The sequence below is a fragment of the Paucibacter sp. KBW04 genome, from assembly GCF_003852425.1.
GTDB lineage: Bacteria > Pseudomonadota > Gammaproteobacteria > Burkholderiales > Burkholderiaceae_C > Paucibacter_A.
On record NZ_QAJN01000002.1, the window covers coordinates 290,787 to 346,434 of the forward strand.

Below are 55,648 nucleotides of genomic sequence, written 5' to 3' on the forward strand. Positions count from 1 at the left end.
GCAGCGCGTTCAGCCGCAGCCTCTTGTTCCTGCCGCAGCTTTAGCGCTGCTGCGGCTTCTATTGCGGCTGCCCTTGCAGCTTCTTCTGCGGCTTCTTTTGCGGCAAGTTCGGCGGCCAGTCGGGCTGCCCGTTCGGCCGCTTCGCGGGCAGCTATTTCGGCAGCGAGGCGCTCAGCGGCTTGCCGCTCAGCCTCTTTCTTCGCGTGTGCGGCCTGCTCGGCGGCTTCTCGTTCGGCTTGTTCTCGTTCGGCTCTTTGCTGCTCCGCATCACGCAGGGCTTGTTCTGCGGCTTGCTTTGCGGCTTGTTCCGCAGCCAGCTGAGCGGCGGATTGCTCGGCTGCCAGGCGTGCAGCCGCATCCTTTTCCGCCTGCCGAGCCGCTTGCTCGGCGGCTTGCTGTGCAGCGATGCGGGCGGCAGCTTCCTGGGCCTGTGCCTCTTGCTCGGCTCTTTGCCGCTGCGCTTCACGAAGCGCTTGTTCGGCAGCCTCGCGTTCGGCGTCCAGACGCGCCGCTTCACGCGCAGCCTGCTCTGCGGCCAAGCGCTGTGCTCGTTCTTGCTCCTGCTGCAAAGCCTGTGCAGCTGCAGCCAACGCTTCCTCCTGAGCCAAACGCTGGCGCTCGGCTTCGGCGGCCATGGCTTGCTGGGCGAGCTTCTCTGCCGCCAGTTGCTGCGCCCTCGCCTGCTCCGCCTCCAGGGCCTGCGCCGCGCGCTGCGCCTCGGCTTCTTTGACGAGCTTCTTCGCAGCCAAGGTGGCGCGACGGCGTGACAAGGCTTGCGCTTTCTTGTGGGCCAGCAAGGCCTCTTGGCTCAGGCTTTGTACTTGCCTCTCGTGATGGACCCTGGCTTGCGCGATCTGCTGCTGCAGCAAACGCTGCAACTCAGCGGCACGGGCTTCTTGCAAAGCACGCTCCAAGGCCTGCGCCTGGGTTTGACGCTCCGCCTGCTCTTGCGCCAATCGGCGCATGGCTGCGGCTCGGGCCAGCTGCTCTCTGGCCTGCCGTTGCAGCGCGAGTTGCTGATCTTTCAGAAGATGGGTAGCCAAGCTGTCGGCGCGCACCAGGGCTTCGCCCAGTTCGGTACGCCAGGCGGCGATGCGCGTCTGCGCCTGCGACAAGCTGGCCTGCAACAGCAGCGGCCAGCGCAAACGCTGGGCCAGGGCCTGAGATTCCCACTCGGCCTGTGCAAAACCCTGCTGTGCTTCTTGCTGCAAATCATGAAGCGCTCGGCGGGCCTCTTCTTGGCACAGCTGCAGGCGCTGGGCCAAGGCCTGGGCACGTGCCTGTTCTTGTTCAAGCCTCGCGGCCTCGGCCCGCTCGGCAGCCATGTCCAGCTCCTCAACCCAGGGGAGCTGCTCGCGGCTGCGACGCTTGGGCGAGGCCGTGGGTGCAGCGCCTTGGGCCAAGGCAGGCAGGACCTCATCAACGAGCACTGGGGCCGGGTCTTGCTCGGCCGAAGCGGCGGGCGCTGTCCGCCCACTGATATCTTCCACATCGACCACATCGACCATCGGCCAACGCTTCTCGGCCCGGGCTGCAGCGACGGAAGGTGGCTGCGGCACCTGGCGGCCCTGGAACATGGCCGTGTTGGCGTTCAGGGTCTCTTGCGAGATGGAGAGGTCCAAGGGCTTGTTGAGCGCGCGCAGGCGCTCGTTGAAGTCGTCCAGCACCTTGTTGGGGTCAAAAGACGACGACGCGCTTGAAGCGAAATTAGAAGAAGAGCGGGAGGAATTCCCGGAGTCACCGGCGGCCATGCCCTATTGTGAAGGCCAGGCCCTCACCCGCCCGTCGGGCGAACTACCAACGGCAGCCCTTGTCCCGCAAAGCATCGACGGCCAGCGGCACCACCGCCAGCAGGCCAGCTTCGCCATAGGCCTTGCGGCAGTCCTGCTTAGCGGCGTTCTCCATCTCCTGGCTGAGCTTGGATTTGCGCTCGGGCGGCGTGGGCAACAAGTCCAACACGCCGCGCGAGCCACGGCCCGACAACTCGCCGCCACGCGGCCGTGGCGGCAAAGACAGATTGAGCTGCAAGGGCGCTTGCGGCGCCGAAGCAGCGGCCGAAGGCGGCGTGGCCACATCGTGACCCAGCCGCGAGCCCGCATCCGGCGTGCCAAAGCGGGCTTGTGGCGAGGGCTGGCCGGGCTGACCCAGCCGAACGGACGAACGGTCTTGCAAACTGGCAGCTGGCTGGGCGGCGGCCGGGACCTCGGCGGCAGGATGGGCCGCAGCGGGGTTCTGCGCGGGCGTTGTTGCCGGTGCCGGTGCGGGCACGGCAGGCGCTGGCGGCAGTGCGGGCGCGCGCTCTAGCGCGCTGGGCGGCAATGGCTTCAAGGCCGAAGGCGCTTGCAAGGGCTGGGCGGCAAGGCTGGGCAAGGGGGCGGGCTCGGCCAAGGACTTGACAGGCGGCAGAGGCGGCGCAGGGGCTGCAAGCTCAGGGGCAGCGACGACCGAGGGAACGGGCACGGGCACTGGCAGGGATTCAGGCACAGGAGCGGGCCGGGGCTCAGGCCTGGCTTGCAGGGCTGGCAATGCCGGGGCGAGGTCCAGGGCCTGAGGTGCCGCTTGAGCACCGCCCGGCTTGAGCAACAGAGGCGCGGGGCGGGCGCGCTGCACGGCCGGGGCCGGGGCCGCCTCAAATGTCTTGGGCTGAGCTGGGGCCTCGGGCGCGGCCGGCAGTGCTTCAAACTGAGGCACATTCAGCGGCGCCGGCACAGGCAGGGCCTGCTTGGGCAGGGCGGCCAGCGCGGGGACGGCGGGCACAAGAAAGGGCGCGGGCTGGGCCGGAGCTGGCGCGGGTGCAGGCACGGGTGCGGGTGCGGGAGGCGGAGCCGCCACAGCCGCAGTCTCAGGCCTCGTCACAGGCCGGGCCTCAGTCGCAACACTGGGCTGAGGGCTAGGTTTGGCTTGTGTCGGCGCCTCGGCCTGCCCCTCTCCTGCTGCAGCCTGCCAGGTCCCGAGCTGGGCCGCGCCGGGCTGCGTCGGCCTGGGCTGATCGGCCGCGGGCAAAGGGCGCGGCGCCCCGCCAAAACGAGCCTGCTTGGCCTGGCCGACGGGCCCGGCATTGTCATCGGGTGCGGGGGGCAGCTGAGGCCTGCCGCTGGGCTCACCGTTCTCCGGGCCACGCAGGGTGATATTGAGTCGGCCCCAGACGCCCTCGCCCGGCTTGGCCGTGCCGCCCGGCGCATTGCCCAGCAAGAGCACCAGCCAGACATGCAGCAGCGCCGCCAGCAGCAGGCTCTGCTTGAGCTGGGCTTCGGGCAGCGGCTTGGCAGGCAAGCGAGCGCCTCGGGCGGCGGCAAATGAGAGGTGTCGGGCTTGGAACACGGGGCAGGCAAGACGGGCAAAAGCGAATGGCTTTGGCCGCAGTCTAGCTGCGCATTTGAGCGGCGGAAGCGAGTTCCGGGCAGGGCCCGGGCCTGCCTGAAAAATCAGGCCTTCTCGTTCTGCGCGGCCTGCTGCTTGGCCTTGATGTCATCAGGCGACCAGAACAACCAGCCGCGCGCCTCCATCAGCTCGCGGATGGCCTGGCTCTGGCCCTGGTTGACCTTGCCGGCGATCAGGCCCAGGCGCACTTGCATCTCGGGCAAGGCCATGCCGGCCTCGACCAGGTCCTGCTTCAATCGGGCCAGCACGATGCTGCGATAGCGCTCCGAAGTGAAGAGCTTGAAGCGCCCGGTCGGCAGCTCATGCTCTTCCTGCATCTGCGCCAGCTTGACGCCGGGCGTGTCGGCATAGGACTTGGCCTCCAGCGCCAGCAGCTCGCCGCGCGCCAGATGCAAAGCCACCATATCGACGCTGGGCCGGGGCGCCGAGGTCTTGCCGATCTGGCGCTTCTCGTCCTGGCTCAGATTGACCTTGACGGCGCGGCGCACCCAAAACCCTTCGGCCTCCAAAAGCCTTTGCACCGCTTGTTCAAAGCCGTCTGTTTGTGTCGTGCTCGTCATTGTTTTACTGCTTCTTTTGTCTTTGCGGTTTTCTTGGCGGCGGCCTTTTTGGCGGCCGGCTGGGTCTTGGCGGGCTTCAGAGCTTTCGGCGCCTTCACCGCCGCAGCGTTGCGCGCCCGGGCCGGCTTGGCCTCGGCGGCTGCCCCGGCCTCGCTGGGCCCAGACTGCTGCTGGCGCAGCAGATCCAACACATTGATGCTCAGCCGCGCCGTGTGATTGCGCATGGCCTCGTAGGAGCCCTCGGCATCACCGGCCAGGATGGCGGCCAAGATGGCCTGGTGTTCTTCGTGCGAGACCTTGAGGCGGCGCTCCACCTTGGTTTGCGCGGCCCGAAAGGGCGCCAGCTGCTCGCGCAGCTTGTCCAGAATGCCGGTCAGGCTGCGGTTCTGGGCGCCGGCGCTGATCAGCTGGTGAAACTGATGGTTGAGCTGCAAATAGCCCGCCTCGTCGCCACGCGCCACGCAGTCTTCGCTCTGCTGCTGAACCATGGCCAGCTGCTTCTTCTGCACTGCACTCATGCGCTCGGCACTGATGCGGCAGCACAAAGCGTCCAGCTCCACCATGGCCTCCAGCATGTCGGACAAATCGCCCAGTCCGATGCTGCGCACGATGCCGCCCTTGCGCGGCTCCAGCTCGATCAGGCCACGCGCATGTAGCTCGCGCAAGGCCTCGCGAATCGGCGTGCGTGAGACCTGAAAGCGCTCGGCCAGCACCAACTCCTCCAGCTTCTGGCCGGGCGGCAGTTTGCCGCTGACGATGTCATCGGTGAGGCTGCGGCATATCGCCGCGGAAGCGTTGCCCATTTATGTCTTCCTATGAGTCGGCTTGAGTAAGAACCTGCGAGCCTGATTCTAGCCTTCAGGAACACAACAGCCCTGACTTTGCCGCCAATTGCATACATATTCAATTCGATGTATACATGCAATCTTGCAAATCTCACTCACCTAAAACCGATCTCAAAGGAGAACCACCATGGCCGGCAAACTGCGACACATCGCCATCTCATGCCCCGACCCCTGGGCCGTAGCGCCCTTTTACGAGCAATCCTTCGGCATGAAAAAAGTCGGCGAGACCGACTCCTCGCTGGCGCGCGGCATCTACCTCAGCGACGGCGTGATGTGCGTGGCCTTGCTGAATTACAAGAGCGATGAAGCCGCCGGCGAGCGCGGCCGCGAATTCGTGGGCCTGCACCACATCGGCTTTTGGGTCGATGACATCAAGGAGGCCAGGGCCGAATGCGAGGCCGCTGGCGGCGCCTACTACATGGGCGAGGTGCCGGTGAAGGGCAACATCTTTTACGAGGTCAAGTACAAGGACCCCAACGGCGTCATCATCGACCTGACCGACCACGGCTGGGGCGGCGCCGCCAAGGACGTGGTGGGCGCGGCCCAAGCGCCGGCCCTGCGCCACCCGGATCTGCAGGCGAACCGCGAGGGGCTTTGAGCGCCCATTCTTTGGTCCATTGCTAAGAAACGAAACAGCCCTGCGGCATTTGCCCCAGGGCTTTTTCTTTTTTGCGACGCATGGTTTAGGAGCAAGACATGAACAAACCAGATCAATCAAACCAATAAATCTCGTTTTTTCTCAAGCCGAGTCCAGACACCATTCGCAGCCATCGCAAGGGCTTTGAACAAAGATGTATGGACTATCGAGCTGAGCTGGATTTTGATTGCCTGAGCGCGGGCTACCGCATGCCCGCCGAATGGGAGCCTATGGCCGCCACCTGGCTGGGTTGGCCGGTCTTGCAAAACCGTGAGGAGCTTTGGGGCCCGCACTACGAGGAAGTCTGCCAGGCCTTTGCCCTGCTGGCCCGCACGATTGCCCGTGACCAGCCCTGCATCGTCGCGACCCACCGGCCTCAGGTCGCAAGAGCGAAAGCGCTCTGCGGCCCCAGCGTCCAAGTGCTTCCCTTGGACCTTGAGGACAACTGGGTGCGCGACTGCGGTGCCATTTTCCTGAACCAAAGCCAAGGCCCGGCTCAGCTGGCCTTGGGCTTTCGCTTCAATGCCTGGGGCGAGAAGTACCGCCCCTACGAGGGCTGCGCCCGCCTGGCGCAGGACATGGCCCAAGCCACGCAAATGCCGCTGATCCGATCGGAGATGGTGTTGGAAGGCGGCTCCTTCTATGTGGACGGGCAAGGCACGCTGCTGACCACCGAGAGCTGCCTGCTCCACCCCAATCGCAACCCCGGCATGACTCGGACCGAGATCGAGCAGGAGCTGCGACGCATGCTGGGCGTCAGCAAAATCGTCTGGCTGCCCGGCCATGCCGCCGAGGTCGAGACCAACGGCCATATAGACGGCATCGCCTCTTTCTTCGCGCCTGGCCAGATCCTCTTCAATGCGGCCGACCCAGACATGGGCGACTACTACCGCAGCATGGAGGAGAACCGCCGGGCCTTGGCTCTGGCCACCGATGCGCAGGGCCGCCAATTCCAGTTGCTGGATCTGCCCGTGCCACGCGGCGCAGCCAACTACGGCAGTGAGCGCTTTTGCGACTGCTACGCCAACTACATCCTCACCAATCACGCGGTGATCTCCACCGCCTTCGGGCTGCCGCAGGACGAGCAGGCACGCCGGGTCTTTGCCCAAGCCTTTCCGGGCCGGCGGGTCGAGCTGCTGCCCATTGCCGCCATCTCGATCGGCGGCGGCGCGGCGCACTGCTCTACCCAGCAACAGCCTCTGAACCGTCATCCACGCCAGGGAGACTCCGCATGACTGAACGCCACCTCACCGTCGCCGCCATCCAGATGGCCTCCGGCGACTGGGATCTGCAAGCCAATATGCAGCGCGCGGAACGCCTGATCCGCCAGGCCGCTGCTGCTGGCGCGCAACTGATCGTCTGCCCCGAGTTGTTTATGTGCCCCTACTTCTGCATCGACCAGAACGTGCAGCATCTGGAACTGGCCGAGCCTTTCGAGGGCAACCCGCGCGTCGCCCACTTTGCCCGCTTGGCGGGCGAGCTCGGCGTGGTGATTCCCATTGGCTTCTTCGAACGCGCCGGCAACGCTGCCTACAACTCGGTGGCCATGGCCGATGCCGACGGGCGCATCCTGGGGGTCTACCGCAAGACCCATATTCCCGACGGGCCGGGCTATACCGAGAAGTTCTACTTCACACCCGGCGACACCGGCTTCAAGGTCTGGGACACACGCTACGGTCGCATCGGCCTGGCCATCTGCTGGGACCAGTGGTATCCCGAGACCGCCCGCAGCCTGGCCCTGATGGGCGCCGAAGTGCTGTGCTTCCCCACCATCATCGGCTCCGAACCGCACAGCGCCGAGATGGACACCGCCGGCCACTGGCAGCGCACCATGCAAGGCCATGCCGCCGCCAATATGGTGCCGGTGCTGGCCGCCAACCGCATCGGCCGCGAGACCGGCCTGGGCAATGGCAACCCGCAGCAACAGGCACTCAGCGCCAATTTCTACGGCTCCAGCTTCATCGCCGATCACCTGGGTGAAAAGGTCGCCGAAGCCAACCGGGTGGACGAATGCATCTTGATCCACCGCTTCGAGCTGGAAGGCATACGCCTGGACCGCCAGAGCTTTGGCTTCTTCCGCGACCGCCGCCCCGAGATGTACGCCGCCTTGCTCAGCAGCGATGGCCAGCACACCCGCCCCGATCTGCGCCGCCCGGCGCAATTCCTTCCCAACGACACTCAGGAACAAAACCCATGATCACCCGCAGAACCTTAGGCCGACGCTTGCTGGCCGCCGGCTCCGGCCTGGCCTTGCCCGGCATGCTGAGCCTCAGCCACCCCGCTCAGGCCGCCGGCAACAACCCGCCCTGGCTGATGCCCGACGAAGCCGCCAAGCACAAGCGCACCTGGATGGCCTTCGGCGCCAGCCGCACGATCTGGGGCAGCAGCCTGCTGCCCAAGGTGCGAGCCAATCTGGGCCTGATCGCCAGCACCATCGCCGAGTTCGAGCCCGTCACCCTGCTGGCGCGCCCGAACGAACTCGGCCTGGCGCGCCAGTACTGCGGCAGCGAGGTGCAATTGCTCTCAGCCGCCCTGGACGACATCTGGATGCGCGATAGCGGCTGCGTCTTCGTCAAGAACCCGCAAGGGCAAGCGGCTGGCCTGGACTTCGGCTTCAACGGCTGGGGCGGCAAGCAGGCCTGCGCCCAGGACAAGAAAGTCGCCGCCCTGAGCTCGGCGGCTGCCGGTGCCCTGGCCATCAAGGCCGGCATCATCATGGAAGGCGGCGCCATCGAAGTCGACGGCCAGGGCACGGCCATCCTGACCGAGAGCTGCATCCTCAACAGCAACCGCAACCCCGGCATGAGCAAGGCCACGGCCGAGGCCAAGCTGATGCCTTTGCTGGGCTTGAAGAAGATCATCTGGTTGCCGGGCATCAAGGGCCGCGACATCACCGACGCCCACACCGACTTCTACGCCCGCTTCGTCAGGCCCGGCGTGGTGGTGGCGCACTACGACAGCGACCCCTACTCCTACGACAACGCGGTCACCAAAAAACATCTCAACCTGCTGCGTGCGGCCCAGGACGCCCAAGGCCGGGTGCTGGATGTGATTCAGCTGACGGCCCCCACCCAGACTCGTGCGGGCCGTAACAATCCGGACTTCGCCGCGGGCTACGTCAACTTCTATCTGGTCAACGGCGGCCTGATCCTGCCCGAGTTCGGCGACGCCCGCGCGGACGCCATCGCCCGCAGCACCTTGCAAGACCTGCTGCCCCAGCATGAGATCGTGCAACTCAATATCGATGCGATCGCGGCCGGCGGCGGCGGCATCCATTGCGTCACCCAACAGGAGCCCGCATGAAGTTGATCACCTCCCTATTGGCCCTGGCCTGCCTGGCCCTGCCCTTGCAAGGCCGGGCACAGCCCGAAGAGAAGTTCCTGAATTTCTACAACTGGTCCAGCTATATCGCCGACGACACGATTGCCAACTTCGAAAAAGAGACCGGCATCCGGGTGCGCTATGACACCTTCGACAGCAGCGAGATCCTGCACACCAAGCTGGTCGCGGGTCGCACCGGCTATGACCTCGTCATGTCCTCCACCGGCTGGGCTCGCATGCAAGCCGATGGCGGCCTGCTGCAGCCGCTCAACAAAGCCTTGCTGCCGAATCTGAAGAATATGGACCCGGTGATTCAGGCCCAGGTTCTCAAGCTCGACCCCGGCAATCAATACATGGTGACCTGGTTGTGGGGTTACACGACGGTGGGCATCAATGTGGACAAGGTGCGCGCCGCCCTGGGCAACACCCCCATGCCGGAGAACGCCTGGGACTTGCTCTTCAAGCCCGAGTATGTTTCCAAGCTCAAGTCCTGCGGCGTGTCCTACCTTGACTCCTCATCGGAAGTTTTGCCCGCCGTGCTGCACTATCTGGGCCGCCCCTTGAGCAGCAGCAACCCGGCCGACTACCAGGCCGCCAATGCCCTGCTCAAATCGGTGCGCCCCTATGTGACGCTGTTCAGCTCGGCCGGCTTCATCGACGACATGATCTCCGGCAGCCTGTGCGTGGCCATGGGCTGGTCGGGCGACTTGAACAACGCACGCCAGCGCGCCATCGAGAGCAAATCGGGCCAGCGCATCGAAGCCCTGCTGCCCAAAACCGGCGGCATCATGTACTTCGACACCCTGGTCATTCCTGCCGACGCACCGCATGTGGCCAACGCGCATGCCTTCATGAACTACATCCTGCGTCCCGAAGTGCATGCCAGCCTGACCAACAAGCTGTTCTACGCCAACCCCAACAAGGAGGCACGGCGCTTCGTCCGGCCCGAGATCGCCAGCAATCCTTCCGTCTACCCCAGCGAAGCGGAGATCCAACGCATGGGCGTACAGGGTGCAGTCAACAACGATATGCGGCGCCTGATGGCCCGCAGCTTCACCGCCTTCAAGTCAGGCTACTAACCCCGGCCCACACCAGGCAATCGCTGCAGCGCGGCGGGGTCAGGTCTTGCCTAAAAAATGGAGAATCGCATGCAACCCAATGCATTGAACGCACTGGCCATAGCGCTCAGCCTGGCGATCCCGGGCTACTCCCTCGCAGAACCGGCACAAGTCCTACCGAATGAGCTTCAGCAAGAACTGCGCCGTATGCAAGCCAGCATGGCCCAGTTGCAGGCCCGCATGCAGGAGCTGGAGGCGCAGCTGAAGACGGCCGCACCGAGTGCGGCGCAATGGGGCATGACGCCCGAACAGGCGCGCCAGCTCGGGCGCATCACCGTCAAGACCGAGGCGCTGGAGGAGTGGAACGAAAGCCTGGGCTACAAAGGCCTGAAGATCAGCGGCATGATGGATCCGGTCTACCTCTACAGCAGTGGGCAGAACCGAGCCGGTTTTCAGTTTCTCAATGCCGGCGATGGGGGCGAGTACGCCATCGACAACGGCTCCTTCGGCATGGCCATGCTGGACTTTCAGAAAGAGTTAGACGGCGGCAGCCGCTGGCGCCTGACGCTGGCACCCAACCGCGGCGGCGGCGGCATCGCCATTGATGGCAAGTCCATCATCCACGAGGCCAGTGTCTCCCTGCCGCTAGGTGACTTACAGACGCGGCTGATCGCCGGCCAGATTCCCGATTGGTCGGGTCACGAACCCATGCAGGCCACGCTCAACAAGTTCATCACCCACAATTTGTTGTTCGACTTCACCATCCCTGCGGTCTACACCGGCGCCGGCCTGGAGCTGGCGCGAGGCAAATGGCTGATCAAAGGCCTGCTGGCCAATGTGAACAGCTCCAAGCGCCAGGCGGGCGAGAAGACGCCGGCCCTGGTCTACCGCATTGATTACGCCAAGGGTGAATTCAGCGGCTTTGGCCTGGCCGGCCTGCACGGCCGCCTGCCCAATTACCGTGCCAGCGACCCGAGCGGCAACCCGATCAGCGGCCAGGCCTACGACAGCCGTGACAGCTGGGCCCATACCCTGGAGATCGATGGCTACTTCATCCGTGGCGACTGGACCTTGAGCGGCCAGCTCGGCGGCGGCATGCAAAAACGCGCGGCCATCAGCGCCGACCCGCTCAGCGGCGAACTGCGCGACAGCCGCTGGTGGGGTATCTCGACCCTGGCCGCCTACAAACTGAGTCCCAAATTGGAAGCGCTGTTGCGTGCTGACTATCTCAACAACAGCCGTCACGGTGGTGGCGCCCTGGGCTACAGCTTTGCCGACGGACGCAATGGCTTGGGCCCGGCTCCCGGCGGTGACCCCGAGCGCGGCGCCGATCGCTATGCCCTGGCCCTGGGCCTGCGCTACGCCTGGGACGCCAACACCTTGTTCAAACTGGAATACCGCCTCGACCGCGCCAGCCTGCCGGTCTTTCTGGACCTGAGCGATGGCCAGTACCGGCGCAGCAATCAAATCTTTGGCAGTTCCCTGGTGTTGAGTTTTTAATCATCCTGCCCTTGAGCCACCAACCAGTCGAACATTTGCTCGACAAAGGGCGAGCGGGCCTCTCCCGCCACCCTGGCCAGCCACCAGGTATTGCCAGGCAAACGGGGGTAGGCGGCCAAGACCTGCAAGCTGCCAGCGCGCAGGCCGCCGTCGGCCAACAAGCGCGACATGCAAGCAATGCCTTGGCCCAGCAGCACCCCGTCCAGCAAAAGGCGGCGGTCGTCGTAGATGGCCCGCTTGCGCAGGCCGGACAGCTGCTCCCGGAAAATAGCGGCCGTGGGCTCGCTGGTGAGATCCTCCTCCAGGCACAAAAGCTCGGTGTGCTGGGCATGGGCTTGCAGGGGCAAGGCGTCCAGGCACTGCGCCAGATCGGCGCGCGCCACCATCACCCATTCGTCCTTCAACAGCGGCAGCTGGGCCAGATTGGATTGCTGCACCGGCCGGTCGCTGATGACGATGTCCACATCGATCTCATCGACATAACGCGCACTTTCATCGCTAGACAAAACCGGGCACAGGCCGGGTACGGCCGCCAGCAACTGGCTCAGACGCGGCTGCAACCAGCCCTGCAACAACAGGGCCGGCGCGACCATGGCCACCAGGCCGGGGTCCAGATAGGTGGAGATACGCCCTAGGCCGCTGCGCAAGGTATTGACGGAACGCTGCACGCTGCGCTGCAAAACCTCGCCCGCCACCGTCAACTCCACGCCACGGCCCACACGCCGGAACAGGGGTTGACCGACCTGCTCCTCCAACTGCTGAATCTGGTGACTGATGGCCGATTGCGAGAGGCACAACTCGTCCGCGGCGCGGGAGAAGTTGCCGTGCCGCGCGGCGGCCTCAAATCCCATCAAAAGCTTGAGAGAAGGGATTCTTTGGGCTGACATATGAGAAGACTTGATTAATTGTCGGAAGAAATCGCAATTTTCATAAAGACTCCGGCTGCCCACAATACGGGCAATCCCATCCACCCCTCGCTCGCCAGACCCCGCCCCCGATGATTCGCAGCCGCCGCCTCTTCCTCAAGTCCCCTGCTCTCATGGCCTCCGGCCTGTGCCTGCCCTCACTGCCCTTTTTGCTCGGCGCTTGCGGGGGCGGCTCGGCATCGAATGACACCAGCACTCCGCCCACCCCGCCGACTACCGAGCCCGCTTGGCACATGCCCGAAGAAGGCGGTGCGCATCGCGCAACCTGGATGGCGTTTGCCGCCTCCGCTTCGATCTGGGGGAGCGAGCGCGGTGCCGTGCATGCAGCCCTGGCGCGTATTGCGGACGCCATCGTTCAGGTCGAGCCGGTGAAGATGCTGGTGCCCACGCAAGACCTCGCGCTGGCCAGCAGCCTGCTGGACCCACGCATCCAACTGATCCCGCAAGACTGTGACGATCTGTGGCTGCGCGACAGTGGCGCCCTCTTCGTCAAAGACGCCCAAGGACAGTCGGGCGCCTGCGACTTCCACTTCAATGGCTGGGGCCAAAAACAAACGCACGCCAAGGACGCCTTGCTGGCCGCAGCCATGGCGCGCCACACCCAAGCGAAGCTCTTGAGCGCCGGGCTGGTGCTCGAAGGCGGTGCCATCGAGCATGACGGCCAGGGCACGGCCATCATCACCGAGAGCTGTGTGCTCAACCCCAATCGCAATCCCGGCCTGAGCAAGGCCGCCTGCGAGGCGGAGCTGCTACGCCTTTTGGGCTTGCGCAAAATCATCTGGTTGCCAGGCATCGCCGGACGCGATATCACCGATGGCCACACAGACTTCTACGCTCGCTTTGCCGGCCCGGGTGTGGTGCTGGCCAATCTGGAAACAGATCCCAGTTCCTACGACTATGCGCTAACCCGCAAACATCTGGACATCTTGAACGCGGCCACCGACGCCGAGGGCCGCCGCCTGCAGGTCCTGCCGCTGGAGCCCCCAAGCCAAATCCGCGCACCCTATGCCCAGCGCCGCGATTTCGCAGCCGGCTATGTCAATTTCTACCTGACCCAGGCCTGCGTCTTCATGCCCGAGTTTGGCGACGCGGCGGCCGACGCAAAAGCCCGGCAGCGACTGGCCGAGGCTTTCCCTAGCCGTCAGGTGGTGCAAATCTATATCGACGCCATCGCGGCCGGTGGCGGGGGTATCCATTGCACAACACAGCAAGAACCCGCCTGAGGCCTCCCCGGCCAGTCGACCTACAGTCCAAACAAGCCAATCACGGAGCTTTAATGATGCAAACACGCCGCAATCTTTTGAACCTGGGTCTGGCAAGCGGTCTCGGTCTGCTGGGCCTGCCGCCCCAAGCCCTGGCCGCGACCGGGCAGACAGGGCAAGGCAGCTGGCACATGCCCGACGAAGCCGAGCCGCACCGGGCGACCTGGATGTCCTTTGGCCCGCGCGAGGAGATTTGGGGCGAGCGCTTGCTGGAGGCGGTGCGGCTCAACCTGGGCAGCATCGCCCGCTCGATAGCGGCTTATGAACCCGTGCATATGCTGGTGCGCGAAGAAGACCAGGACCTGGCTTACGAGACCTGCGGCCCCAAGGTGCAGCTGCATGTGCGCGAGGTTGATGATTTGTGGATGCGCGACAGCGGCCCGGTTTTTGTGCGCAACGCTCAGGGCCAGCGCGCCGCTGTGGACTTCAATTTCAATGGCTGGGGCAAGAAGCAGGCGCATGCACACGACGCCCAGGTGGCCCGCTTCGTCGCCCAGCAAAGCGGCGTGCCTAGGCTCGCCACCCGCCTGGTACAGGAGGGCGGCGGCATCGAGGTCGATGGCCAGGGCACGGCCATCATCACCGAGAGCTGTGTGCTCAACCCCAACCGCAACCCCGGCGTCGGCAAGGCGGCCTGCGAGACCGAGTTGAAGCGCCTGCTGGGCATCGAGAAAGTGATCTGGCTGCCGGGCATTGCCGGGCGCGACATCACCGACGGCCATACCGACTTCTACGCCCGCTTCAGCAGCCCTGGCGTGGTGGTGGCCGGCTTCGACGCCGACCCCGAGTCCTACGACCATGCGGTGACGCAAAAGCACTTGCAGATCCTGCGCGCCGCCACCGATGCGCGCGGGCGCAAGCTCAAGGTCATGGTGCTGGCCGGGCCGGCTGATGTACGCAAGGCCTTCAAGAGCGACAGCTTTGCCGCCGGCTACATCAACTTTTATGTCTGCAACGGCGCCGTCATTGCCCCCGAATTTGGTGACAAGCGCGGCGATGCCAATTGCCGCAGCCTCTTGCAGGAGCTGTTCCCCAAGCGCGACATCGTGCAGCTCAATATCGATGCGGTGGCGGCCGGCGGTGGCGGCATCCACTGCACCACGCAGCAAGAACCGGCCGCCTAAACCGGCACCGGGTTGGGCAAGACCTGAGCCTCAAAGAAGGCGGACAGATTGGTCATCAAGCAAGCCAGCTGAGCGCGCTGGGCCTCGGGCGAGCGGCCGGAGATATGTGGGGTCAGCAGCACCTGATCCAGCGCCGCCAGCTCGGGCGGCACCAGCGGCTCATCCTCCAACACATCCAGGCCGGCGCCGGCGATCTCCCCGGCTTGCAGGGCCGCGATCAAGTCGGCCGTGCGGACCACACTGCCGCGCGCGATATTGATCAGATAGCCCTGCGGCCCCAGGCGGCGCAAGACCTCGCGTGTGACCATGTGATGGGTGGCCGGGCCACCGGGGCAGGCCAGCACCAGATAGTCCGAGGCCTCGGCCAGAGCGAGCAGATCGGCATGGAAGCGGTAGGGCAGATCGGGCTTGGCCAGACGGCTGTGATAGGCCACGCTCATATCAAAACCCAGGGCGCGGCGCGCAATCTGCTGACCGATATTGCCCATGCCCACCAGGCCCAGGCGGCGGCCGTTGAGCGTGGGCCGCTCGGCCCGGCTGCTGAGCCAGGCCCCGGCCTTGACGGCACGATCCAGGCCAACGATGCCGCGCGCCAGGCCCAGCATCAAGGCCAGGGCGTGATCCGCCACCGTGGCGTTATTGATGCCCGGCGCATGCGTTACCGCCACACCCAGCTCGCGCGCCGCCGCCACATCGATGGCCTCATAACCCGCACCAAAAGCACACACAATGCCCAGCCCATTCCCTTGCCGATGAGCTTGGCCCGCACCCAGCGCCAGCATCTGCGCGCGGCTCAAGCCCCGCGTGCCATTGCTGAGCACGGCCTGCACGCCCTGGCCGCGCGCGCGCAAATCCGCCAGCAGTGATTGCAGATCGGCATCAAATCCGCCCGGTGCAGAGATCAGCTGGTAGCGCTGGGCCAAGCGCTGTTCGAACTCAGCTTGCAAAGGGATCAGGATCAATAGCGTCGGCTTGGCCGAGCTGGGGGCGGGCAAGCCAGCGATAGAAGCGGGGTTGGCAAGAGCGGGCATCAAAACTCCGGTCGTGTTGCGGGGCGATAGGCATGCCGGTAAATACCCTTGATCGCATTGTTATGTATACACGGCAGTGTTATTGTATTCACATGCCGCAGCAAATGCGGTGCCGGAATCGCTCATCAAGGAGTCAAGACTTTGAACTGGTACGCACTCGCCACCTATGACAAGGGCCAAGGCCCGCGCGCCGCCCTGGTGCTGCAGGATCGCCTGTTTGACGCCGCCGAGGCCGCGGCTGCGGCCGGCCTGGACTCGCATGTGCTGCTGCAAGGCGTGCAAGCCGGCATCGAGCAATGGACGCAGTCCGCTCCCGCCATTGCCGCGCTGGCTGCCCACGTGCAAGACTTGGCGGCGCAAGGCGCGCTCCAGCCCCTGGCCGCCCACAGCTACCGGCTGTGCGCGCCCTACCGGCCGGGCCGCATCTTCGGCGCGGCCTCCAACTACTACGAGCATGCCAAGGAAATGGGCACCCAGCTGGCCCCACGCAGCGAGAGCGCGCCCTATGTCTTCATGAAGGCCGACAGCAGCGTGATCGCCACCGAGGTCGATGTCATCAAGCCCGCCAACACCCAGAAGCTGGATTGGGAGGTGGAGTTGGGCGTCATCATCGGCCGCGAGTGCCGCCATATCGGCGTGGACGAGGCATTCGAGGTGATCGCCGGCTACACCGTCTTCAACGATATCAGCGCCCGCGACCTGAACCGCCGCAGCGACTACCCCTTCACCCATGACTGGTTCCGCGGCAAGAGCTTTGACACCTTCGGCCCCATGGGCCCCTGGTTTGTGCCGCGCGACTGCATCGCCGACCCGCAGAAGCTGCGCATGCGACTCTCGGTCAACGAGGAAATGATGCAGGACGATACGACCGAGGGCATGGTCTTCAATATCGCCGAGCAGATCGCCTACCTTTCCTCCATGCTGACCCTGAGGCCCGGTGACCTGCTGGCAACCGGCACCCCGACCGGCGTGGGCATGGGCAGCGGCCGCTTTCTGAAGCCGGGCGATGTGATGGTGGCCAGCATCGAAGGCATTGGCAGCTTGCGCAATCGCGTGGTCGCGGCAGCGGCCTGAGCAGCTTGGCAGAGCATCCCAACAACAAAGCCTTGAGGGACGGGACATGAAGACATCGATGAACAGCCTGTGGAACAAGACCTGCTGCGGCCTGAGCCGGCTGCTGCTTGCTGCCCTCGCCAGCCTGGGCCTGCAAGCGAGCGCCGCGCAAGCGCAAGACAGGCCACTGGAGAAAGTGAAGTTCAATCTGGCCTGGTTGCCCCAGGGCAGCACCGGCGGCGTGCTGGTGGCCGCGGCCAAAGGCTTTTATGCCGAGGCCGGCCTGGAGGTGCAGACCCAGCGCGGCTATGGCGGCCAGCGCACCGTCAACGAAATCGACCAGGGCTTGTTCGAGTTTGGCTATGGCGACCCGATCAGCGTCATGCTCAACCGCGCCAATGGCGGCAAGACGGTGATGGTGGGCGCCATCAACACGGTGTGGCCCGCCGCGCTGTGCTATCTCAACAATCCCAAGCGCAAGATCAGCGGCCTGGCCTCGATCAAGGGCATGAGCTTGGGCGGCGGCGCCGCCTCGCCCTTGCAGAACATCGTGCCCGCCTGGCTGCAGGCCAATGGCCTGCCCGCCAACCATGTGAAGCTCTTGCGCCTGGACCCCTCGGTCATCAACCCCAGCTTTCTGGAAGGCAAGATCGACCTGGCCGAATGCTGGGAAGGCGCCAACAAGCCGCTGCTGGACGCCCTGGCCGCCCGCGAGGGCAAGACCGTGGGCATGCTGCGTTACCGTGACTTCAATCTGAACATCTATGGCAACGGCATCGTCACCAGCGAGAAGCTGATCGCCAACAAGCCCGAGCTGGTCAAGCGCTTCGTAGCCGCCACCTACCACGGCTATGAGTACATGCGCCAGCACCCCGAGGAAGCGGCGGAGCTGATCGCCGCCAGCAACAAGCTGACCGCCAAGGCCATTCTGCTGCAGCAGATCAAGGAAACCAACGACATCATCAGCGACGCCGGGGCCGACAACAAAAAGCTGGGCTTCATCCGCGCCGACCGCATGCACGGCACCATCGAATTCGCCAAGAAGGCCTTCCACGTCACCGCCGCCGTGCGCGGTGGCGAGGTCTACACCAACCGTTTCATCAGCGACTGAGGCAGGGATCAAGCAAGCCATGGACATCCAGCCCAACAAGCCACAAGCCATCCGCCCCCGCAAGCTCGGCCATCTGGTGCTGATGGTGCGAGACATCCACAAATCGGTGCAGTTCTACACCGAGATCCTGGGCCTGCAGGTCTCGGACTGGATCAGCGACCAGATGGTGTTTCTGCGCGCCGGCGCAGACCATCACGATCTGGCCCTGTCCCAGCTGCCGCCGGGCGCCGACTTCGCCGATCTGCCGCGCTACAACCGCCCCGGCCTGGAGCATTTCTCCTATCTGGTCGACGATATGGCCGAGATGGAGCGGGCCGTGCAGCTGCTGCAAGCCCATCAGATCGAGATCGTGCGCGGCATCGGCAAGCACGGGCCGGGCGAGAACCTCTTCCTGGTCTTCAAAGACCCGGACGGCAACAACGTCGAGCTCTATTGCGAGATGACCCAGATCGCGCCCGATCAGCCCCACGAGGCCAGGGTCTGGGAACGCAATATCGAGTCCTTCGACCAATACCGCTTTGCCCGCTTCGTCGTGCCGCCACCCCAAGCGGTGGTGGACGCCAAGTCCGGCAAGACCGCCACCCCGCCCGACAACAAGCGCTGAAGACTGAGCGCCGGAGAACAAGCGTGATGAAACGTGTGTTGGAAACCGTGATTTTCTGGGGCCTGCTGGCCGCGCTGTGGGAGTTTGGCGTGGGCTGGCTGGGCATCAGGCGCTATCTGCTGCCGCCGCTATCGGCCGTGCTCGGCGCCGGCTGGGAGGCCCGTGAGACCTTGCTGGCCGAAACCTGGGTGACCCTGCTGGAGGTGCTGGCCGGCTTTGGCCTGGCGGTGGTGGGCGGCGTGCTGCTGGGGGTGTTGATTCATCTCAGCCCCCTGGCCCGGCGCACCCTCTACCCCCTGATCACCGCCTTGCAAAGCATGCCCAAGATCGCGCTGGCGCCGCTGATGATTGTCTGGTTCGGCTACGGCTTTGCCTCCAAGCTGGCCTCGACCTTTTTGTTCGCCTTCTTCCCCGTGGTGGTGGCGACGCTGGGCGGCATGGCCAATGTGCCCATCCATCTGGACGAGCATTTCAAGGCCCTGGGCGCTCGCCCCTGGGACCGCTTCTGGCGCCTGCAGGTGCCGGCCGCCCTACCCGCCTTTGTGGACGGCATCAAGATCGCCATGCCCCTGGCCGTCATCGGCGCCATCGTGGGCGAGTTCATAGGCGCCGAAGAGGGTCTGGGCCATTTGATGACCCTGGCCACGGCGAACGCCCAGACCGATTTGATGTTCGCCGCCATCCTGGTGATCACCGCCCTGGCCGTCTTCCTCTACTGGCTGGTGGAGCGCTTGGCCAAGGCCGTCTGGTGGCGCGGCATTTCCTTCTAGTCGAGTGAGCCCCTTCCCATGAACGCCCCCACCCAAGAAGAATCCGCCCAGAGCATGCCCGCCATCGCGGTGCGCCAGGTGCTCAAGACCTTTGTCGGCAAGCATGAAGTCAAGGCCCTGGAGGCCGTGGACCTGAGCGTGGCGCCGCGCGAGTTCGTCTCCATCCTCGGCCCCAGCGGCTGCGGCAAAAGCACCTTGCTGCGCATCGTCGCCGGCCTCACCCCTTACGAGGGTGGCGAGGTGCGGGTGCAAGAGCGCCTGGTCAAAGGCCCAGGCCCCGAGATCGGCGTCGTCTTCCAGAGCAGCAATATGCTGCCTTGGCTGACGGTGGCTCAGAATATGAGCCTGGGTGCCCAGCTGCGCGGCCTGCCCAGCGAAGCCATGCGGCACAAGCTGGCCGCGCTAACCGAGACCCTGGGCCTCAAAGGTTTTGAGAACCATCACCCACACCAGCTCTCGGGCGGCATGCGGCAGCGCGCGGCCATCGGCCAGATCCTGGCGCTAGACCCGCAAATCCTTTTGATGGACGAGCCCTTCGGCGCCCTCGACGCCCTGACCCGCGACCGCCTCAATGTGGAGCTGCTGCGCATCTGGCAGGAGCTGCGCCAGACCGTGCTGCTGGTGACGCACAGCATTGCCGAGGCGGTGTTCTTGTCGGACCGAGTGGTGGTGATGTCGGGCCGGCCCGGCCGCGTCGTCAAAGAGATCAGCATCGATCTGCCGCGCCCGCGCCGGCCCGAGGAGATCAAGTCGCACCCGCGCTACGGCGAGTACATCGCCGAGCTGTCCCGCCTGATGGGGGTGTTCAATGATGAGCACTGAGGCCGCGGCCGTGCAGGCCTTGCTGCGCCGCATCGGCCCGGTCTGGGCCAGCGATATCAACAGCCATCGCGAGCAGGTCGTGCAGGCCTACACCCCGCTGCTGGAGGCCCACCCGCTGCCAGGCATGCTGCTGAGCGCCGAGCTGAGTTACGGCCCACATGCGCGGCAATGCCTGCAGGTCTACCAGGGCACTAAGGGCTTGCAGGCGCAGCGCAGTGAAGCCTTGCAGCCGATTGCGATGTTTGTGCACGGCGGCGCTTTCTTGCGCGGGCAGATGAATAGCAATGCCCAGGTCTACGGCAATGTGCCACGCTACTTCGCCCGCCACGGCTTTGTGGGCGTCAATATGGAATACCGCTTGGCACCCGAGGCGCCCTTCCCGGCCGGTGCGCAAGACGTGGGCCTGGCGGTGGACTGGCTGCATCAGCATGCATCCAAGTTTGGCGGCGACGCGCGGCGCATTCTCTTGATCGGCCATTCGGCCGGTGGCGCCCATGTGGCCAGTTACGCCTGCGACCCCCGTGTGCGCCCGGCCCGGCCCCGGGTGGCGGGCGTGGCCCTGATCAGCGCCCGGCTGCGCGCCGATGTGCGGGCCGACAACCCCAATGCCGCCGGCGTGCGCGCCTATTTTGGCGAGGAGGCTTGGCGTTACGAGGCCGACTCGCCGGTCAGCCACGCGGCCCAGCTGAATCTGCCCGCCCTGCTGGCCGTGGCCGAGTACGAGAACCCCTGGCTGGATGTCTACGCCGCCGAGTTCTGCCACCGCGTGGGCCTGGCCCAGGGCCGCATCCCGCGCCTGCTCTGCCTGCCGCGGCACAACCACACCTCCATCGTCGCCCATCTCGACAGCGGCGAAACCTCGCCCCTGGGCGAGGCCTTGCTGGACTTCGCCGCCAGCCTGCCGCCCTGCCCGGGCTAGCGAACGGCGCCAAGAAGCAAGCGCCCACCCGACTGTTTCAATTCAAGGAAAGAAAAGCCATGAGCTCTGCGCAAGCACTGAGCGGCGCATTCGCGCCCGTCATCACCCCCTTCCACGCCGACGGCAGCATCGATGTGCCGCGCTTTCTGGCCCATTGCCAATGGCTGATCCAGCAGGGCGCGGGCCTGGCGCCTTTCGGCACCAATAGCGAGGCGAATTCCCTGTCCTTTGCCGAGCGCAGCGCCTTGCTGGGCCAGATGGTGGAAGCCGGCCTGCCGCCCAGCCGCATGCTGCCCGGCACCGGCGCCTGCTCGGCCCCAGAGGCCGCGGCCCTGAGCCGCCAGGCGATTGAGCTGGGCTGCGCGGGGGTCTTGATGCTGCCGCCCTTTTTCTACAAAGGCATCAGCGACGAGGGGCTCTACGCCTTTTACGCCGATGTGATCGCGCGCATTGGCGATGCCCGCCTGCGCCTCTACCTGTATCACATCCCGGCCCTGTCGGGCGTGCCCATCACCCACGCGGTGATCGAGCGACTGCTGCGCGACTTCCCCGGCATCGTCGTGGGCATCAAGGACAGCTCGGGCGATTGGAACAATATCGAGACGATGTTGCAGCGCTTCCCGACGCTGGCGGTGTTCCCGGCCTCGGAGAGCTTTTTGTCCCGCTCGCGGCCCCTGGGTGGGCGCGGCTGCATCTCGGCCACCGTCAATATCAACCCCGGGCCCATCAGCCGTTTGGTGGAGAGCTGGCACACAGACGAGGGTCAGGTCTTGCAAGCCCAGGTGGATGCGGTGCGCAAGATCGCCCAGGCCTATCCCATGATTGCCGCGCTCAAAGAAGTCATGGCCCAGGGCTTGCAAGACCCCGACTGGCGCCGCCTGCGCGCGCCTTTAGACCTTTTGCCCGCCGACAAGGCCGCCAGCCTTTTGAAGGATCTGCAAGCCGCCGGCTTCCAGCTGCGATGAGCGCCGCCCTCATCAAGCCCCTGGGCGCCTACCCGGCGCTGAAGCGGCGGGGCGATTGGCTTTTTGTCTCCGGCATGAGCGCGCGCCAGGCCGATGGCGGCTGCGCCGGGGTCAGCGAGTCCGGGGGCCAGCTTCAGATCGACGTTGCCCTGCAGACCCGGGTGGTGATCGAGAAGATACGCGCCGCCCTGCAGACCGAGGGCGCGGCCCTGAGCGACTGCGTGAGCCTCGTGTGCTACCTGACCGATATGCGCGACTTCGCCGCCTATAACGCAGCCTATGCCGAGTACTTCGACCTCAGCGGCCCGGCCCGCACGACGGTGGCCGTGCACCAGCTGCCCCACCCGCATATGCGCATCGAGATCACTGCCACCGCCTGCCTGGGCCCTAGGCCGTGAGCCCGCACACAATCTGGGCTATGGTGAGCTTGAGCTCATTTGTTGTTGCCGCGAACAAGGTGATCTGATGTTGGAAATTGCGATGTATCTGGCCCTGGGCGCTTTTGCCGGGGTGCTGGCCGGCCTGCTGGGCGTGGGGGGCGGCATCGTCATCGTGCCGCTTTTGCTGCTGATCTTCGGCGGCCTGCCCTGGGGTGAGGCGCAGGCCGCCAGCCTGGCCCACCTGGCCCTGGGCACCTCGCTGGCCAGCATCGTCTTCACCTCGGTCTCCAGCGTGCGCGCCCATCACCGCCGCGGCGCGGTGGACTGGGCCCTGGTCAGGCGCATGAGCCCGGGTTTGATTGTGGGGACCTTGGCCGGCAGCTGGCTGGCCGGCCAGATGTCCACGCCCTTGCTGAAGAGCGTGTTCGTGGCCTTCGCCTTTTACGTCGGCATCCAGATGCTGATGAACTACCGCCCGGCCCCGGGCCGCGAGCTGCCCGGCGCCTTGGGCCTGCATGCCGCAGGCGGCGGCATTGGGGTGTTTTCCAGCCTGGTGGGCATAGGCGGCGGCTCGGTCTCCGTGCCCTTTATGAGCTGGTGCAATGTGCCCTTGCACCGCGCCATCGCCAGCTCGGCCGCCCTGGGCTTCCCCATCGCCGTGGCCGGCGCCCTAGGTTTTATCGTCAACGGCTTGCTGGCCCAAGCCAAGGGTCAGGTCTTGCCCCCGCACAGCCTGGGCTATGTCTATCTGCCCGCCCTGGCCGCCATCGCCCTGGCCTCGGTGCTCACCGCCCCGCTGGGTGCCCGCCTGGCCCACGCCTTGCCGGTGGCGCAGCTCAAACGCATGTTCGCCGTGCTGCTTTTGCTGCTGGGTGCGCGCATGTTGTGGAGTCTGTTGCGCTGAGCGCCCAGCCTCCAGATGAGGGCTTGATGAAAGCCCTGACTTGATGCCTTGGGCCTATTGCAAAAACAACTGTACAAACATACAGTTGCCTCGGCAGTACCCACCCCATCCATCGAGGAGCGAAGCGACATGCTTGACCACATGACTTTCCGCGTGAGCGATATTGCCCGCGCCAAAGCGTTTTACACCCCCACTCTGGCGCCGCTGGGCTACACCCTGATATTCGAAGGCAACTATGGCTCGAATATGCTGGGCTATGCCTACCCAGACGCCGCCGAGCCCGAGGGCAAGAAGGCCGACGTCTGGTTCATCGACGGCCCCTCACCCTATGGCGGGCCGCCGGCCACCACCGGCTGCCATCTGGCCTGGCGAGCCGAGAACCGGGCCCAGGTGGATGCTTTCTACCGCGCCGCCATCGCCGCCGGTGGCAAAGACAACGGCGCCCCCGGCCTACGCCCAGACTATCACCCCAATTACTACGGCGCCTTCGTGATCGACCCCGAGGGCAACAATATCGAGGCGGTCTGTCACCGGCCTGAGTAGCCGCCCCCAAGGGCTTAAAGCTGGGCGACAAAAAGCTTCTTGATCACCCAGTCTTTGAGCCCCAGCTTGCCGTCCAGACCCAGACGCTGCAGATAGGCGGCCGGCGCTTGGCGCTGGCTCAGCAGGCTGCGCAGGAGGGTTCCACGCGAGGCCCAGGGCTTGTCGGCAATGGCCTTGAGCTGCTTGAGGGCGCGGGCCATCTTCAGCTCGTCGGCATCGAGGTCGGTGCCAAAAGGGTAGTCGGGCAGCTGGCCAGAGCGGCGCCAAGGGCTCAGCACCTCGCTCAGATGCTGGGGCAGATTGCGGCGGCAGTGCGCGGGCAGCTGGTAGCCCGGCTCCAGCTTGCCATGGGCCTGGGCGGCGCGGATCAGCTCGGCCTGGAAGCGGCTGTCGGCAATCGCCAGCAGGCGTTTGATGACCTCGCTATCGGATTGGCCGCGCAGATCGGCCACACCGTACTCGGTGATGACGATGTCGCGCAGATGGCGCGGGATGGTCACATGGCCGTAGTTCCAAACGATATTGCTGCGCAGATGGCCGTGGTTGGTATAGCAAGAGCGCAGCAGCAGGATGGAACGCGCATCCGGCAAGGCATGGGCTTGCGCCACAAAGTTGTACTGCCCGCCCACGCCTGAGACCAGCTGCTGAGACTCCAGTGCGTCCGAGGCGGCCGCGCCCAGCAACGTCATCTTCATGGTGGTGTTGATGAAGCGGGCCTTGACGCGCTGGGCGCGCTTGAGCGCCTCGCTCCCCAAGCCATCGTCGAAGATCTCGTTGACGTGGGAGATGCGCGTCATGGCGATGCGCTCACGCAAGGCCTCGGGCATCTCGCGCAGGCGTTGGTAAAAATCGCGCGGCCCGAGGAAGAAGCCGCCGTGCAACACAGCCGCGCGCCGCCAGCGCTCGCCCAGCAGATGCTGGGCGATGCAGGCCTGGCTGGTGGGCGCAAGCAAATCATTGGCGCAGCGGATCTCGCCGCGGCAAAGCTCGCCGCCCTGCAAGCTCACATCGCTGCGGAGCAGGCCATGGTCTTGCAAATAGACCAGGTCGTGCGCCGACAGTGCGGCGCCCACACGGCCGCGCTGCAGCAGGCCCAGCAAGGCGTTCAAGTCCGGCGCATCGCCCAACAAGCCGATGCCGGCCAGCGCTTGCAAGTCGAGGTCTTCGAAGACCAGACGGCGCACGATGCCCGCATCGATCAGGCGCAGAAAGCCGTTGACGAACATCTCGGAGCAGCCATACAGGCCTTGCTTGAAGGGCCCCAACTCGCGCCCCTGCAAGCCGGCCGGGCACAGGCCGCGTAGGATCTCGCCATAGGCCTCGGGCTGACGGTCGCGCAAGATCAAGGCCTGGGCGATGGCGTCGCCCAGGGAGCCGATGCCGATCTGCAAAGTGCCGCCATCGGGCACCAGGCTGGAGGCATGCAGGCCGATGGCGTAGTCCGCGCTGCCCACGGCTGAATTGGGCGGCGCGAATACCGCATGGCTGCAGCCCGGCGCGTCCAGTACCAGGTCGAAGAAGCCATCGCTGGCTTCGGCCGCGCCGCCCATAAAGGGCAGCTGCTCATTGACCATGGCCACGGCAAGCAGGGGCCGGCCCTGCGCCCGCAGGCCTTCGACCAGATCAAAGCTCAGCTCCGGGTTGCAGGACAGGGACAGACGCTTAGGCGCGCCCGCCTGCAGCGGCGCGGCCGGCGCCACCGCCTGCATGATCAGGTTGACGCCCTGGATCATCATGTCGCGCACGACAAAGCTGTAATTGGTGCAGACGTAATGCTGCTGAGCCTGTGCATTACCCAGGTAGTCGCCGGTCTTGAAAAAAAACTCGTGCACGGCGACGTTGGCAGGCAAGAGACCGGCGCGCGCGTCCTTGACGTAGTCCAGATCGGGATAGTCCTCGAACACCCGGTCCAGCAAAGGCTTGAGGAAGTTGCGCTCCAGCGCTGACTTGCCCACCGGTCGCTCCAGCGACAAGGCCGTCATCAGGCGCAGGCGGCGCTCCGGCATGGCCTTGATTCGCCGGTAGAGCGCATTCACCAGCGGATTGGGCTTGCCAATGCCCAGTGGAATGGCCAGCACGATCTCGCCCTGGACCCGGGCCAGAACCTCGTCCACGACGCGGTCCATCTGGCCCAGCCAGACACTGCTCTTGCTTTGCGGCATCGCGCTTGTCCCCTTCAACTTCTTTTTTCTTGTGGGGCGCGCATGCCTCGCCCCTGCCAACACTGCCTATTCAAGCCGCCATTGCATCACCAAACGCGTGTCTGGCAAACGAGTCGGCAAACCTTGACAAAGCAGAGTTGGGCTGTCAAGCAGGGGCGCTCGACGCGGGCAAACCTTGTTTCACTCCGGCTTGGCGGGTGCGGCAAACCAAGCACTCTTGGGCACAAACTTAGGCTCGGCCGGATCGCCCAGATAGTGCGGCGACATGATCTGGACACCGTACTCGTTGAACACATCCTGGATATTGGCGTGCAGATTGCTCAAGACCACGGCGCGTGAACGCGGCTCGCTAGGAATGGCCTGACAAACCAAGCGGTACTCAGGGTAGAAATCTGACAAGGCGGTCTGAAACACCTGCGGCTTAGGGCTGGCCAACACCCCTTGGGTTCGGCGCGCGCCCTCCTCCAGCATGGCCTCCACCTGACGCCAAGGCGTGTCGTAGCCGATGGTGACCGTGGTGTCCACAATAAAGCCGGGGCCGCGCACGGTGCGCGAGTAATTCTTGGTCACCGTGCTGAGCACCAGCGAGTTCGGCAGGGTGAGCTCCTCACCCAAACCGGTGCGGATGCGGGTGGTGAACATGCCCAGCTCGGTCACCGTGCCCTCGTGATCGGCGATGCGCACGAACTCACCTACGCGTATGGTGCGAGAGAACATCAGAATCATGCCGCTGGCACCTTGACCCACGATGCTGGAGGCCCCCAGCGAGATCATCAAGCCCAGCAGCACCGACAAGCCTTTGAAGGCCTCGCTGCCCGAACCGGGCAGATAGGGGTAGGCCATCACCAGGGCGAACAGCCAGATGCCGATGCTGACGATGCGCCGCGTGGCGCGCACCGTGTCTTGATCCAGCCAACCAAGCACGGCCTCGCCACGTTCGACGCGGTCAAACACCGGGCTCAGGATGTTGATGACCGCCCGGGCAAGCGCGAAGATCACCAGGGCAACGAAGAGATCGGGAATGGCCCGCAGCACGCCGCCGCCTATGCGCCAAACCACTTGAATCAGGTAAGCGCTGAGTTGCTCACCCCAGGGCCGGGTGTAGGGAAACTGGCTCAAACAGAAGCTGAGCCATTGATAGCTCAGCAAAGCCAGAATCGTCCAGCTGCTCAGGCGTACCAGCACATGAGTGAGGGTCAGCAGCTTGTCTCGCTGCAGGAGTTGAATACCGGCCAGCACCAGACCCGCCGTCGTTTTGCTGATGAGGGCGGCCAGACGCGCACTCACCACGTCGCGACCACGCAGCAGCAAAGCAATGGCGACGCCAAACACCAGCGTGGCAAGCACAACGGCAACAGCCGCATGCCAAAGTCTTGCGCCGTCCCGGCTCTCACGCGTCTCGGCGACCAAGCGTTCAATCTGTTGCTTGGCGGCGGCGGCGGCCTGATCCAGGGTCTGCCTTTGATCCAGGTCCACATCGTCCGGGGTCAGGATGAACGCCATCTGCCCGTCCACCATCAAGACCCGATTGGGGGCCTCGACTCTCACCGTCACCACACCACGTTCCACCCGGGCCAGAATCTCATTCATCACCAGCTGGGCCCGGCGCGCGCGGTCGCTGGGCACCGAACCCATATGAGCGCCTCGGAAGGTCGCCAGCTGACGATTGAGCACCATGACCGATACACCCGGGACATCTGCCGTCGGCGACGCCACAAGATTGGCTCGCGAGGCTTCAACAGCAGGGCCTGATGCGTCGGCGGCGCTGGCCGCTTGAACCGCCTCAGCCGCGCGGCCTTGTGCCAAGGCTTGGGGCGCCCATCCCGGCAGGCCACTCAAACAAAGCAGGACAAGCAGGGCCAAACAGCGGCCAAGCAGCCTTTGTTGAAGTTCTTTGCTTGCCTGTGTGATGGGGCTGCTGTGCATGCTGAAGTTGTGCTGAAAGTAGGAACAAATGGTGGGCAAGAAGATGCCAGGCATATGCCGCCGGGCACGTGCCGCCAGACCGAGGGCTGACCGGCCCGCATTTCAGAAAATGCGCGGCGCATCATCGCAGGGATGTCAGCGCTTACGCAGCAGCAGAGCGGTCAAATAATCCCCAAACATCGAACCCATCAAAGTTATTTGATCAATATCAAGCCGACCCAGTTTGATCATCTTGCTGTAGTGATAGACCCCTAGAATTTCACAGCCACGCAGCCTCCACCTCCCCTGCGCCAGCCAAGTTCTGATGAAAAACCTTGCAATTGTCCAGTTGCAATCTTGGAAAGAGATCTATGAAAGTCGCATTCAGTTCGATGACTATCGCCACGAGTTTGCTTTGCGCGGGTGCCGCTGCTGCGGCCACACCAGCGGCTGACACGATCTATCTGGGTGGAGACATCGTCACCATCAACGAGTTGCAACCTGCGGCGCAGGCCGTGGCCGTGAGCAAGGGCCGCATCCTCAAGGTCGGTGACAAGGACGAGATCCTCAAGCTCAAGGGCAGCAAAACGCGCGTGGTGGATCTGAAGGGGCAAACCATGCTGCCCGGCTTCATCGATGGTCACGGCCATATCTTCAATGTCGGCTTTCAAGCGGCATCGGCGAATGTCTTGCCCGCACCCGATGGCGTGGTCAACGACATTCCGACGCTGGTGAAGACGCTACGCGAGACCCAAAGCAACCCCGTCACCCAAAAGCTGGGCTTCATCATCGGCTTTGGCTATGACGACTCACAACTGGCCGAGCAGCGCCATCCGACCCGCGACGAGCTGGACCAAGTCTCCAAAGATGTGCCGGTGCTGATCATTCATCAGAGCGGACACCTGGGCGCAGTCAATAGCAAGGCCTTGGCTCTGTTCAAGCTCGACAAGGACAGCAAGAACCCGGCCGGTGGCACCATCCGCCGCCGTGAAGGCTCGCAAGAGCCCAATGGCGTGCTGGAAGAAAACGCCTTGTTTGGCCTGCTCTTCCCCTTGATGGGCAAGCTGGGGGATGCCGAGAACCAAGCCATGGTCAAGGCCGGCCAGGAGCTGTACCTGAAGTTCGGCTACACCACCGCACAAGAAGGGCGGGCCACCGGTGCTGCCATCAAGACCTTCGGTCAATCTGCCCAGAAGGGCGATCTGAAGATCGATGTGGTCGCTTATGCGGACATGGCTTCGTCCGAGGCCTCGATGAACAGCCCCTGGGCCTCGCGCAGCTACAAAAACCACTTCCGCATCGGCGGCGTCAAGCTCAATCTGGACGGCTCCCCTCAAGGCAAGACCGCCTGGCTGACCAAGCCCTACTTCAAGGTGCCCGAGGGCCAGCCCGCCGATTACGCGGGTTACCCGACCTTCAAGCAAGACGCTCAACTGGACGGCATGGTGGAGCGCGCCTTCAGCAAGGGCTGGCAGGTGCTGGCCCATGTCAACGGTGACGCCGCCATCGACCAATACATCGGCGCCGTGCGCAAGGCCGAGGAAAAGCTAGGCCGCGCCGATCGGCGCGCCGTGGCCATCCACGCCCAGACCGCGCGACTGGATCAGGTGCAGGCCTTCCACGACCTCGGCATCATGCCCTCCTTCTTCCCCATGCACACCTTCTACTGGGGCGACTGGCACCGTGACTCGGTGCTCGGCAACGAGCGCGCGCAAAACATCTCGCCCACCGGTTGGGCGATGGAGCGCGGCATGATTTTCAGCTCCCACCATGACGCCCCGGTGGCCCTGCCCAGCTCGATCCGCGTGCTCTCGGCCACCGTCAACCGCAGCACCCGCACGGGCAAGGTCTTGGGCCCCGAGCACCGCGTGACGCCGCTGGTCGGCCTCAAGGCCTTGACCCTGTGGGCCGCCTACCAGTACTTCGAGGAAAAGGACAAGGGCTCGATCGAGGTCGGCAAGCTGGCAGACTTCACCTTGCTGGACAAAAACCCGCTGAAGATTCCGCGTGAGCAACTGGCCGATCTGGTCGTGACCGGCGCCATCAAGCAGGACAAGCAGGTCTACGAGCTGAAGGCCCAGACGCAGGCGCAAGGCCAAGACAAACTGAGTTGCGCAAACTCTGACCGCTGCCTGGCCTCTGCCGCCCGCAGCCTGAGCTTGGCGGGCCTGATCCATGCGCACGACCACGATGAGGCAGGCGGCGACGAGCACTCGCACGCCCACTAATCTTCATCTTCATCATCGACGACGCCGAATCTTCGGCGTCGTTTTTTTTAACGCTGCCCCGATCCATGACTTCATTCAAACTCAAGCGCGCCGCCATGTTCGTCGCCGCCCTGCCCACACTTCTGAGCCATGCGGCCCAAGCCCAAAGTGCGGACGATCTGGCCAAGGCCACCGCCAATCCGGTCGCCGACCTGATCTCCCTGCCCTTTCAAAGCAACTGGGATCGCAAGGTCGGCGTTGAGGGCAACACGCAGTACACCCTCAATGTGCAGCCCGTGATTCCGGTGAAGGTGAACGCCGACTGGAACCTGATCACCCGCACCATCGTGCCCCTGGTGAACCAGCCTGCTCTGGCAGTCGGCCAAGACAGCACCTGGGGCCTGGGCGATGTCGTCGCCTCGCAGTTTTTCTCGCCCGCGAAAACCGGCGCCTTCATTTGGGGCGCGGGGACGGTCTTCATGCTGCCGACGGCCAGCAAGGACAGGCTGGGCACGGGCAAATGGTCGGCCGGCCCCACCGGCGTCGTGCTGGTGCAAACCGGGCCCTGGACCTATGGTGGCTTGGCCAATCACCTGCGCTCCTTCGCCGGTGACAAATCCCGCGGCACCGTGCAGGCCACATTCCTGAACCCCTTCGTCAGCTACAGCCTGGGTCAAGGTTGGACGACCACCCTGTCGCCCGAATACACCTACAACTGGGAAGCCCCCTCGGGCCAGCGAGAAACCTTTCCGGTAGCGGCCATGATTTCCAAAGTCACCGTCGTGGGCAAACAGCCCATCAGCGTGGCCCTGGGTTACAAGCATTTTGTCAAAGCGCCCAACGATCAACTCGACAGCGGCTTCCGTTTCGCCGTGAGTTTTCTGTTCCCCAAGTAAGGACCTCGGCCAGGTCCGGCGCTGAACCCAGTTGATGGCAGCGCTGGATGCCAAGTCGCTTGGGTCTGGCACTCGCTGGCTTTGAACGACCGGCTTTGATTGCGTCGCAGCGCCAAAACAAGCTCAATCAAGGGAGATTGAATCATGAGCATTCTTGGACAATTGAAGCGCGGTTTGCAAGGCCTCGGCCTGGCCACCGCCGCATTGCTAACTCTGCATTCGTATGCAGCCCCGGCCACAAAGCCCGCGGCCGACTGGCGCGAGATGAACGCCTACACCCTGGGCGTGCAAGCCTATATCTATGCCTTCCCCTGGTCCTACTTTCCCGAGGAGCGCTGGAAGCGCAGCGCCGATGTAGACCGCCAAGCCAATGTGCTGCGTCACTTCCGTGAGCTCAAAGATGCCAGCCATCTGGACGGCGGCTCGCCGAACAACGACACGCTGTATTCACGCGCCTGGATCTATACCAATGAGGAGCCGGTGATCCTGTCGGTGCCCGCCATTCCTGACCGTTATCACTCGGTTGAGTTGGTGGATTTCCGCGGCGATAACTTCGCCTACGTCGGCAGGCGCAGCACCGGCGACGAGGCTGGCCATTTCGCCATCGTCGGCCCGGGCTGGAAAGGGACTTTGCCCGCCGGCGTGACCCTCTTGCCCGCATCGAGCACGAGCTGGTCCTTCGCCCAAGTCCGTACCTACGTCAAGGACGCCACCGACCTGCCGGCCGCGCGGGCCATCCAGGACGGCTACAAGCTGACCCCGCTCTCGCAATGGCTGAACGCCAGCGCCAAGCCGGCCAAGGCCCCCGAGATTTGGCACCCCTTGGATCGCAAGGCCGATCCCTTGAACGAATGGCGGACCATCAATCGCGCCTTGCTTGAGTTCCCCACCGATGCGATTGACGCGGACCTGCTGCGCTCCTTCGCAAGCATTGGCGTCGGCCCTGGCCTGGATATCGATGGCCTGGATGCCAGCACCCGGCGCGGCCTGGCAAGGGCGGCCGTCGATGGCCGAAAAATCATCTTCGGCGGCTTCGCCGGTGGCTATGGCCAGACCCAGATCAATGGCTGGAACTATCCGCCCAAGCAAACCGGCCGGATGACCCAGTCGCGCGACTGGCTGTTGCGCGCGATTCAACCGGCGGTCGGATTCATTGCCAACGATCCCGTCGAAGCGACCTATCTGAATGTCTCGGTGGACGGCGAGGGCAAGCCTCTCTCGGGAAAGAATCGCTACGTGATCCACTTCGCGCCCGGCGCCCAGCCCAAGGTCAAGGCCTTCTGGTCCATCACGATGTACAACGACAAGACCAATCTGGTGGCCAACTCGATCAATCGTTACTCGATTGGCGACCGCAGCGGCATGAAGCCCAATGCAGACGGCAGCCTGACGGTGTATTTGCAAAAGGATTCGCCCGAGGCCAGCAAGCGCAGCAACTGGCTGCCCACACCGGACGGCGCCTTCTTCCTGTTCTTGCGCGCCTATCTGCCCGAGGCCGATATCGTCAACCAGACTTGGCAGCCGCCCAAGGTCACCAAGGTTGAGGCCGCAGCCAACAAGCCTTAAGGCCTCTCAATTTCAGCGCTTCGCTCAGCAATGCCCCTGACCCAGCCGGTCAGGGGCATTTTTTTTGAGGCCGGCGACGGCGCGCGCCTCAGGCGGCCCGTCCGTCCGGAATCGGCATCCCCTCCAGCCCCTTGACCTCTTGCATGGAGAAACTGGTGCGCAGGCTTTTGACGCCGGGCAGGCGGCGCAGCTTGTGCTGCATCAGGGCGGAGTAGGCATCCAGGTCCTGGGCCACCACGATGAGCACAAAGTCCTCGGGGCCGGACACGCCGTGGCAGAGCACCACCTCGGGGATGTCGCGCACCGCGCGCTCGAAATCCAGAGAATGGTCTTCATCCTGGCTGTCGATGCTGATGGTCACAAACGCCATCACGCCATAGCCCAGGGCGCGGCGATCCAGGCGGGCGGTGTAACCCGCAATCAAACCGGCATCTTCCAGACGCTTGATGCGCCGCCAGCAAGGCGATTGAGACATGCCCGTCATCTGCGCCAGCTCCGAGGTGGTGAGCCGGGCGTTGTTTTGTAGCGCTTTCAACAAGGCACGGTCGGTCGCATCGATCTCAACTTGCATAAGAAATTCTCCAAAACCACTGTTTCAGGATCAATTTACCCCAAACAAAGGCTTGTAGGGTTAGCTCGGTGAAGATAAACGAAGTCAAAAACATAGACTGGCCTCGTTGTATACATAAACGCCTGTTTCCGTACAGAGCAAAGCCGCCATGAACTCTGCCTCGATTGCTTCGACTGTTTCCCCTGCCACCCTGGACCGCGCCCACTGCCTGAGTCTGGACGCCCAAGACCCCCTGGCCGCCCGCCGTGAGCTGTTCGCGTTGCCGGCCGGCGTGATCTATCTGGACGGCAACTCCCTGGGCGCCATGCCGCGCGCCGTGCCGGGCCGCATGCAAAAAGCGATCGAGCAGGAATGGGCCGTGGGCTTGATCCGCAGCTGGAACGATGCCGACTGGTACCCCGCGCCGCAGCGCGTTGGCGCACGCATCTCCCAGCTGATAGGCGCGCAGGGCCATGAGGTGATCGTGGCCGACTCGACCTCGGTCAATCTCTTCAAGCTGCTGGTGGCGGCCCTGCGCCTGCGCCCCGGCCGCAAAACCATTCTGGGTGAGAACGGCAACTTCCCCACCGATGCCTATATCGCCTCCGGCGTGGCCGAGCTGAGCGGTGTGCAGCACCGCGCCGTCTCTCCCGATGAGGTGATGGCCGCCCTGAACGAAGACGTGGCCGTGCTGACCCTGACCCATGTGAACTACAAGAGCGGCCAGGTCTATGACATGGCCGCCATCACCCGCCGCGCCCATGAGGTGGGGGCCCTGGTGATCTGGGACCTGGCCCACACGGCCGGCGCCATGCCCTGCGATCTGAACGCCTGCGAGGCCGACTTCGCCGTCGGCTGCGGCTACAAATATCTGAACGGCGGCCCCGGCGCGCCCTCTTTCGCCTTCGTGGCCCAACGCCATCACGACAGCCTGCGTCAGCCCATCACCGGCTGGCACGGCCATGCCAAGCCTTTTGCCTTTGGTCAAAGCTATGAGCCGGCACCCGGCATCGATCGCATGCTGGTGGGAACGGCGCCGCAGATGGGCTTGTTCGCCCTCGAAGCCGCGCTGACCGTGTTTGACGGTCTGGACTTGCAGCAGCTGCGCGCCAAGAGCTTGTCGCTGACCGGCCTCTTCATCCGCCTGATCGACCAGGAACTCGCCGGCTTTGGCTTCGGCCTCGCCACCCCGCGCGAAGACGCGCTGCGCGGCAGCCAAGTCTCGCTCACCCACGAGCAAGGCTATGCCATCGTGCAGGCCCTGATCGCCCGCGGCGTGATTGGTGACTTCCGCGCCCCCGACATCCTGCGCTTCGGCTTTGCCGCCCTCTACCTCAGCCATGCCGATGTCTGGGACGCGGTGGCCACGCTGAAAGACGTGATGCAAAACAAGGCCTGGCAAGCCCCCGAGTTCATGGCCAAGAAGGCCGTGACCTGAGGCCCTGCCCCTAGGCCAGGACGGGCCGGTGGCCCGTCGCCATATCCCCGTCCGCCCCGACCTTGTCCGCTCCCCCGGCAGTTCGACCTTGTATTGAAGCGATTTTTCATTCAGGAGATCCCCCCGTGAGAGACCAAACTTCCCTTCGCACGCCGCTGGCCCTGGCGGCCGCCGCGCTCTTGAGCAGCACGCCGGTGCTGGCCCAAGTCACCATCTCTGGCTATGTCGATGCGGCGCTTGAGCACATCAGCTCCGGCGGCAAGACCTTGAACCGCGTCAGCTCCGGCGGCCTCACCACTTCGCGTCTGGAGTTCACGGCCAAGGAAGACCTCGGCAATGGCTTGTCCGCCAAGATCCGCCACGAAATGATCATCAAGCCCGATGCCGGGACCATGGATGCCAACTCGCGCGAGACCTATGTCCAGTTGGCCCACAAAGACTGGGGCGACATCAATCTGGGCCGCCTGAATCTGTCCTCGTACAACCTGTATGGCTATGCCGACCCGAGCTATGGCTCGGCCTACAGCCCGGTCAATAACGTGATGGTGTTCTACGCGCCCTGGCGCGAGTCCAATGCCATCTCCTTCAATTCAGCCAAGTTCGGCGGTGGCTTCCAAGTTCGCGCCACCATCACTGCAGGCAAGGAAGAAAGCGACAACAGCAAGAATGGCCGCGTCATCAGCCTGGGCGCCTCTTACTGGAACGGCCCGCTGTTCCTCAGCATCGCCAACGACATTCAGAACAAGACCAATATCTGGGACAAGGCCAAGACCAAGAACGAGACCTCGCGCGACACCTATATCTCCGGCGTCTACCGCATCGGTCAGTTCGACCTCACGGCCATCCTGCACGACTACAACGGCTATTACGCCTACCCGCCCTACGTCGGCTTCAGCACCCACGGCAATAGCCTGCAACTGGGCACGCGGATTTCCATCAACGACCAGATCCGTCTGTTCGCCAGCGTGGTGCGACGCAATGACGCCACCGGTGCCTTGGCCGACGCCACAGGCGCAACGCTGGGTGCCACTTACCACTTCTCCAAGCGCACCACGGCCTACGCCACCTACGGCACCGTGCGCAACGGCAGCCCCGGCAGCGCAGGCGCTGAGTACCCCATCGACTGGGGTCTGACACCCAAGTCCGGAGAGAACCCCGAGGGCTATATGTTCGGCCTGCGCCACGCCTTCTGACGGTTCTGCCCCGCCCACCCAAGACTCAAGAGATGCCAATCACCATGCTGAAACTTCACACCAACCTGCTCTTGGGCGCCGCCCTGCTGAGCGGTGCAGCCCTCGCCCAAGCCCCCAAGAGCGGGGCGAACCTGAACGCCCCCGACGCCCCTCCGGGCAAGCCCTTGAACCAGAACCTGCTGCCCGGTGAACCGCCCCACCCGGCGCCCGGCAGCTATGGCTATGACGCCAAGACCGGCAAGTTCAAAATGCCCGAGATGACCCCCGACGCCTATGGTGCCCACCCGGTCGAGGGCAGCCTGCCCTATCTGGACCAAAACACCTACGCCAAAAACTTCAAGCAAGAAGGCTTCTACCCCTTTGTGGCCGGCGCCGGCCACAGCTGGCAGGCCAGCTTTGACTGGCAAGGCCGCCGCTATCTCTACGACTACGAGACCTGGCACTACAACGTCTTCGACATCACCGACCCGCGCGATATGAAGCTGGTGGGCAAGAAAAACTTCGACATCAAGGGCGGCGAACATCAGTTCGGCCCCTTCACCGTCAAGTACAACAAGTCCCTGGGCAAGATGATCGCGGTGCAGTGCTATGAGACGCCGCGTTATGGCGTGGTCTGGAACAAGTACGGCAACCCCGATCAGGTCAAGGCCTTGCGCGACCGCAAGATGCTGCGCGGCTTCCGCATGTTCGAAGTCACCGGCCCCTTGTGGACCGACTGGAAGCTGCTCAGCGAAACCTCGCTGGACCCTTATCACTCGGCCAAAGACCCGGTGCAACAAGGCTCGGGCTGCCAGGACGTGCCGGTCTACGACGGCGACAAATACCTCTTCGTCGCTGGCGCACCCGACGACACCTTTGCCAACACCGAGTACAAAACCTATCTGTTCGCCGGGGGTCAGATGGCCTTCGATGTCTCCAACCCCAGCGAACCCAAACGGCTCTCGATGTGGTGGGCACCGGGCTCGCGCCTGGGCGAGGAAGAGGAATACAAAAAGAACCCGCGTGCCGGCAACAAGACCTCCTGGATGGGCGCGCGCATGCCGCTCTTCATCCCCACCCCGGTCGAAAAAGGTGGCAAGTACGGCTATGCGGCCATGGGCGGCTTCGGCTTTTATGTGATCGACATCAGCGATCCCAAGGCCATGAAGCAGGTGGCGCATATCGATATGCCGGTCAGCGTCACCGGCACCGAGGGCGACAACATCGACGTCTCCAAGGTCGCCACCACGGGCATGGTCTATTACAGCGGCTACCCGATGAGCGAGGACTGCTACGAGCCCTTCAAAGACATCTACGCCATCGATGTGCGCGACCCGCTGAAGCCCAAGATCGCCTACACCCTGCCCCGCCCCGTGCCCGACGCCTCCGCGCCTTTCACCGATTTCTGCCAGCGCCGCGGCAGCTTTGGCCCCAAGCGCAGTGGCTATGCGCAGATCCAGCCCGGCACTCCCAGCCAGCGCTATATGCCTTACAGCTACTACAACGCCGGCATGCAGATGTTTGACCTGAAGGACCCGGCCAAGCCCGTCATCGCCGGCTACTTCACGCCCAAGATGATTGGTGAGATCCCCGTCAGGGACGGCCAGACCCAAAGCATCCGCGCCCTGCCCAATCCGGTGCACAGCATTTTTGTGGAATGGGACCGCAATCTGGTTTGGGTCTTCTCCAACCACGGCATGTATGTCTTGTCCTCCGAACTGCTGGGCAAGCCGGTGACGGGGCTGCCCAAGTGAGTCGCGCGCTGCTGCTTTGTTTGCTGAGCGCGGCAGCGCTAGGGGCGGGGCTTTCGGCGCCGCTCTCAAGCCAAGCACAGGCGCAAGCGCAAGCCAGCGCCGACTGGCGTGCCTTCGACGCCTGCATGGCCTGCCATGCCCGCGACAAGGCCTTGGTCGGTCCCTCTTTCCAAGCCATACGCGAGCGCTACGCCGGCCAGGCCGAGGCGGCCGCCCAATTGGCGCAGCGCATCACCCAGGGCAGCAGCGGGCGCTGGGGGGAGATCCCCATGCCCGCCAATAGCGCGCTCAACCAGGCCCAGGCCCTGGCTGCGGCGCGCTGGATTCTGGGCGAGAAAGCGCCCGCCCCTGTTTCTTCAGTTTCCCCCTCCACCGCAAGTCAAGCGGATCTCTCAAAAAAGGACTGACCCCATGAAGCAAGAAATCAAGACCTCATTCACCCTGTCCCTGCTGGGCGCTGCCACCTTGCTGGCCGCCCAAACCGTCTCGGCCCAAGACCTGGTCGTCAAGATCGGTCACGTCGGCCCGACCAGCGGCGCCATCGCCCACCTGGGCAAGGACAATGAGTTGGGCGCCCGCATGGCCATCGATGAACTCAATGCCAAGGGCGTGGTCATCGGCGGCAAAAAGGTCAAGCTGGAACTGCTGGGCGAGGACGATGCCGGCGATCCCAAGCAAGGCACGCAAGCCGCGCAAAAGCTGGCCGACTCCAAGGTCAACGGCGTGGTGGGCCATCTGAACTCGGGCACCACCATCCCCGCCTCCAAGATTTACTCCGACGCCGGCATCCCGCAAATCTCGCCCTCGGCCACCAACCCCAAATACACCCGCAACGGCTACAAGACCGCCTTCCGCGTGGTGGCCGACGATGTGCATCTGGGCGGCACCCTGGGCCGCTACGCCGCCAAGGACCTGCAGGGCAAGTCCATCGCCGTCATCGACGACCGCACGGCCTATGGCCAGGGCGTGGCCGACGAGTTTGAGAAAGGCGTGAAGGGCGCGGGCGGCAAGATCATCGGCCGCGAGTTCACCAATGACAAGGCGACCGACTTCAGCGCCATCCTGACCAGCTTGAAGGCCAAGAAGCCCGACATCATCTTCTTCGGCGGCATGGACGCCGTGGCCGGCCCCATCATCCGCCAGATGAAGCAGTTAGGCCTGAACGCCAAGCTGATCGGCGGCGACGGCATCTGCACCGCCGAGCTGCCCAAGCTGGCCGCCGGCACCATGGGCGATGGCCAGGTCTTCTGCGCCGAAGCCGGCGGTGTGGACGCCAGCCAGAAGCAAGCGATGGAAGACTTCCGCGCCCGCTTCAAGGCCAACACCAAGTTGGAAGTGCAGGTCTATGCGCCCTACTCCTACGACGCTGTGGGCGTGCTGGTCGCGGCCATGGTCAAGGCCGGCTCCGCCGAGCCCGCCAGATACCTGCCGGTGCTGGCCAAGACCGAGGGATACAAAGGCGTGACCGGCACCATCAGCTTCGACGCCAAGGGCGATATCAAGAACGGCGCCCTGACGCTCTACACCTACAAGGCCGGCGCCCGCGAGCAACTGGCTGTGGTGCGCTGATCACGCAGGCTGAGGAAGAGCAACAAAGATTCCAACAATGCCGGTGGGCGGCCGCAATTCAGGCAGCGGCTGCACCTTCGACACCGGGTTCATGGCCCGACCTGCTGGGCATGGGGAGAGCGTGCTCCAGCAGGTCGGTGCCCATGAACTTCGGCATTAGGCCAAGGCGCTCAAAGGTCTTGCTGGCCGGCCCGACACCGCTCAGGTGATCGGGCTTCTTTTTTTGCCCTAGCTGCAATCAAAGCACTGCACAAAACCCTCCCACGCGCTGCCGCGCAACACGTGCTCGACAAAGCGCCCCCGAGTCAGCTCGCCGATCAAGGCCCGCCAAAAGGCTTGAGCCGCGTGGTTGTTCAACATCTGCCCCACCTCCCAGTAGCCCGGATGAGCCGCGAACACCGCCCGCGCCAGCTGCTGGCCCAGGCCTTGGCGCCGGTACTTTTTCAGGATGAAGAACTGCTCCATCCAGCAGCCCTCTTGCTCTGCCTGGCCTGATCGCAGGGCGCCAGCCACCTTGAGTCTTTGGCTCAGCAAGGCAAAGCCGGCGTAGCGCCTGTTCACCCGCAGCAGATAGGCGCGCCGACCGCGCTCCGCCGTCTCACCGGGCAGGGCGTAGCCAAAGCAGCCCTGCTCGTCCAGGTCCTGATCCCAGATATCGGATAAATCATGTTGATACAGCTCCAACATCTGGCGCAGGGCGGGCCCGTCTGCAGGCAGGGCCGGGCTGATCTGAATCGCCGCTTCAGGCTCAGAGCGCGCCTGGCTCTGCAGGTCTGCTCGCAAACGCTTGTGCAAAAACAGGCGGGGCTGCCCGGCGGGGAAGTCCTCTAGACGGGCAAAGACGCGATAGCCTCGCCGCTCATAAAAGCCCTGAGCCTGCCAGGCAAAGCGGTCGAGAACCACCGCTTGCGCGCCCTGCGTTAGCGCCTGCGCTTCGGCCTGCGCCAACAAGGCCTGACCCAGGCCCTGGCCGCGCGCCGCCTCATCCACCCACAGGGCCTCCACCGCCAGCCAGCCCAGGCACAAGTCCGCCACCACGCCGCCCAGCAAAGCGCCGGCCGGGTCGCGGGCAGAAAGCCAGAGCGCTTGAAAGCTCAGGCCGCCGGTCTCGCGGTTGAAGCGCTGCAGGCGCACGCAAATCTCCTGCGCCTCCTCAAGCTGCGCGGCTTGAATGCTGAAAGCCGGGGTCACCGTTGGCGCCCCGTCCACAACAAAAGCCCTCCCAGCAAGAGCGCCGCCACACTGGCCCACAGCGGCACGGCAATCGTCCCCATCTGACGCACCGTCAGCGTCACCGAGGCCTGCGACAGAACGGCCGTGCTCTGGGTATAGCTAAAGCCATCCAAGCTCAAGCCGGCCACGCCCATCGCGAGCAAAACCACACCCTTCCACTGCTTTGATTTCATGCCCTAGCTCCCATGTCTTTCTGTATTTTTTGTCTCAAATGTTTTGCCTCTCGGTCGAGCGCCACCGACGCCATCGCTCATGGCCAGACAGCGCCTTCAATCAATGTGAAGGCGCAAGTGAGGACCCAGACCTGCGTTGGAACAACTGACAGCGGCGGTTTCAAGCCCCGCTGGTCACCAACTTACTTGACCCGTTCGCCATAGCGAATGCTGACCAAGCGCCCCGACTCGAATCGCAAGGTGGTCATGAACTGACCGTAGCCGGGGTTGTAGGTCCACTCGTCCACGGTTTCGCAGACCTGGGGACGGCGCGGCTGCTCAGGCGCTGGCGTCGGAGTCGGCGCAGGCCCGGCTTCACCCGGCTTGCAAAAAGAGTCCTTGAACACCGGCTCCCCGCACTTGAGCGCGGCCGAGGCCTTGTCGTCGCCCAGATTGACCAGATCGTTCTTGCAACGGAAGGAGCGCGTCTGGGCCTCGGCGGAAAAGGACTGGGTCAAGGCAAGCATGGCCAGCAGGGCCATGAAAGATTGCAGTTGGGTTCTCATCGTCTTGCAAACACGGTAGGTGGGGACCTGTTCCGGCGGCTGGAGTGAGGGCCGCAGCGGATGGCTATGACTCTAGCCGCAATTGCTGCTGCAGCTAAAAGTCAGCTTCAGACGCCGTTCTAGGCAGGTTTTGCACAGCCATTCCCCTTGCACGCGCGCATCGCGCCTCGCTTGCGCCGGTAGTCGCTGACGAGGCCTTGCGAGAACTCCAGCTCGCAACAAGCCAGCAGCCTGGTCTTCAACAATGCGCGGCCCCGGCTCACCCGGCTCTTCATGGCCGCCAGGCTGATGCCTTGGGCGGCGGCCGCCTCGGCCAAGCGGCGGCCCTCGAAGTCGCTGGCGATCAAGGCCTCGCGGTAGATGGCTGGCAGCTGCAAGAGCATGGGCCGCAAGCATTCGGCCAACTGCTGGTGGGCCGACTCGGGCTGCTGCTCCTGCGCAGCGGCCGGGCTCAAGCTCGAAGACGCGTCCGCCTCCATCTCATCCAGCGCCAGCAACTGCGGGCGCGCCGCCCGGTAGTGATCGGCCAGGGCGCTGCGCAAGGCCGCGTACAGCCAGGCGGGCAGATGACGCGGCGCATGCGCGCCCTGGAGCGCCACGCTGGCTTTGAGAAAAACCTCCTGCACCAGATCGTCCACCAAGGCCGGGTCGGCCACACGCCTGCGCACAAAGGCTCGCATGCCTTGGCGCAGGCTGGCAAAGGCGGCCGCCAGATCCTTCTCGGGCTGCGGCGCCGCATCAGCCACAACAAGCGCCCTCGGCAGTAGCGCCATCCGCTTGCAGGGGCAGACAGCATGGGCTTTTGGCCTGCGGCCCATCCGCCGCCGCGGCCCTCAAGGGGATGCAGCAAGCGCCGCTTTGATTGGCCGTGTCCTGGCCGAACACCGGCGCCTCTTCAAGCGTGTGGAAATGCTCCCAGGCCAGGCCTTGCGGGTCCACGGTCCAGTGCTTCTCGCTGCGGGCATAGCAACAGGCCGCATCGGCCTGATCGAGTACATCGGCCTCGCCGGCGGCAGCCTCGGCCAGGCGTTTCAAGCCTTCCAGTTCCTCACGGGAGTCGACCTGGAAGCCGAGGTGATTCACGCCCGTGCTGTGCCCACGCGAGGAGATGGCGAAGTTCAGGCCTGGATCGTCCAACATCCACTTGGCATAGTCCTCCCGCTGCTTGGCGGGGGCTTGGCCGAAGAGCCGGCTGTAGAAGGCGATGCTGGCGCCCAGGTTGTCAACGGCGACGTGAACATGGAAGCGTTTCATGGCGAGGTCCTTTTTTTGGGTCGCATCGAAACTGATGCCCCCGTTTAGACGTAAGCCCGGCTCAAAGGTTGCAAAAAAGAGTCTTGCCCTTCAGATCCAGCGCCGCACCTGGGCCTGATAGCTGTCGTAAGCAGGGCCGAAATGCCGGGCCAGGACGCGCTCCTCGGGCAAGATTTGAAAGCGATTCATATAAAGCACAAAGCCCGGCAGCAAGGCCAAGGCCAGACCATGCGAGAGCAGCCAGGCCCAACCCAACAGCGCCAGCGCGAAGCCCAGATACATGGGGTTGCGGCTGTAGGCATAGATGCCCTCGCGAACCACCTCGCGGCTGGTCTCGGGCCGCGTCGGGTTCACCGTCGTGCCCGCGCGCCGAAAGGCCCAGACACCGGCCGCCGCGCAAGCTGCGCCCAAAGCCATCAACACCGGGCCTAGGCCTTGGGCCCAGGGCAGGCTCAGTTCAAACATCGGCAAGGTGCTGTCCAGCAGCGCCATCACAAGGGCAAAACCCAGCACCAGCAGCAGCGGCGGTACTCTTAACTCAAGGCGATTGAAAACAGGGACTGGGTCCATGGTTCAGGACGGATGTGAGCCGAGGTTCTAGGGTGGTTCGGCGCTCAAGTATCGAGTTTTCTAAGCCTCGCAAAGCGCCTTCAAGCGGCCCAATGCCAAGGGAAACGTCCGCTGCATATAGGCTTCGAAATCGGGCAAAGTTTCCACCACCACGCGCAACTCCGTGCCGTCCACCTGCTTGAGGAAGTGATAGTTCTCATAGGCCGGCGCCCAGGCGCGCACCTCCGCGCTCTCGGTGACATCAATGCCCGCCTGAACCTCACCCAAGTGGCGGATCGACAAGAACTCGGGCGGGCGGCTCTGCGCAATTTCCGCACAAATACCATCGCCCTTGGGCGACAGAAAGCGAATCGCCGCCCCCTCCTCCCATGCGCCCTCAAAGTGAGAGCCCTCGCAGAAAGCCGAGGTCCAGTCGCGATAAGCTTGATCATCCTGCAGCATCTGCCAGACTCGCTCAGGCGCGGCCTGGATCTGCACCGAGAACTGCAAGGTCTTTTTTACCGTCGTCCCACTCATTTATGGCTCCTTTGCTGCGAGGCCCGCACTTTCGATCTGCTTCATGCTAATGACCGGCGAGCGCACCGTCAGCGCAGGCTTTCCCTGGATTGCGAGGCTCACACGCTACCATTCCCAACATCTGGATCTGTCATTGCAGCCACCCGCAGGAGAGCACAAACATGAAAGCCAACAACATCCTCGCCACCATTGGCAACACCCCCCATGTCCGTCTGCAGCGCCTGTTCAAGGGCGTCGCGACCGCCGGCCAGGAGGTCTGGATCAAGTCCGAGCGCAGCAACCCCGGCGGCTCGATCAAGGACCGCATCGCCCTGGCCATGGTGGAGGACGCTGAAGCCCGTGGCCTCTTGCAACCCGGCGGCACCATCATCGAGCCGACCTCGGGCAATACCGGCGTGGGCCTGGCCATGGTGGCCGCCGTCAAGGGCTACAAGCTGATCCTGGTGATGCCGGACAGCATGTCGGTCGAGCGCCGCCGCCTGATGCTGGCCTATGGCGCCAGCTTCGATCTGACTCCGCGTGAGAAGGGCATGAAGGGCGCCATCGCCCGCGCCCAGGAATTGCAGGCACAGAACCCAGGTTCCTGGATCCCGCAGCAGTTCGAAAATCCGGCCAATGTCGCCGTCCATGTGCGCACGACCGCGCAGGAAATCTTGAACGACTTCCCCGAAGGCCTGGACGTGTTGATCACCGGCGTGGGCACGGGCGGACACATCAGCGGCTGCGCCCAGGTGCTGAAAAAAGCCTGGCCCAATCTCAAAGTGTTCGCGGTGGAGCCCAGCGCCTCGCCCGTCATCAGCGGCGGCGCGCCCAGCCCCCACCCCATCCAAGGCATTGGCGCGGGCTTTATCCCGGCAAATCTGCACACCGACCTGCTGGACGGCGTGATCCAGGTCGATGCCGAACCGGCACGTGAGTACGCCCGCCGCAGCGCACGCGAGGAAGGCCTGCTGGTGGGCATCTCCAGCGGCGCCACCCTGGCCGCCATCGCGCAAAAGCTGCCCGAGCTGGCGCCCAATGCCCGCGTGCTGGGCTTCAACTACGACACGGGCGAGCGCTATCTGTCGATCGAAGGTTTCCTGCCGGCTTGATGAGGCCCTAATCCTCCAGCTCGACGCTGACGCCCGCCTGGTCGTTTTCCTTTTTGGCTTGGGCGGCCAACTCGGCCTCCAGCGGGCGCAAGGACTCCATCAATTCGCCCACCGGTTTGGGCTCAACCAGGCGTAAGGCCGGTGGCGGCAAGGCGCTGAGGTAGGCCGGGCCTAGCCAGTACTGCTGCTCCTGGCGGCGCGCCATGTCCAGGCCCAAGTCCAAGCAAACCAGCGCCAGCATGGCAATGGCAATGCGGCGCAGAACACGCGGGCGCGGCCAGATCAGGCTGGCATGCCAAGTCAGCAGCAAGGCCAGGCCGAAGGTGTCGGTCAAGCCCTCCAGCACCATCAGCCGGGGCCAGGAGAAGGCATAGGCCAGGGCGGGAAGCAGCTGCGCCAAAAGCAGGCGCAAGATCAGCAAGCTGAGTGCAATGCGCAAATGGGCGGCAAAAGGGAAGCTGCGCCGGAACAACTGGGTCAGCAAGGCGCAAAAACCCACCCACAGCAGCAAGAGCCCCAAGGGCCCGAGCACGGCCGTGCTGTAGTCCATCCAGCGCGCACCCGGGTCGAGTTGCGACCATTGCTGGCCGACTAACATGGCCAACCAAAGCAGCAACAGGCCCAGCACCTGAAGCATGCCGGGCCGCAGACGCAGATGCTGGCCTTGCAAGCGGTGCAGATGCGACTCCAGGGGCTGCTCAGGTGGCAAGGCCGCGTCAAGGCTGCGCCAGCGCAGCTGGCTGGCGCCGAGCTGAAATTGAGCGCTATCGCCTAGGACTAACTCTTCACCCGCCCGGAGCCGCCGCTCGCCCAGCCAGCCGCCATTCAGGCTGGCCAACATCTGCAACTGCGGGCCGCTCTCCGCCCAGTCCAGTTGCGCATGTTCGGCGGCCAGATGGGGGTCATCCAAAATCCAATCGCAGGCGGCCGAGCGGCCGATGCGCAGCGGCCATTGCGTCACGCGCTGCACCCGCAAGACCTGTCCCTCGCGGCCCAGCAGCTCCAAAACTCCGATGCGCTGCGCTGTCATCATTTCGCTCCGCCGCTGTTGTTGTTGCTGTTGCTGGGGGTCTTTGGCGTCCAGCCAAAGCCCTCAAGATAATGGGCGCTCAACTTCAGCGCATTGTCAAAGCTCACCCCTGCAGCGTTGAAGCGGCCTAAAGCGCCTTGGGTGGAAGCATCCACCGTAGTCACCAGCACGCTCAAATCATGCAAGCCCGCCAGCTTGCGATAGGCACGCAGGCAGACCACGGCACGCAGGGGCAAGCCCTCCTTCGAAGAGACGAACTCCTCTTTGCAGAAAGGCGCCGTGCGGTCCTTATCGTCCCGACCCAGACGCTCATTGCGGAAGCTGGCTGAATACTGCTTGGCAAAACGCAGCGGACCCAGCTTGGCGCCGTCATACACCTCATGGCTCATGGACAGATAGCCCGTCTGCAAACGGCCGTCGATGAAGAGCGCATGCTCCATGCGGCATTGCGAGCGTTGGAACTCCAGGCCCTTGGAGTCGGCCGGCGTGCCGCGCCCCCAGCAACGCATGAACAGCTCCTGCGGCACCGGCAGGCGGTAAATGTCCGCACTGCCAGCCGCCGGCGCCTGCCAGGGCTGGGCAATGAAGCGGGTGCTCAGCTCCTCTTGATAGGCCAGCAACTGCTCACGCAAGCGGCCCCAGGCCGGCTGGCTGATGGGCTTGGCATGGCGGCTGCGCTCCAGCAAGGCCTGGGCGTACTCACCCGGCACCAAAAAACTCATCTGCTGGGCAAAGAACATGGCCGAGACATTGACGCCCACCACCCGCCCCGCCTCGTCCACCACCGGCCCCCCACTCATGCCGGCATTGATGCTGCCCGAGTAGTAAATCAGCGCGTCAAAGCTGCGCTCCACCAGGCCGTTGTAATTGCCTTCCACCACGGCAAAGGCCACATCGTGCGGATTGCCCATGGAATAGATGCGGTCCCCCTTGGCCAGGGGCTGGCTCACAGGACGAAAGCTCAGGCTCCCGCGATTCTTCAGACCCGGCTCCGCGCCCTTGGGCGCCACCACACGCAGCAAGGCCAGATCGCGGCGCACATCAAAGTCCAGCAGCTCCAGCTGGCCCTCCTGGCCATCGGTGCTGGCATAGCGCAGGCGGTAGCGATCGGGCTCCAGCGCGACCTGGCTGATGACGTGGTAATTCGTCAGCACATGGCCTTCTTCGCTGACCAGAAAGCCCGAACCGACCGAAGCCTGGCTGTCCTGGCTCTTCAAGAGTGTGCGGATCTGCAGCAGCTGTGAGCGGGCGCTCTCGTAGACGCGCCTGGCGGTGGCCGAGACGGCTGCGGGCGGCGGCACTGCCGAGGCCGCCGCTGCGGCAGGCTGGGGCTGCGCCGAGGCCTGCCAAGGCTGGCCCAGACTCAAGACCCACAAGGCCTGCAAACAGATGAGGCCCAGGGCCATGGCGGCCTGCCCGGGCTTTGTGTTTCTTTTGCTATCGATGCGGCTGTGCAAGAAGCGCTCCCGTGATCTTGTTGCGCGCCATGCTAGCTCAGCCTGCCCTACTCAAAGCCGAGGCGGTCTGAACACTTGGGGGTCAGCATAAAAGTCGGCCGACTCATTGGCCGGCCACCAGCCGGGAACGCCCAGTACGGGCAAAGGCACAAAAGGTTTGCGCGCCAGCCATTCGGGATCGTCAAGCGCTGCGCAAACCGAGGCCTCGTCCAGCGTGGGGAGGATCAAAACATGGGCGCAGATGGGCTTGCGCGGCAGCATCAGCTTTTCCAGCAGCGCATGGCCAAAAGGCAGCAGCTGGGCTTGCTGCCAATCATCGCGTAACTCAATAAACAAGCGCTGCCAGTCGCGTGCCCGCAAGGCCTCGCACAGGGGCTGGGGCGCGCTGAGAAAGGCCGCGTTTTCATCCAGCACGGTGAGCGCATCGCGCAGGGGCCCGCGCGTGCTGCCGCGCAGATCACCGCGCTCACTCATGTGCAAGGCGTTGAGCCGGGCTTTGAGACGCGGCCACAGCAGCCAGATCAGGCCATTGAGCAGATCGTGTGCGTTGTCTCGCGTGGGCACGCTGGCAGTGCGGTGCACAAAGCGCTCGTAAGCCTCGCCCTCAGGCAAAAGCTCTTGCGGCACAAAGCGCAGAGGCCCGGCGGCCAGAACAATCGGCACCGCGCGCAGGGCAAGCGCCTGGTTCAAGGCCTCGGCCACCGAGTCGCTAGGCCTCAGGGCCTCTAGCAAGACCTGACCCTGCGGCCGGTAAGCTTGGAGCCAGGGCTGGCCCAGCGTTTGCTCAAACGCTGCGGCCAGGTCCGCTGAACTTAGCGCAGCTTCCAAGCCAAAGATTCGCCGCCGCGCAAGGGCTTGAGCTGGGCCTCGCCAAAAGGCACGGCGCTAGGCAAAGTCCAGCTCTCTTTGACCAAGGTCACCTGGGCCGTGTTGCGCGGCAAGTTGTAGAAGTCCGGGCCGTTGAAGCTGGCAAAAGCCTCCAGCTTGTCCAGCGCGTCGGCGGACTCAAAGGCCTCGGCATACAGCTCCAGCGCCGACAAGGCGGTGAAGCAACCGGCGCCACAGACCGAGTTCTCCTTCATCTGCGAGGCATGGGGCGCGCTGTCCGTGCCCAGGAAGAATTTGTGCGAGCCCGAGGTGGCCGCCTTCAGCAAGGCCAGGCGATGCTGCTCGCGCTTGAGCACCGGCAAGCAGTAATAGTGCGGGCGCAGGCCACCCATGAAGATGGCATTGCGGTTGTAGAGCAGATGCTGGGGCGTCAGCGTGGCGGCGGTGAAGTCGTCGGCGCTCATCACATACTCGGCCGCTTCCTGGGTCGTGATGTGCTCGAACACCACCTTCAGCTCGGGCATATCGCGGCGCAGCGGCGTCATCACCCGGTCGATGAAGACGGCCTCACGGTCGAACACATCGACCTCGGGGTCGGTCACCTCACCATGCACCAGCAAGGGCAGGCCGGCGCGCTGCATGGCCTCCAGGGTTTTGTAGCACTTGCGGATATCGGTCACGCCGGCATCGCTATTGGTGGTGGCACCGGCCGGGTAAAGCTTCAAAGCCACCACGCCCGCGTCCTTGGCCCGCGCGATCTCCTCGACCGGGGTCAGGTCGGTCAGATACAGCGTCATCAAGGGCTCGAAGTTAGCGCCTGCCGGCAAAGCCGCCAAGATGCGCTCGCGATAGGCCTGGGCCTGGGCGGCCGTGGTGACGGGCGGGCGCAGATTGGGCATCACGATGGCACGGGCAAACTGCGCCGCCGTGTAGGGCAGCACGCTGCGCAAAGCCGCTTCATCGCGCAGATGCAGATGCCAGTCGTCGGGGCGGGTGAGAGTGAGGGATTGGGGCTGAGCGTGGGGCGTGTTCATGGGCTGTGATTGTCGCAGAGACGGCATTCAGGCATGAAAAAGGCGGTCCGATGGGACCGCCTGATTTGACGCTGAGTCTGAGTTTTAGTGCTGCAGGATCTTGTTGAGGAAGTCCTTGGCGCGTGGTGAGCGCGCATCCGGATTGCCGAAGAATTCTTCGCGCTTGCAGTCCTCGATGATCTTGCCGGCGTCCATGAAGATGACGCGGCTGCTGACCTTCTTTGCGAAGCCCATTTCGTGAGTCACGCACATCATGGTCATGCCCTCTTGAGCCAGCTTGACCATCACGTCCAGCACTTCGCCGACCATTTCGGGGTCCAGGGCCGAGGTGGGCTCGTCGAAGAGCATGACGATGGGGTCCATGCTGAGCGCTCGGGCAATCGCCACTCGCTGCTGCTGGCCGCCGGAGAGCTGACCAGGGAATTTGTCCTTGTGGGCCGACAGACCCACACGGTCCAACATCTTCAGGCCGCGGGCCTTGGCGTCGTCGGGCGTGCGGCCCAGGACCTTGATCTGGGCGATGGTCAGGTTCTCGGTCACGCTCAGGTGCGGGAACAGCTCAAAGTGCTGGAACACCATGCCCACGCGCGAGCGCAGACGGGGCAGATTGGTCTTGGGGTCGGCGAGCGAAACGCCGTCCACCACGATATCGCCCTTCTGGAAGGGCTCCAGCGCATTGACGGTCTTGATCAGCGTGGACTTGCCCGAGCCCGAGGGACCGCAGACCACCACCACTTCGCCCTTGTCGATCTTGGTGCTGCAGTCGGTCAAAACCTGGAAGGGACCGTACCACTTGGAAACATTCTTGATTTCAATCACAGCAAACTCCTCTCGCGGTGGCCTGCCAAAAGGCAGGCACCGGCAACAAATTGATCAGCGGATGATGGCGATCTTCTTTTGCAAGCGACGCACCAGCATCGACAGGCTGAAACAGATCACGAAGTAAACGACGGCTGCCACCAAGTAGGTTTCCACCGGGCGGTTGAAGTTCTTGCCGGCAATCTCGAAGCCCTTGAGCAAGTCGTAGGCACCGATGGCATAGACCAGAGAGGTGTCCTGGAACAGGATGATGGTCTGGGCCATCAGCACCGGCAACATATTGCGGAAGGCTTGCGGCAGCACCACCAACTGCATGGTCTGGCCATAGCTCATGCCCATGGCATAACCGGCAGCCACCTGGCCTCGCGGCACCGACTGAATGCCCGCGCGCATGATCTCGGAGAAGTAGGCCGCCTCAAATACCGTGAAGGTGATGATGGCCGACAGCTCCGCGCCCATGGGCTTGCCGATCAACATCGGGATCAGCAAGAAGAACCACAGAATCACCATCACCAGGGGGATGGAGCGCAGGGTGTTGACGTAAAAAGCCGCCGGGGCAATCAGCCACTTCTTGCCCGACAAGCGCATCAGCGCCAGCACGGTGCCCAGGACGATGCCGCCCAGGGTCGCGATCAGGGTCAGCTGGATGCTGAAGATCAGGCCCTTGAGGATGAAGCTGGAGGCGACGCCCCAGTTGAGGAAAGAAAAGTCGAGATTCATACAGCCTCCCGCTGGGCCGCCCCGAGGGAGGCTGGCGCCCCCTCGGGGGGCAGGAACGAAGTGACGTGGGGGCTCATCATTTGCCGGCTCCCATCATGCCCGGCACCTGGATGCGGTGTTCAATGAAGAGGGCCACCCGGTTGACGAAGAAGGCCGAGACGAAGTACAGCGCCGTGACGGCCAGATAGATCTCCACGCTGCGCGCGGTTTCTTCCGAGGCCTGCATGGCGAACATGGTCAGCTCGGCAATGCTCACCGCGAACGCCACCGAGGAGTTCTTGATGATGTTCATGCTCTCGCTGGTCAGCGGCGGGATGACGATGCGGAAGGCCATGGGCAGCAGCACATAGCGGTAGGTCTGCGGCAGGGTGAAACCCATGGCCAGGCCGGCATAACGCTGACCCTTGGGCAGACTCTGAATGCCCGCCCTCACCTGCTCGGCCACGCGGGCCGAGGTGAAGAAGCCCAGGGCCAGCACCACCAGGATGAAGCTGGGCACCTGGCGCAGGGCAGGGATCAGCGCCGGCAGCACGTGGTACCAAAGAAAGATCTGCACCAGCAGCGGGATGTTGCGGAAGGTCTCCGTCCACGCGTCGCCGATGAAGACCAGGCCCTTGTTGGGCGTGGTGCGCAAGATGCCCATCAGCGAACCCACGAGCAGGGCCACCAGCAGGGCCAGCACCGCGACGCTCAGCGTCCAGCCCCAGGCCGACATCATCCAGTTCAAATAGGTGATATCTCCGCCGCTGCCGAAACAGCTGGGAATCACCTCCCCGTCAATGGTGTTCTTGCAGAACACCTGCCAATCCCATGTAGACACGTCTGACTCCTATCCCAAAAAACTAAGGCCGCACGGGAACGCCCGGGCGGCCTTTGCTCCGGCTCGATTCACGCGTTCAGTTCAAAACTACCGCTCCGAATGCGCCGAGCGCGGCGACTCACTTCTTGGCGTAGTCTTCGGCAGGCTTGTCATTGGGGTTGGCAATGGCGGCCTTCAGGTTGTCGCTCATGGCCAGACCCACCTTGGTGTTCGACGGGGGGATGGCTTGCATCAGCCACTTGTCGTACAGCTTGTTGATTTCGCCGGACTTCATCATGGCCTTGATGCTGTCGTCCACAGCCTTCTTGAAGGCGGGGTCGTCCTTGCGGAACATGATGGCGATGGGTTCCACCGACAGCACTTCGCCAACAATCTTGTAGTCAGCCGGGTTCTTGGACTTGGACACCAGGCCGGCCAGCAGGGAGCCGTCCATCACAAAGGCGTCGGCACGGCCGGATTCCAGCAGCAGGAAGCTGTCGGCGTGATCCTTGCCGAACACTTCCTTGAAGTCCAGGCCGGAGGCGCGCTCATGCTTGCGCAGGGTCTGCACCGAGGTCGTGCCGGTGGTGGTGGCAACGGTGCGGCCAGCCAATTGGTTGATGGAGTTGATGCCCGAGTTGGCCTTGGTGACCATGCGCACTTCTTCAACAAAAGTGGTCACGGCAAAGGACACATCCTTCTCGCGCGCCTTGTTGTTGGTGGTGGAGCCGCACTCGATGTCCACGGTGCCGTTTTGCACCAGGGGGATACGGTTTTGCGAAGTCACGGGCTGGTACTTGATGTCCAGCTTGGCCAGGCCCAGGCTCTTTTGCACATCGGCCAGCACGCGCTGGCAGATCTCGACGTGGTAACCCACGTACTTGCCATCGCCCAGGGTGTAAGACAGGGCGCCGGAGGACTCACGCACGCCCATGGTCACGCTACCTGCGTCCTTGATCTTTTTGAGGGTGTCTTCAGCATGCACCGCGCCAACGGCAGCGGCGGCCAGGGCCAGAGCGAGGGTTTGGGCGAGCAGAGATTTCTTCATAAACACTCCAGTAAAAAGGGGCGCGGATAAGCGCTGAAAAAAGGTATGCACAGACTTGCCAGCAAGACATGCTGCAGATACCGAAGGAGAACACGTGGATGGCACTATCCACATAAGTGGTTACACGAATTCGATGATCGAACGAGGTCAAACAAATGAGGACGCCGGGCGCATGACGCACATCAGGGCGCTGTGAGGAAATCCCATAGCGCCAGGGCTGAAGGCTTGTTGCGGCGAGACAGCTCGGGCCGCTCGCGGTAGATGCGCAACTCCATGGTCAGCTCAAACTCACCCGGCGCCGCCGCTTGCACCAGGCGGCCGGCCCGCAGCTCCTGCTGTACCGAGCTGGCCGGCAAAAAAGTCAGGCCGTGGCCTTCCAAGGCCATGGCCTTGAGGCCCTCGGCCATATCGGTCTCATAAATAGCGTCAAGGTTCAGCGGCACGGCGGAGGCCTTGGCGATCAACTCAACCAAGCGCCCCAGATAAGCCCCGGAGGCATAGCTGAGAAAGGGAATCTTGGGGCCGCCCTGGCTGACCGCGCCCTTGGCCTTGGCTTGCGAGGGCAGTCGAAACAGCGGCCGGCCCTTGGGGTCGGCCTTGGCATAGGCGGCTAGCGTCTCTTGGCCCAGGGAGGCCATCTCGTAGCGTTCGGGGTCCAGCTGCAAGGGCTGGCTGGCGTGGTGATACACGATCAGCAGATCGCAATTGCCCTCGCTCAGCTGCAACATGGCGTCATGCACATTGAGCGCATTGAGACGGCTCTTCAACGCACCGAAGCGCTGGCGCAGATCCATCAGCCAATGCGGGAAGAAGCTAAAGGCCAGCGAATGCGGCACGGCGAACTCAATCATGTCCTGGCCGGCGGCCTGGTGGCTGCGCAACATATTGCGAGTGGCCTGCAGATTGCCAAGGATCTCCACCGCCTGGGCCAGCAAGGTTTCACCGGCGCCGGTGAGACGAGTCGGGTAGGAGGATCGATCCACCAGATCCGTACCCGCCCAGGCCTCCAAGGCTTGGATGCGACGCGAAAAAGCCGGCTGAGTCACATGCCTCAGCTGCGCCGAGCGCGAAAAGCTGCGCGTCTCGGCCAGGCTCACGAAATCTTCAAACCATTTGGTCTCCACGCCCGCAGTGTAGCCGGGCGGCCCGGGCCGACCGGTGGGCTCACAAGCCAGCGCCGCCGAAGCTCGCCCAGACCGAGCTGTCGCGCCAAACCGCCTCGTGTTTGCCCTGGATCCGCCCTTTACCCCCCTTGATTGAAGGGGTAAGCCATGCACTATTTCACAAAGTCTCTGGCTACATTCAGCCCGACGGATCCCGCAAACCCCGCAAACCACGGAGCTAACCTATGTTGGCAAAGAGAACCCTGATCGCATGCTTTTGCCTGGGTGCTAGTTTGACGGCGCAGGCCGCCCCCCTCTTGATGGACTTCGAGGGCGTCCCCACCGCCACCAACAATCTGGTGAGCGGCGTCAACCCCTATAGCGCGGACGTGCAGTTCCTCAGCAGCGCCCTCAGCGTCACCAGCGCTTGGCCGGACTCCCCTGGTGGGGGCCTGGGTGGAGGCCTGTTCTTCCGCGACCCAGCGATTTATGGCTCAGGCACCCGCGGCGCCTTGTTTATGTCGGGCGTTGAAGATGCGCAAGGCAATACCTCTCTTGTGTTCAATGTGATGGGCGGCTTCACGGAGCATTTTTCCATGCTGTTCGCGTCCTTGTCGGCCAGTGCTTCGGTGCAGGTCTTTGACGGGCTGAATGGCCAGGGCCAGCAGTTGGGCGGGCGCGGCATCTCAAGCACCGCCCCCTGTGTCGATCCCAATACCGGCGCCACCTTGTCCGACTTCGTCTGCAACTGGGGCACGGCCGACATCAATTTCAGCGGCACGGCGCATTCGGTCCGCATCAGCGGCAACAACTCGGCCTTTTATCTGGACGATATCCTGCTGGGCCAATCCGGCGGAGGCACCCTGCCCGAACCCGGCAGCATGGCGCTGAGCTTGGCCGCCCTGGGCGCGATGGCCTGGCGAGCCAAGTCACGCAAGCCCTGAACCTGACCTCCAAGCTTGAGCGCAAAGGGCCGCATACGCGGCCCTTTTGCTGGGTACTTTCGGAATCGCGCTCAGCCTGCTGCGCCGCTTTGCTGCAAACGCCACATGCGGGCGTACACGCCTTGCTGGGCCAGCAAGGCCTCGTGAGACCCGCGCTCGACGATGCGGCCGGCCTCCAGCACCAGAATCTCATGCGCGTCGACCACGGTGGACAGGCGGTGGGCGATCACCAGCACCGTCTTGTTCTGGCCGGCGGCGTCCAGCTCCGCTTGAATGGCGCGTTCGTTGCTGGAGTCCAGCGCCGAGGTCGCCTCGTCAAAAATCATCAGGGGCGGGTTCTTCAGCAAGGTTCTTGCGATCGCCACACGCTGCTTCTCGCCGCCGCTGAGCTTGAGCCCACGCTCGCCCACCATGGTCTCGTAACCCTTTGGCGTGGCCGAGATAAAGCCATGGATATGCGCCGCCTTGGCCGCCGCCTCCACCTGGGCCTGGGTGGCCCCGGGCTGGCCGTAGGCGATGTTGTAAGCCACCGTGTCATTGAACAGCACCGTGTCCTGCGGCACGATGCCTATGGCCCGGCGCAGGCTGGACTGGGTGACGCTGCGCAGTTCCTGGCCGTCGATGGTGATGCGGCCGCTGTCGATGTCGTAGAAGCGGAACAGCAGGCGCGCCAGCGTGCTCTTGCCCGAACCGCTAGGCCCCACCACCGCCACCTTTTTGCCGGCCGGGATCTCAAACGACACGTCATGCAGGATGGGCCGCGCCTTGTCGTAGGCAAAGCTCACATGCTCAAAGCGCACGGCCGCGCCCTGCACCTGCAAGGTCTTGGCATCGGGCAGATCGGCCACCTCGCGTTCACGCTCCAGGAGGCCGAACATCTTTTCCAGATCGGTCAGGCTTTGCTTGATCTCGCGGTAGATCACGCCCAAGAAGTTGAGCGGGATGTAGAGCTGGATCATGAAGGCGTTGACCATCACCAAATCGCCCAAGCTCATGCGCCCCGCCACCACGCCCTCGGTGGCGCGCCACAACATCAGCACCAAGGCCGTGGCGATGATGAGCTGTTGGCCGGTGTTGAGCAGCGAGAGCGTGGATTGCGACTTCAGCTGGGCACGGCGCAGCTTCTCCAGGCTCTCGTCATAACGCTGGGCCTCGAAGTCCTCGTTATTGAAGTACTTGACGGTCTCGAAATTGAGCAAGGAGTCGATGGCCTTGCTATGTGCCACCGAGTCCAGCTCATTGAGCTGCTTGCGGAACTTGGTGCGCCACTCGGTCACGGTGATGGTGAAGCCGATATAAAGCACCAGAGCAGCCAGGGTGATCCAGGCGAACCAGGCATCGAACTTGATGGCCAACAGGCCCAGCACCAGGGCCACCTCGATCAGGGTCGGCACGATGCTGTAGAGCGAGTAAGAGATCAGCGAATGCACGGCGCGGGTGCCGCGCTCGATATCGCGGGTCATGCCGCCGGTCTGGCGCTCCAGATGGAAGCGCAGGCTCAAATCATGCAAATGGCGAAACACCTGCAGGGAGATGGAGCGTGCCGTGC

At 64.0% G+C, this 55,648-nt stretch carries 54 protein-coding genes (1 of these 54 running past the window's edge); 28 read left to right on the plus strand and 26 right to left on the minus strand.

The features are described from left to right. The 4 genes from DBR47_RS24665 to DBR47_RS04825 form a co-directional block, all read right to left on the minus strand. Positions 1 to 1,667: hypothetical protein (locus DBR47_RS24665; RefSeq protein ID WP_370454864.1), on the minus strand; the 1,667-nt coding region annotated here is incomplete at its 3' end. Between the two features lie 127 nt (positions 1,668 to 1,794). Continuing rightward, positions 1,795 to 3,273 carry a hypothetical protein gene (locus tag DBR47_RS04815; protein ID WP_124447472.1) on the minus strand — a complete coding sequence of 493 codons (1,479 nt, stop codon included), beginning with the start codon at positions 3,271 to 3,273 and terminating at the stop codon, positions 1,795 to 1,797. Between the two features lie 152 nt (positions 3,274 to 3,425). Further along, entirely contained in the window at positions 3,426 to 3,941 is a 516-nt protein-coding gene (locus DBR47_RS04820; RefSeq protein WP_124447474.1) for a hypothetical protein, read from the minus strand. Beyond that, a complete protein-coding gene (locus DBR47_RS04825) occupies positions 3,938 to 4,744 on the minus strand; it encodes a GntR family transcriptional regulator (RefSeq protein ID WP_124447476.1) in 807 nt (268 codons plus the stop codon). The genes DBR47_RS04820 and DBR47_RS04825 overlap by 4 nt, the downstream gene beginning before the upstream one ends. Before the next feature lie 169 nt (positions 4,745 to 4,913). Here DBR47_RS04825 and DBR47_RS04830 point away from each other — a divergent pair, with 169 nt between their 5' ends. The 6 genes from DBR47_RS04830 (at position 4,914) to DBR47_RS04855 (ending at position 11,302) form a co-directional block, all read left to right on the plus strand. Beyond that, the gene (locus tag DBR47_RS04830; RefSeq protein WP_124447478.1) at positions 4,914 to 5,384 is read left to right on the plus strand and encodes a VOC family protein; all 471 of its coding nucleotides are present in this window, start codon (positions 4,914 to 4,916) and stop codon (positions 5,382 to 5,384) included. Positions 5,385 to 5,581: 197 nt separating this feature from the next. After that, a complete protein-coding gene (locus DBR47_RS04835) occupies positions 5,582 to 6,658 on the plus strand; it encodes an agmatine/peptidylarginine deiminase (protein WP_124447480.1) in 1,077 nt (358 codons plus the stop codon). Next, positions 6,655 to 7,620, plus strand: coding sequence for an N-carbamoylputrescine amidase (gene aguB, locus DBR47_RS04840; protein WP_124447482.1), 966 nt, complete (start codon positions 6,655 to 6,657; stop codon positions 7,618 to 7,620). Before DBR47_RS04835 ends, aguB begins: the two co-directional genes overlap by 4 nt. Next, entirely contained in the window at positions 7,617 to 8,726 is a 1,110-nt protein-coding gene (locus DBR47_RS04845) for an agmatine/peptidylarginine deiminase (protein WP_124447484.1), read from the plus strand. Before aguB ends, DBR47_RS04845 begins: the two co-directional genes overlap by 4 nt. Further along, entirely contained in the window at positions 8,723 to 9,823 is a 1,101-nt protein-coding gene (locus tag DBR47_RS04850; RefSeq protein ID WP_124447486.1) for a polyamine ABC transporter substrate-binding protein, read from the plus strand. The genes DBR47_RS04845 and DBR47_RS04850 overlap by 4 nt, the downstream gene beginning before the upstream one ends. A 69-nt stretch (positions 9,824 to 9,892) precedes the next feature. Next, positions 9,893 to 11,302 (plus strand): DUF3138 family protein, encoded by a 1,410-nt coding sequence (locus DBR47_RS04855; protein WP_124447489.1) that lies wholly within the window; start codon positions 9,893 to 9,895, stop codon positions 11,300 to 11,302. Here the strand turns inward: DBR47_RS04855 and DBR47_RS04860 are convergent. Then, the gene (locus DBR47_RS04860; RefSeq protein WP_124447491.1) at positions 11,299 to 12,189 is read right to left on the minus strand and encodes a LysR family transcriptional regulator; all 891 of its coding nucleotides are present in this window, start codon (positions 12,187 to 12,189) and stop codon (positions 11,299 to 11,301) included. The two genes, DBR47_RS04855 and DBR47_RS04860, sit on opposite strands and share 4 nt — an antisense overlap. Positions 12,190 to 12,341: 152 nt before the next feature. Here DBR47_RS04860 and DBR47_RS04865 point away from each other — a divergent pair, with 152 nt between their 5' ends. Beyond that, a complete protein-coding gene (locus tag DBR47_RS04865) occupies positions 12,342 to 13,451 on the plus strand; it encodes an agmatine/peptidylarginine deiminase (RefSeq protein WP_124447493.1) in 1,110 nt (369 codons plus the stop codon). Between the two features lie 56 nt (positions 13,452 to 13,507). Beyond that, positions 13,508 to 14,614, plus strand: coding sequence for an agmatine/peptidylarginine deiminase (locus DBR47_RS04870; protein ID WP_124447495.1), 1,107 nt, complete (start codon positions 13,508 to 13,510; stop codon positions 14,612 to 14,614). Here the strand turns inward: DBR47_RS04870 and DBR47_RS04875 are convergent. Next, entirely contained in the window at positions 14,611 to 15,645 is a 1,035-nt protein-coding gene (locus DBR47_RS04875) for a 2-hydroxyacid dehydrogenase (protein ID WP_124447497.1), read from the minus strand. The genes DBR47_RS04870 and DBR47_RS04875 overlap by 4 nt on opposite strands. Before the next feature lie 141 nt (positions 15,646 to 15,786). On the opposite strand from DBR47_RS04875, the gene DBR47_RS04880 reads away from it, so the two are divergent. From DBR47_RS04880 to DBR47_RS04925, 10 genes are all read left to right on the plus strand, one after another. Beyond that, a complete protein-coding gene (locus tag DBR47_RS04880; RefSeq protein WP_124447499.1) occupies positions 15,787 to 16,719 on the plus strand; it encodes a fumarylacetoacetate hydrolase family protein in 933 nt (310 codons plus the stop codon). A 46-nt stretch (positions 16,720 to 16,765) separates the two neighbouring features. Continuing rightward, positions 16,766 to 17,809 (plus strand): ABC transporter substrate-binding protein, encoded by a 1,044-nt coding sequence (locus DBR47_RS04885; RefSeq protein ID WP_231512125.1) that lies wholly within the window; start codon positions 16,766 to 16,768, stop codon positions 17,807 to 17,809. Positions 17,810 to 17,828: 19 nt separating this feature from the next. After that, entirely contained in the window at positions 17,829 to 18,413 is a 585-nt protein-coding gene (locus DBR47_RS04890; protein ID WP_124447501.1) for a VOC family protein, read from the plus strand. A 26-nt stretch (positions 18,414 to 18,439) separates the two neighbouring features. Next, entirely contained in the window at positions 18,440 to 19,183 is a 744-nt protein-coding gene (locus DBR47_RS04895) for an ABC transporter permease (RefSeq protein WP_124447503.1), read from the plus strand. A gap of 18 nt (positions 19,184 to 19,201) precedes the next feature. Continuing rightward, on the plus strand, positions 19,202 to 20,005 hold the full coding sequence (locus tag DBR47_RS04900) for an ABC transporter ATP-binding protein (protein ID WP_124447504.1): 804 nt from the start codon (positions 19,202 to 19,204) through the stop codon (positions 20,003 to 20,005). Continuing rightward, positions 19,995 to 20,924 carry an alpha/beta hydrolase gene (locus tag DBR47_RS04905; protein WP_231512126.1) on the plus strand — a complete coding sequence of 310 codons (930 nt, stop codon included), beginning with the start codon at positions 19,995 to 19,997 and terminating at the stop codon, positions 20,922 to 20,924. The genes DBR47_RS04900 and DBR47_RS04905 overlap by 11 nt, the downstream gene beginning before the upstream one ends. A 59-nt stretch (positions 20,925 to 20,983) precedes the next feature. Next, positions 20,984 to 21,889, plus strand: a complete 906-nt coding sequence (locus DBR47_RS04910; RefSeq protein ID WP_124447508.1) for a dihydrodipicolinate synthase family protein — start codon at positions 20,984 to 20,986, stop codon at positions 21,887 to 21,889. Further along, positions 21,886 to 22,287, plus strand: coding sequence for a RidA family protein (locus tag DBR47_RS04915; protein ID WP_124447510.1), 402 nt, complete (start codon positions 21,886 to 21,888; stop codon positions 22,285 to 22,287). Before DBR47_RS04910 ends, DBR47_RS04915 begins: the two co-directional genes overlap by 4 nt. 67 nt (positions 22,288 to 22,354) lie before the next feature. Continuing rightward, positions 22,355 to 23,173 carry a sulfite exporter TauE/SafE family protein gene (locus DBR47_RS04920; RefSeq protein WP_197046870.1) on the plus strand — a complete coding sequence of 273 codons (819 nt, stop codon included), beginning with the start codon at positions 22,355 to 22,357 and terminating at the stop codon, positions 23,171 to 23,173. Positions 23,174 to 23,302: 129 nt separating this feature from the next. Continuing rightward, positions 23,303 to 23,716, plus strand: coding sequence for a VOC family protein (locus DBR47_RS04925; protein ID WP_124447512.1), 414 nt, complete (start codon positions 23,303 to 23,305; stop codon positions 23,714 to 23,716). Between the two features lie 14 nt (positions 23,717 to 23,730). Here DBR47_RS04925 and DBR47_RS04930 read toward each other — a convergent pair whose 3' ends face one another. Continuing rightward, positions 23,731 to 25,878, minus strand: a complete 2,148-nt coding sequence (locus DBR47_RS04930; RefSeq protein ID WP_124447514.1) for an acetyl-CoA hydrolase/transferase C-terminal domain-containing protein — start codon at positions 25,876 to 25,878, stop codon at positions 23,731 to 23,733. A gap of 180 nt (positions 25,879 to 26,058) precedes the next feature. Continuing rightward, a complete protein-coding gene (locus DBR47_RS04935) occupies positions 26,059 to 27,555 on the minus strand; it encodes a mechanosensitive ion channel family protein (RefSeq protein WP_231512127.1) in 1,497 nt (498 codons plus the stop codon). 599 nt (positions 27,556 to 28,154) lie between these two features. Between DBR47_RS04935 and DBR47_RS04940 the strand changes: the two genes are divergently transcribed. The 3 genes from DBR47_RS04940 to DBR47_RS04950 all read left to right on the plus strand — a co-directional run bounded on the left by DBR47_RS04940 (position 28,155) and on the right by DBR47_RS04950 (position 32,452). After that, positions 28,155 to 30,011: an amidohydrolase gene (locus DBR47_RS04940; protein WP_124447518.1), complete on the plus strand. Its 1,857-nt coding sequence runs from the start codon at positions 28,155 to 28,157 to the stop codon at positions 30,009 to 30,011. 65 nt (positions 30,012 to 30,076) lie between these two features. Next, complete coding sequence (locus DBR47_RS04945) at positions 30,077 to 30,886, plus strand: transporter (RefSeq protein WP_231512128.1); 810 nt, start codon at positions 30,077 to 30,079, stop codon at positions 30,884 to 30,886. A gap of 144 nt (positions 30,887 to 31,030) precedes the next feature. Further along, positions 31,031 to 32,452 carry a DUF1254 domain-containing protein gene (locus DBR47_RS04950; protein ID WP_124447520.1) on the plus strand — a complete coding sequence of 474 codons (1,422 nt, stop codon included), beginning with the start codon at positions 31,031 to 31,033 and terminating at the stop codon, positions 32,450 to 32,452. An 88-nt stretch (positions 32,453 to 32,540) separates the two neighbouring features. Here DBR47_RS04950 and DBR47_RS04955 read toward each other — a convergent pair whose 3' ends face one another. Then, complete coding sequence (locus DBR47_RS04955) at positions 32,541 to 33,023, minus strand: Lrp/AsnC family transcriptional regulator (RefSeq protein WP_124447522.1); 483 nt, start codon at positions 33,021 to 33,023, stop codon at positions 32,541 to 32,543. A gap of 148 nt (positions 33,024 to 33,171) precedes the next feature. Here DBR47_RS04955 and kynU point away from each other — a divergent pair, with 148 nt between their 5' ends. The 5 genes from kynU to DBR47_RS04980 all read left to right on the plus strand — a co-directional run bounded on the left by kynU (position 33,172) and on the right by DBR47_RS04980 (position 38,935). Next, positions 33,172 to 34,440 (plus strand): kynureninase, encoded by a 1,269-nt coding sequence (gene kynU / locus DBR47_RS04960; protein WP_124447524.1) that lies wholly within the window; start codon positions 33,172 to 33,174, stop codon positions 34,438 to 34,440. 125 nt (positions 34,441 to 34,565) lie between these two features. Then, positions 34,566 to 35,633, plus strand: a complete 1,068-nt coding sequence (locus tag DBR47_RS04965; protein WP_197046871.1) for a porin — start codon at positions 34,566 to 34,568, stop codon at positions 35,631 to 35,633. Positions 35,634 to 35,677: 44 nt separating this feature from the next. Continuing rightward, entirely contained in the window at positions 35,678 to 37,366 is a 1,689-nt protein-coding gene (locus DBR47_RS04970; RefSeq protein WP_197046872.1) for a hypothetical protein, read from the plus strand. Next, on the plus strand, positions 37,363 to 37,773 hold the full coding sequence (locus DBR47_RS04975) for a c-type cytochrome (RefSeq protein ID WP_197046873.1): 411 nt from the start codon (positions 37,363 to 37,365) through the stop codon (positions 37,771 to 37,773). The genes DBR47_RS04970 and DBR47_RS04975 overlap by 4 nt, the downstream gene beginning before the upstream one ends. 4 nt (positions 37,774 to 37,777) lie before the next feature. Beyond that, positions 37,778 to 38,935 carry a branched-chain amino acid ABC transporter substrate-binding protein gene (locus tag DBR47_RS04980; RefSeq protein WP_124447530.1) on the plus strand — a complete coding sequence of 386 codons (1,158 nt, stop codon included), beginning with the start codon at positions 37,778 to 37,780 and terminating at the stop codon, positions 38,933 to 38,935. A 228-nt stretch (positions 38,936 to 39,163) separates the two neighbouring features. Here DBR47_RS04980 and DBR47_RS04985 read toward each other — a convergent pair whose 3' ends face one another. The 7 genes from DBR47_RS04985 to DBR47_RS05015 form a co-directional block, all read right to left on the minus strand. Beyond that, positions 39,164 to 40,144, minus strand: coding sequence for a GNAT family N-acetyltransferase (locus DBR47_RS04985; protein ID WP_124447532.1), 981 nt, complete (start codon positions 40,142 to 40,144; stop codon positions 39,164 to 39,166). Next, entirely contained in the window at positions 40,123 to 40,341 is a 219-nt protein-coding gene (locus tag DBR47_RS04990; RefSeq protein WP_124447534.1) for a hypothetical protein, read from the minus strand. Before DBR47_RS04990 ends, DBR47_RS04985 begins: the two co-directional genes overlap by 22 nt. Before the next feature lie 182 nt (positions 40,342 to 40,523). Then, on the minus strand, positions 40,524 to 40,886 hold the full coding sequence (locus tag DBR47_RS04995) for a DUF2845 domain-containing protein (RefSeq protein ID WP_124447536.1): 363 nt from the start codon (positions 40,884 to 40,886) through the stop codon (positions 40,524 to 40,526). A gap of 119 nt (positions 40,887 to 41,005) precedes the next feature. Next, positions 41,006 to 41,632: a sigma-70 family RNA polymerase sigma factor gene (locus DBR47_RS05000; protein WP_197046874.1), complete on the minus strand. Its 627-nt coding sequence runs from the start codon at positions 41,630 to 41,632 to the stop codon at positions 41,006 to 41,008. After that, entirely contained in the window at positions 41,625 to 42,140 is a 516-nt protein-coding gene (locus DBR47_RS05005) for an ArsI/CadI family heavy metal resistance metalloenzyme (protein WP_124447540.1), read from the minus strand. Before DBR47_RS05005 ends, DBR47_RS05000 begins: the two co-directional genes overlap by 8 nt. A gap of 90 nt (positions 42,141 to 42,230) precedes the next feature. Beyond that, positions 42,231 to 42,710: an isoprenylcysteine carboxylmethyltransferase family protein gene (locus DBR47_RS05010; protein ID WP_124447542.1), complete on the minus strand. Its 480-nt coding sequence runs from the start codon at positions 42,708 to 42,710 to the stop codon at positions 42,231 to 42,233. A 60-nt stretch (positions 42,711 to 42,770) separates the two neighbouring features. Then, positions 42,771 to 43,226 carry an SRPBCC domain-containing protein gene (locus tag DBR47_RS05015; RefSeq protein ID WP_124447544.1) on the minus strand — a complete coding sequence of 152 codons (456 nt, stop codon included), beginning with the start codon at positions 43,224 to 43,226 and terminating at the stop codon, positions 42,771 to 42,773. A 161-nt stretch (positions 43,227 to 43,387) separates the two neighbouring features. Between DBR47_RS05015 and cysK the strand changes: the two genes are divergently transcribed. Continuing rightward, a complete protein-coding gene (gene cysK, locus DBR47_RS05020; RefSeq protein ID WP_124447546.1) occupies positions 43,388 to 44,317 on the plus strand; it encodes a cysteine synthase A in 930 nt (309 codons plus the stop codon). A gap of 7 nt (positions 44,318 to 44,324) precedes the next feature. Here the strand turns inward: cysK and DBR47_RS05025 are convergent, their stop codons facing one another. The 9 genes from DBR47_RS05025 to DBR47_RS05065 form a co-directional block, all read right to left on the minus strand. Further along, a complete protein-coding gene (locus DBR47_RS05025; RefSeq protein WP_197046875.1) occupies positions 44,325 to 45,347 on the minus strand; it encodes an FHA domain-containing protein in 1,023 nt (340 codons plus the stop codon). Next, complete coding sequence (locus tag DBR47_RS05030; protein WP_124447550.1) at positions 45,347 to 46,753, minus strand: serine protease; 1,407 nt, start codon at positions 46,751 to 46,753, stop codon at positions 45,347 to 45,349. The genes DBR47_RS05025 and DBR47_RS05030 overlap by 1 nt, the downstream gene beginning before the upstream one ends. Before the next feature lie 102 nt (positions 46,754 to 46,855). Further along, a complete protein-coding gene (locus DBR47_RS05035) occupies positions 46,856 to 47,632 on the minus strand; it encodes a DUF3025 domain-containing protein (RefSeq protein ID WP_370454866.1) in 777 nt (258 codons plus the stop codon). Continuing rightward, a complete protein-coding gene (pyrC, locus tag DBR47_RS05040; RefSeq protein WP_124447552.1) occupies positions 47,617 to 48,666 on the minus strand; it encodes a dihydroorotase in 1,050 nt (349 codons plus the stop codon). Before pyrC ends, DBR47_RS05035 begins: the two co-directional genes overlap by 16 nt. Positions 48,667 to 48,750: 84 nt before the next feature. Continuing rightward, positions 48,751 to 49,485, minus strand: a complete 735-nt coding sequence (locus DBR47_RS05045; RefSeq protein WP_124447554.1) for an amino acid ABC transporter ATP-binding protein — start codon at positions 49,483 to 49,485, stop codon at positions 48,751 to 48,753. 54 nt (positions 49,486 to 49,539) lie between these two features. Next, on the minus strand, positions 49,540 to 50,205 hold the full coding sequence (locus DBR47_RS05050; protein ID WP_124447556.1) for an amino acid ABC transporter permease: 666 nt from the start codon (positions 50,203 to 50,205) through the stop codon (positions 49,540 to 49,542). A gap of 76 nt (positions 50,206 to 50,281) precedes the next feature. Continuing rightward, entirely contained in the window at positions 50,282 to 51,025 is a 744-nt protein-coding gene (locus tag DBR47_RS05055) for an amino acid ABC transporter permease (RefSeq protein ID WP_124447558.1), read from the minus strand. A gap of 118 nt (positions 51,026 to 51,143) precedes the next feature. Then, positions 51,144 to 52,052 (minus strand): amino acid ABC transporter substrate-binding protein, encoded by a 909-nt coding sequence (locus DBR47_RS05060; protein WP_124447560.1) that lies wholly within the window; start codon positions 52,050 to 52,052, stop codon positions 51,144 to 51,146. 182 nt (positions 52,053 to 52,234) lie between these two features. Next, positions 52,235 to 53,176: a LysR substrate-binding domain-containing protein gene (locus DBR47_RS05065; protein ID WP_124447562.1), complete on the minus strand. Its 942-nt coding sequence runs from the start codon at positions 53,174 to 53,176 to the stop codon at positions 52,235 to 52,237. Between the two features lie 224 nt (positions 53,177 to 53,400). On the opposite strand from DBR47_RS05065, the gene DBR47_RS05070 reads away from it, so the two are divergent. Then, on the plus strand, positions 53,401 to 54,099 hold the full coding sequence (locus DBR47_RS05070) for a hypothetical protein (RefSeq protein WP_124447564.1): 699 nt from the start codon (positions 53,401 to 53,403) through the stop codon (positions 54,097 to 54,099). A gap of 71 nt (positions 54,100 to 54,170) precedes the next feature. On the opposite strand, the gene DBR47_RS05075 is transcribed toward DBR47_RS05070, so the two are convergent. Continuing rightward, positions 54,171 to 55,648 carry the 3' portion of an ABC transporter ATP-binding protein/permease gene (locus DBR47_RS05075; protein WP_124447566.1) on the minus strand. Its footprint extends 340 nt past the window's final position, so the window shows 1,478 of its 1,818 coding nt (coding positions 341–1,818); its start codon lies beyond the right edge, outside the window — the gene reads right to left on this strand; it ends in the stop codon at positions 54,171 to 54,173.

Excerpts from the sequence above, each read along its gene's own strand:
- DBR47_RS04820 (WP_124447474.1), bottom strand. The coding sequence starts at position 3,941 with ATGACGAGCACGACACAAACAGACGGCTTTGAACAAGCGGTGCAAAGG.
- DBR47_RS04825 (WP_124447476.1), bottom strand. The coding sequence starts at position 4,744 with ATGGGCAACGCTTCCGCGGCGATATGCCGCAGCCTCACCGATGACATC.
- DBR47_RS04830 (WP_124447478.1), top strand. The coding sequence starts at position 4,914 with ATGGCCGGCAAACTGCGACACATCGCCATCTCATGCCCCGACCCCTGG.
- DBR47_RS04835 (WP_124447480.1), top strand. The coding sequence starts at position 5,582 with ATGGACTATCGAGCTGAGCTGGATTTTGATTGCCTGAGCGCGGGCTAC.
- aguB (WP_124447482.1), top strand. The coding sequence starts at position 6,655 with ATGACTGAACGCCACCTCACCGTCGCCGCCATCCAGATGGCCTCCGGC.
- DBR47_RS04845 (WP_124447484.1), top strand. The coding sequence starts at position 7,617 with ATGATCACCCGCAGAACCTTAGGCCGACGCTTGCTGGCCGCCGGCTCC.
- DBR47_RS04850 (WP_124447486.1), top strand. The coding sequence starts at position 8,723 with ATGAAGTTGATCACCTCCCTATTGGCCCTGGCCTGCCTGGCCCTGCCC.
- DBR47_RS04855 (WP_124447489.1), top strand. The coding sequence starts at position 9,893 with ATGCAACCCAATGCATTGAACGCACTGGCCATAGCGCTCAGCCTGGCG.
- DBR47_RS04860 (WP_124447491.1), bottom strand. The coding sequence starts at position 12,189 with ATGTCAGCCCAAAGAATCCCTTCTCTCAAGCTTTTGATGGGATTTGAG.
- DBR47_RS04865 (WP_124447493.1), top strand. The coding sequence starts at position 12,342 with ATGGCCTCCGGCCTGTGCCTGCCCTCACTGCCCTTTTTGCTCGGCGCT.
- DBR47_RS04870 (WP_124447495.1), top strand. The coding sequence starts at position 13,508 with ATGCAAACACGCCGCAATCTTTTGAACCTGGGTCTGGCAAGCGGTCTC.
- DBR47_RS04875 (WP_124447497.1), bottom strand. The coding sequence starts at position 15,645 with ATGCCCGCTCTTGCCAACCCCGCTTCTATCGCTGGCTTGCCCGCCCCC.
- DBR47_RS04885 (WP_231512125.1), top strand. The coding sequence starts at position 16,766 with ATGAAGACATCGATGAACAGCCTGTGGAACAAGACCTGCTGCGGCCTG.
- DBR47_RS04890 (WP_124447501.1), top strand. The coding sequence starts at position 17,829 with ATGGACATCCAGCCCAACAAGCCACAAGCCATCCGCCCCCGCAAGCTC.
- DBR47_RS04895 (WP_124447503.1), top strand. The coding sequence starts at position 18,440 with ATGAAACGTGTGTTGGAAACCGTGATTTTCTGGGGCCTGCTGGCCGCG.
- DBR47_RS04900 (WP_124447504.1), top strand. The coding sequence starts at position 19,202 with ATGAACGCCCCCACCCAAGAAGAATCCGCCCAGAGCATGCCCGCCATC.
- DBR47_RS04905 (WP_231512126.1), top strand. The coding sequence starts at position 19,995 with ATGAGCACTGAGGCCGCGGCCGTGCAGGCCTTGCTGCGCCGCATCGGC.
- DBR47_RS04910 (WP_124447508.1), top strand. The coding sequence starts at position 20,984 with ATGAGCTCTGCGCAAGCACTGAGCGGCGCATTCGCGCCCGTCATCACC.
- DBR47_RS04915 (WP_124447510.1), top strand. The coding sequence starts at position 21,886 with ATGAGCGCCGCCCTCATCAAGCCCCTGGGCGCCTACCCGGCGCTGAAG.
- DBR47_RS04920 (WP_197046870.1), top strand. The coding sequence starts at position 22,355 with ATGTTGGAAATTGCGATGTATCTGGCCCTGGGCGCTTTTGCCGGGGTG.
- DBR47_RS04925 (WP_124447512.1), top strand. The coding sequence starts at position 23,303 with ATGCTTGACCACATGACTTTCCGCGTGAGCGATATTGCCCGCGCCAAA.
- DBR47_RS04930 (WP_124447514.1), bottom strand. The coding sequence starts at position 25,878 with ATGCCGCAAAGCAAGAGCAGTGTCTGGCTGGGCCAGATGGACCGCGTC.
- DBR47_RS04935 (WP_231512127.1), bottom strand. The coding sequence starts at position 27,555 with ATGGTGCTCAATCGTCAGCTGGCGACCTTCCGAGGCGCTCATATGGGT.
- DBR47_RS04940 (WP_124447518.1), top strand. The coding sequence starts at position 28,155 with ATGAAAGTCGCATTCAGTTCGATGACTATCGCCACGAGTTTGCTTTGC.
- DBR47_RS04945 (WP_231512128.1), top strand. The coding sequence starts at position 30,077 with ATGACTTCATTCAAACTCAAGCGCGCCGCCATGTTCGTCGCCGCCCTG.
- DBR47_RS04950 (WP_124447520.1), top strand. The coding sequence starts at position 31,031 with ATGAGCATTCTTGGACAATTGAAGCGCGGTTTGCAAGGCCTCGGCCTG.
- DBR47_RS04955 (WP_124447522.1), bottom strand. The coding sequence starts at position 33,023 with ATGCAAGTTGAGATCGATGCGACCGACCGTGCCTTGTTGAAAGCGCTA.
- kynU (WP_124447524.1), top strand. The coding sequence starts at position 33,172 with ATGAACTCTGCCTCGATTGCTTCGACTGTTTCCCCTGCCACCCTGGAC.
- DBR47_RS04970 (WP_197046872.1), top strand. The coding sequence starts at position 35,678 with ATGCTGAAACTTCACACCAACCTGCTCTTGGGCGCCGCCCTGCTGAGC.
- DBR47_RS04980 (WP_124447530.1), top strand. The coding sequence starts at position 37,778 with ATGAAGCAAGAAATCAAGACCTCATTCACCCTGTCCCTGCTGGGCGCT.
- DBR47_RS04990 (WP_124447534.1), bottom strand. The coding sequence starts at position 40,341 with ATGAAATCAAAGCAGTGGAAGGGTGTGGTTTTGCTCGCGATGGGCGTG.
- DBR47_RS04995 (WP_124447536.1), bottom strand. The coding sequence starts at position 40,886 with ATGAGAACCCAACTGCAATCTTTCATGGCCCTGCTGGCCATGCTTGCC.
- DBR47_RS05005 (WP_124447540.1), bottom strand. The coding sequence starts at position 42,140 with ATGAAACGCTTCCATGTTCACGTCGCCGTTGACAACCTGGGCGCCAGC.
- DBR47_RS05010 (WP_124447542.1), bottom strand. The coding sequence starts at position 42,710 with ATGGACCCAGTCCCTGTTTTCAATCGCCTTGAGTTAAGAGTACCGCCG.
- DBR47_RS05015 (WP_124447544.1), bottom strand. The coding sequence starts at position 43,226 with ATGAGTGGGACGACGGTAAAAAAGACCTTGCAGTTCTCGGTGCAGATC.
- cysK (WP_124447546.1), top strand. The coding sequence starts at position 43,388 with ATGAAAGCCAACAACATCCTCGCCACCATTGGCAACACCCCCCATGTC.
- DBR47_RS05025 (WP_197046875.1), bottom strand. The coding sequence starts at position 45,347 with ATGACAGCGCAGCGCATCGGAGTTTTGGAGCTGCTGGGCCGCGAGGGA.
- DBR47_RS05030 (WP_124447550.1), bottom strand. The coding sequence starts at position 46,753 with ATGGCCCTGGGCCTCATCTGTTTGCAGGCCTTGTGGGTCTTGAGTCTG.
- pyrC (WP_124447552.1), bottom strand. The coding sequence starts at position 48,666 with ATGAACACGCCCCACGCTCAGCCCCAATCCCTCACTCTCACCCGCCCC.
- DBR47_RS05050 (WP_124447556.1), bottom strand. The coding sequence starts at position 50,205 with ATGAATCTCGACTTTTCTTTCCTCAACTGGGGCGTCGCCTCCAGCTTC.
- DBR47_RS05060 (WP_124447560.1), bottom strand. The coding sequence starts at position 52,052 with ATGAAGAAATCTCTGCTCGCCCAAACCCTCGCTCTGGCCCTGGCCGCC.
- DBR47_RS05070 (WP_124447564.1), top strand. The coding sequence starts at position 53,401 with ATGTTGGCAAAGAGAACCCTGATCGCATGCTTTTGCCTGGGTGCTAGT.